Genomic DNA, 57671 nt, shown 5'->3' with positions numbered 1-57671 from the left:
CTCCACAGCTCCTAACAAAGAGTCTTGCTGTGACTTGCTAAATCGATGAATCTCATCAATAAACAAGATAGGTGAAGAGGTTTGAAAGAAATGATTACTCTTTGCTCGTTCAATGACTTGTCGCACGTCCTTCACACCACTGGTCACTGCACTAAGGGTATAAAAAGGCGTTTCTAACTTGTTTGCGACAATCTGTGCAAGTGTGGTTTTACCAACACCAGGTGGTCCCCACAGAATAAAAGAAGAGACGTGACCAGATTCTATCATCTTGCGTAGAACGGCATCCTTCCCCACCAAGTGCTGTTGCCCAACATATTCATCAAGCGTACGGGGCCGCATTCGTTCTGCTAAGGGTTCACTCATATCGTCTTTCCTTCTTCATTAGTCCTCTTAAAAGGATCTTTATCAATGGCTTTCTTTGGCTACAAAAAGCGCATCTCCATTATCGCAAAGATACGAAAACTTTCATGAACGAAAAGCATAAACTATGTTTTTTTGGCTTCATTCAAAAAATCGTAGGAAAAGTTTGTCAAATATAAATTAAGTATATATTTTTGCAGCGTGAGAAATGAGGAGGATTGATAGCGCAATAGGATGAGTAAAATAGCGTAATCCAAAAAGCTTTCACCACCTTCTAACCAATAGATTGATTAGTAATCAATAGCTTTCGTATTTTAGAACATTGTAATTAACAATTGAACGACGACTTAAAGATTTATGAAACAAAAAGATGCATTATCACTTAAGACACTGACCAAGAGCAGTGTGTGGGATATTCAAGAAAATGATGTTTTCAGGTTGTGGGAGGCAGCAGAAAAGGATGCTGACCTCAAGGATAACATGCGTCATTACTTAGATGTGATTCGAAGTGCATTTGAAATCGAAGAGGTAAAGATTGATAAGCCTGTAATCATCAAAAAATATGAAGAGAGAGGCTTTAAGGTTAAAGCTCTTCGCATTGATGGAGCTAATAAGCAAAAATACGCTATCAAGAAGAAAGCTATTTTGCGCGTAACAGATTTGAGTTACGAAAACATTAGACATATCACAGCCAGCAAACTTTTAGAGGTACTTGATCGTAACTTTGGCGGTGGATGGGACTCGTTATCGCAAAGCATTAAGGACATTATCGAAAGCGGATTCGACATCAGTACAACCACATTGCCGCAGAATAGACTGCATAACGCAGGAGGAATGTATGAGAAAAAAGTAAATGACGGCTTTGAAGTCTTAGAGATTGCAAAGGGTGCATGGGTAGAAGCTATCTTCGCTAAAGCGAAACCAGAGATGGAAAAGAAATCTTCTAAACTATCTTCTGCAAAATCTGATTCGGACGATGAATTCGACTTCAATGAAAAGAGAGCATTGGACGAAGGAAAAGACATAGAGGATAACGAGGAAGAAGATGACGACACGTTCGACGAAGACAAGCTTACTGAAGAAAGCTATCGCACCACATTTGATTCAGAGCCAGAAGACTTAGACTTAGAAGCTGAAGATGTAGCAGACGATGAAGAATTCTAAATCTTAACTTTTTATACACACAACAAATTATTATGAGAAGGTGTATCGATAGATACATCTTCTTTTTTTTATTTGATTCTAAGGGAGTGACATCAACAAACGACAAAGTTAAACAGCAATTTTCACTCAAGACAAATGGCAGAAGAATATCTAACGCAAAAAACTCTTACCTTTTCGGGGTAAGAGTTTCTATAAGTTGAGCGTTGATTGTTTCCTAATCTTTGTTGAGTCGTTTGCGTTCAGTATGGTCGAGTGTTGTCTTTCGCATACGCATACTCTTGGGGGTTACCTCCAAAAGTTCGTCAGCCTTGATATATTCAAGACATTCTTCCAAGCTCATCTCCACCTTAGGTATCACACGAGCCTTATCATCAGAACCGCTGGCACGCACGTTGGTAAGCTGTTTGGCTTTGGTTACATTGATCACCAAGTCGTTATCATGTACATGTTCGCCTACCACTTGACCCGCATATACCTCTTCTCCAGGGTCGATAAAGAACTTACCACGGTCTTGAAGCTTATCAATAGAATAAGCGTATGCCGTACCTGTCTCCATGGCAATCATACTTCCGTTGACACGACGTGTAATTTCGCCCTTGAAAGGTTGATACTCCTTAAAGCGATGTGCCATAATGGCTTCGCCTTGTGAGGCTGTCAACACATTGGTACGAAGTCCCATGATGCCTCTTGAGGGTATGTCAAATTCTATATTTGTACGTCCTCCTTGGCTTTCCATCGATGTCATTTCTCCCTTTCGACGCGTCACCATGTCAATCATTTTGCTGGAGAACTCTTCTGGAACATTAATGGTTAGCTCTTCAATAGGTTCGTAACACTTCCCTTCTATCTCCTTGTAAATAACCTGAGGTTGCCCCACTTGCAGTTCATACCCCTCGCGTCGCATGGTTTCTACCAGCACACTAAGGTGCAAAACTCCACGTCCGCTCACAATCCACTTATCGGTTGCATCCTCGAAGGGACGTACCCGAAGTGCCAAGTTCTTTTCCAATTCCTTGTTTAGGCGGTCGTTGATGTGGCGTGAAGTAACGCATTTTCCTTCCTTCCCAAAGAATGGCGAATCATTTATTGTGAACAACATGCTCATCGTTGGTTCATCAATAGCGATGGGAGGTAATGGTTCTGGATTTTCAAAGTCACATATCGTGTCGCCAATTTCGAACTTCTCAAGACCTATAACTGCACAAATATCACCGCTATCCACATGGTCGGTCTTCACGTGAGACATTCCTTCAAAGGTGTGAAGTTCTTTAATTTTTGTGCGTTCTTGCGTCCCGTCACGGTGACAAATGGTAACGTTCATCCCGCCAGTGAGTACACCTCTATGCACTCTTCCTACAGCAATACGCCCTGTATAGTTGGAATAATCTAAGCTGGTAATCAGCATTTGGGGTGTTCCCTCAAGTTGCTTTGGTGCTGGAATAACTTCCACAATCTTATCTAACAGATATTCGATGTTGTCTGTGGGCTGCTTCCACTCTTCAGACATCCATCCGTTTTTGGCAGAACCGTAAACAACAGGGAAATCTAATTGATCTTCTGTCGCATTCAAAGAGAACATCAAATCGAATACCATCTCATATACTTCATCGGGACGACAATTCGGTTTGTCCACCTTGTTCACTACCACAATGGGTTTTAGGCCAATCTCCAATGCCTTTTGCAGCACAAACCGAGTCTGTGGCATCGGTCCTTCGAAAGCATCCACCAACAAAATACAGCCGTCTGCCATATTGAGTACACGTTCCACTTCACCACCAAAATCGGAGTGACCGGGAGTATCTATAATATTAATTTTTACACCTTTCCAATTGATAGAAACGTTCTTGGAGAGAATCGTGATACCTCGTTCACGTTCCAAATCGTTTGAGTCTAATACCTGTCCACTGTTATCCTGTCCGTCACGGAACAATTTGCCTGCTAACATCATCTTGTCTACCAACGTAGTTTTACCGTGGTCGACATGTGCAATGATAGCAATATTTCTAATGTCTTGCATGTTTTAATCCTTAAAACGTTATTCCGTGCAAAGGTAATGCTTTTAATTCATAATTCTTATTTCATCATTCATATTTATAACTGCGGCAACATGTTTTTTCTATTTTTTTAATGTTCAGAAAGTGCCATACAGGAATTGCATGAGGACACGGCTCTTGCATTTAAGAAAGGTGATAAGAGCCGAAAAACAATTTTTGCTCTTTTGATTCAACAAAAAATTGTAAAGCAGAAAACGATTCACATGTCTTGCATTCATTGCTTACCTCTTTTACTTTGTATGTGGTAACAACAATGGCCTTCTATGAAAGAGCGACGTCTCTCATCACATGACCATCTGCAACAAAAACATCTGTTGTTTTTGTCCTATTATTTTACCAAAAATCGACCATCTAAAATCTTCAAAATAGAAAAATTTAATAGGCAAACGCTCTACAAAAATGGGCTGATTTTACCAAAAAAGATGTCTTTTCAAGTTAAAACATTCATTTAACGGTCTTGGAAACATACAATAGAGGTGTTATTCACATGCTTCAGCAGCATTAAAGCATGCAAATTGTTAGCCTAACTCAATGGGTTAGCAGTCAAGAAAGGATAAAAAAGGGAACGAAAGGACGCAAACTGAACGTAAAGCTTTCGATAGCAACGAATTACAAACATCGCTCATTTTTCGCGTATTTGCGACCAACTTTGCCGTTGGTTGTTTTCACGCGAGTTTTGAGAGACACTTTGTAAAGAAAATTCAGCATTAATTATTAGTCCGTGTAGCGTGCCGGCAATTTTATAGTTGCTATATTGTTGTTGCTTTTCGTTGTAGAAGTTCATTCCATGAAAGAGACGTGGAATAAGAGTAACTAAATGTTAAAAAGCGACTGCTTTCGGAGAAATTATGAATGACAAAAGTTGGATTATGAATAAAAAGTATTACCTTTGCACCGCATTATTGCATTATCATTAATTTTTAACAACAAGTTCTATGTATTTAGACAAAGCAAAAAAAGAAGAGATCTTTGGCAAATACGGAAAGTCTAACTCTGATACTGGTTCACCAGAGAGCCAGATAGCATTGTTCTCATACCGTATTTCCCACTTGACGGAACACCTTAAGAAGAACCGTAAAGATCATAACACTGCACGTTCATTGACGATGTTGGTAGGTAAGCGTCGCGCTTTGCTCGATTATCTCTATGATAATGACATTGAGCGTTACCGTTCTATCATCAAAGCTCTTGGCTTACGTCGATAATTATCAAGTGCATTTAAGCTTAAGGAAAATTAAAAACTCCTCTGTAACAATGGATTACAGAGGAGTTTTTTTATGTATCAAACATTCAAATTACATCACTTTCGTCTAAAATCTCCAATAGAGGCTTCATCACAAACTCTCGTTCATGCATGAAAGGGTGTGGAATTGTTAGCGCTGGCGTGTGGATATGTAGGTTGTCATACAACAAGATATCAATATCAATTACACGATCTTCGTAGACTCCATTGTGCGATTTTTCAGTTCGCCCCATAACCTTCTCTATCTTCTGGGTAGCCTCTAACACCTCTTCAGGACTCAAGAAAGTACGACAACGAATGCAAGCATTCATAAAGAGATGGTCGGACGAAAAGCCCCAAGGCTTTGTTTCGTATAACGAAGAGCAACGGTCAACAGTGCCTATCAATAGCTTTATCTGCTCTATCGCCTGTTGGATGGCTTCTTCTCGACGCCCCAAATTAGACCCAAGCCCTAAATATACAATGTGTTCTGTGGACATAGAGCGCAGATTTTCGATGACTAATCGTTCAGTATCAGCATCGAATCGCCATAACAACCAAACTTATAACCGTTCTTAACAGCCAAGTCATAAGCCTCCATCACTAACTCGTATCCACCGAAAGCTGCCGTTTCCATGAGCAAAGGTGACATACTGTGATAGAAATTGGCTATCATCGTGTCTGCCAAACCAAAATCATAAGGCGGGAAAATAAATTTACTGGTCCAGCCGTCATATTCTTTCAGCAGTCCATCGGTGCCAACTGCCGTCTCTGTAGCCTTGACGACACTTGTCCCAACGGCACAGACATGATGCCCCTCTTGTTTGGTTCGATTGACGATTTCACAGGCTTTGGCATCAATCTTCATTTGTTCCGAATCCATTTTATGTTTAGTCAAGTCTTCCACCTCAATGCTATTAAACGCACTCAAGCTGCAGTGAAGCGTGATATAAGTGTCATGTATCCCTTTAATCTCCATACGCTTGAGCATTTCTCTACTGAAATGAAGCCCTGTAGAAGGTGCTCTGACAGCTCCTTCATGCTTTGCAAAAATGGTTTGATAGTCTTCCTGATCATGCGCATCTGCATGAGGTACTTCACGTCGATTGATGATGTAACGAGGTAAAGGTGTTTCGCCGAGCGCAAAAAGTTCACGCTTGAACTCCTCATGCGGGCAATCGTAAAGAAATCGGAGTGTACGACCACGACTCGTTGTGTTATCGATTACCTCCGCCACCATCGTGCCGCTCTCATCAAAGAAGAGCTTATTCCCAATACGAATCTTACGGGCAGGCTCTACTAACACGTCCCAAAGGCGCATTTCCTGATTGAGTTCACGAAGCAAGAAGACTTCAATCTTGGCATCTGTCTTTTCCTTTGTACCATATAATCGAGCAGGAAATACTTTTGTGTCATTAAAGATAAAAGTATCACCTTCATCAAAATAATCAAGTACATGTCTAAACTCAAGATATTGCCCCTTGATATCTTTCCCTTTTTTGTCCTTTTGAAACATATCAATGGTCTGTGATTTTCGGTGTAACACCATCAATCGAGATTCGTCACGACGTGTCATTCGTGAGATTTCTTTCTTGCCTTGAGCATTCTTTATCTCATGATAAACACTATGAGGGTAAAGAGCAATGAGCTCTTCTGGCAAATTAAATTTGAATTGTGATAGCTTCATTGATTAATGTCCTTCATCTATTTCTTGTTCATTCAGCCACTCTTTGAAGTGGTCGAAATTAATACTATTCTCTATTGTCAATGCACCAACACGGGTTCTTCGTAGTTGTGTCAGATATGCGCCACTGTCCAAAGTGCGCCCAAGATCACGCGCAAGTGCTCTAATATATGTTCCTTTTCCGCAAACGATGCGCAGTTGTAGCTGCATGGTATTGGGGTCGAAGTGGATAAGCTCTATTTCATCAATACGCACCGTTTTCGCTTGCAGTGCTACCTCTTCGCCTGCTCGCCTTAAATTGTACGCTCTCTCACCAGCAACCTTGCATGCGCTATAGGTTGGAGGTGTTTGCTGTATCTCTCCAACAAAGAGTTTTAATACCTGCTCTATGCGCTCAAGCGTAATATGCTCTGTTGGATAGATAGCATTTACAGGATGTTCGCAATCGTAACTGGCGGTAGTAGCTCCCAATTGTATCGTACATACGTACTCTTTTGTATGCGCTTGTAACTGCTCTATTTGTTTGGTAGCCTTCCCCGTACACAACACTAAAACGCCTGTTGCTAATGGATCGAGTGTTCCTGCATGCCCTATCTTAATGCGCTTGATGCCCAACTTTCGAGATATGACATAGCGAACGTGTGCCAATGCCCCAAAGCTTGTCATACCGTACGGCTTATCTATAGCAAATATCTCTCCTTTATAAAAGTTCATGTTGTGCATTTTTGAGTTGACAAGTGATTGAGTTTTTCAACTCATCGGCATGTAAACGTTCTCCAAAGTATGCAACTCTATTCATTCACGTGTACAAAACAATTTTACTAAAAAGCCCCTCAACTTAAGAACTTAATCGACCATTGCCAAACTATGTCCCATCATGAGCCAAATCAAGATGAAGCCTCCGACAATGATTCGATAAACTCCAAAGACCTTAAAGCCATATTTCGTCAAGAAATTAACAAACCACTTCATTGCCAATAGCGCAACCACAAAGGCAACAGCACTACCCAATAGCAAGGTGGGGACATGAGACGACAAGGCATCTACGCCTCCGTTTTTGATGAGTTTGAATACATCAAGACAAGTAGCTGCAAACATGGTGGGTACAGCTAAGAAGAATGAGAACTCCGCTGCACGCTTTCTGGTTAGTCCTTGTGCCATACCTCCTACGATAGTTGCCATTGACCTCGACACTCCCGGTATCATGGCAATGCATTGGAATACACCTATCATAAAAGCTTTCTTATCTGTCAACGAGGTTGATTCTTGACCATGATTAAAGATTCTATCACAGAAAAGCATAAAGATGCCACCAACTACCAACATCACAGCCACGACAATGACACTCCCCAGCATTTTTTCAATCAAATGATTGGCTAACAATCCGATAACAGCAGCAGGAATAAAAGCCACCAATAGCTTCCAATAGAAATTCCAACGATGAATAAATGCTTTCACAACTGACGTTCCTTCAGGCACAGGAGTGTTATCTAAGCGAAAAAAACGCTTCCAATAAAGTGTCACCACCGAAAGGATAGCACCAAACTGGATAATGACAATAAAGGCATTGATAAACGGATCGTCTGCCTGCATGCCTAACAAGTCGCGGGTAATAATCATGTGTCCTGTCGAAGAAACAGGCAGAAACTCGGTCAAACCCTCAACGATTGCCAGAATAATGGTCTCAAGTAAGCTCATAAATCACACAACGTATTAGTCTTTTGGCTTTCTGATAATTGCAAAAATAATAGATACAAAGCCCAAGAAACATACTACTGGAGCCACTTTGATACGTCGCACACTAAAGATGTCTGGATTGTATGCTGTCTCCGTAGAGCCACTTCCACTCATCAACAGAAATCCGATAATCACGACAACGACGCCAATCGCCAATAACATAAAGTTGACTTTATCGAACGCAAAATTTCTTTTATCCATCTGATAGATTTGTTTATTCGAACCTACCTATATATAATAAGGTGGAGTTCTGAATTGATTTTCAACGTTATTTTCTTAAATCTTATATAAATCTCCTGCCTTCATTCGCAAGAATTTGTTTACCGAAATGTGGGCGCAAATAGCCGTTATTACGAGTCCGAACAAGAATACGGCTGCACCAGTAATGACCATGTCGCGCCAAGTTACAACGGTCAAGATACCTGGCTCGGATAGATACAACGCATAAATACAGCCCGCCAACACTGCATTGGCTATCAAACCAGCTATCAAACCTGTCCAAACGGCTCTGCTTACAAAGGGTCTGCGAATAAATCCCCATGAAGCACCAACCAACTTCATCGTGTGTATGGAGAATCTTCGGGCATAAATATCCAATCGTACGGTGTTGTTGATGAGGGAGAAAGATACAAAGGTAAGCAACAGTGCCAACACTAACATTACCAAACCTATTTTGGCAAGGTTGCGGTTCACGCTGTCTACTAATTCTTTCTGGTAATTAATTTGGTTGATTTGTGGATATTTTTCAAACTCACTCACTATCCATTTCAGAGAATCGTTGTTCGCATAAACCGATTTTAAGGTTACTTCGATAGATGCAGGACAAGGATTTTCACCATCTGTAAACTCAGATGGGTCGCTCCCCATAGCGGATGTAATCTCCTTCAGAGCTTGTTCCTTACTAATATATTCGAGTTGTTTGATATATGGACGCTTCTGAATCACCGCACACATTCGCTGTGCTTCAGAATTTGTCATCTCATTTTCTAATATCAACTGCACAACTAAATTCTCTTTTACATAAGAGGAAAGGTTTCTTCCTGTTAAGGTTGAGAATACAACTAACCCCAACAAGATGAGTACCAAAGCTGTGCTTATACAAAGAGTAATAGCCTGTAATCCATGATGATTACTGGTCTTATTTTGTTTCTTTCCCATTCTTTTATGGATATAATGCACCAAATTTCTCGCAAAGTAACAAAAAAATTAGGGATAAAACGATGCTTTAACTACTATTAACGTGAAAGATCAACAAAAATAACACCTACATTTCTGATTGATTTTTATTCATATAAGGGTGAAGGTTGTAGCACCCTATCTTAGCGATGACCACCACATAGATTCTTTTATGCCAAACATTTGAAACAAGTTCATCGTTAGGTTCAATAAGAAATCATTACTTCAACCGTATTCTCCATAGAGATTAAGGAGATTAAAGCAATGCCCCAATTTCTGCAAGTTATCGCCCTATTAGGCCTTTTCCTTGTCATCAACCTTTTTTCATCAGTTAGACTGGCTAATAAACTTCCTGCTTTCAAGCCTCGTGTTCCATGTCGCAGCTTATATAAAAGTACCTATTCATTGTAAATTTGCGAACTATATTTGTGGCATTCATATTTTTTCATTTCCTTTGTACGAGCAGAAAATGACAGCTTATCAAACTGTCAAATCTGCCTATTGAGAATAATTAGCGATGAAAAATCGACATACCATACTAACGATTACAGGTTCGGACGGAACAGGAGGTGCAGGAGTACAAGCCGATATCAAGACCATTACGGCTTTGGGTGGTTATGCTGTGTCGGTAATTACTTCTATTACGATTCAAAACACCTTAGGCATTCAGAGCTTTTACGATATTCCTGCCGACATTGTAGCAGGACAGTTAACGGCATTGATTGACGACCTTGAACCCGCAGTTATCAAGATTGGAATGGTTCGCAATAGCAAAACGCTGGATGCTATCATTGAGATGTTACATCAGCATCACGCTTCCACCATCATTTACGACCCCATTGTGACCTCCAGTCAGGGAGAGCCATTGATGACACGCGACATGATTCATGCCGTGAAAGAACGTCTCTTCCCGCTTTGTTCATTGGTAATTATGAAGCAAGAAGATGCTGCTGTGTTCATCAACAGTGCCGAAGTAACAAAAGAAACCATGAAAGCAGGAATGACACAATTTCTGAGTTTAGGTTGCAAAGGGGTTATGTTACATAGTGGAAACATGAACGACACGCTGATATGGCGTTCAGGTGAACAAATCAACCAGCATGAATTTCCAACGTTAAATCTCACAAACTCGCACGGACTGGGTAGCAGTCTATCTTCCGCAATAGCCTATTACCTATCCGTATCAACAGATATTCATGAAGCAGTATGCGAGGGAAAAAGTTATATCCAACAACAGTTGAGTCACTTTGGAGCCTTAAAAGGTCGAAGTAGCGAGCTGTACAACGAATTTATACAAGCCATAGAACTTCATTGTACCACCAATAACGATGTACAATTTTATGCCCATCGTTTGGGCGTAAGCAGCCGATATTTGGCACAGGTCACCAAACGAATTGGACAAAAGACACCCAAGAGTCTTATTGATGAGCACCTATTGACCAAGAGTAAATTACTCTTAGACACCACCAGTAAGACTGTTCAAGAAGTTGCATACGCATTAGGATTTCATTCGCAATCACACTTTAGCAAATTCTTTAAAAAGGCTGAAGGAATTACACCGAGTATATATCGAATCAATAAATAATAAACAAAATGACAGAAAGACAAATTTTAAATCGAAACTTAGCCCAGATGCTCAAAGGAGGAGTTATCATGGACGTTACAACACCCGAACAAGCTCACATTGCAGAAGATGCAGGAGCTTGTGCAGTAATGGCACTTGAGCGTATTCCCGCTGATATTCGTGCTGCAGGAGGCGTGTCGCGCATGAGCGATCCACACATGATTAAGAGCATACAAGAGGCGGTTAGCATTCCTGTAATGGCGAAATGTCGTATCGGACACTTTGCAGAGGCGCAAATTCTACAAGCCATTGAGATTGATTATATTGATGAGAGCGAAGTTTTGTCACCCGCTGACAATGTTTACCACATTGATAAAACCCAATTCGAAGTACCTTTTGTTTGCGGTGCCAAGAACTTAGGAGAAGCTTTGCGACGCATTGCAGAAGGCGCAACCATGATTAGAACCAAGGGCGAACCTGGCACTGGAGACGTTGTACAAGCGGTAACGCACATGCGAATGATGCAATCAGAGATGAGAAGAATAAAGGCTATGGCTGAAGACGAGCTGTTTGAAGCTGCCAAACAATTGCAAGTTCCCTACGAACTAATAAAGTATGTTCATGAAAACGGTAAGCTGCCTGTCGTTAATTTTGCTGCAGGAGGCGTAGCCACACCAGCAGATGCCGCCTTAATGATGCAACTTGGAGCCGAAGGAGTCTTTGTAGGATCGGGCATATTCAAATCTGGCGACCCTGTTAAACGGGCAGCTGCCATTGTTCAAGCAGTAACTAACTACAACGATCCGAAGCGATTAGCTGAGCTATCTGAGAACTTAGGCGAAGCCATGGTTGGCATCAACGAGCACGAAATAGAAGTGTTGATGGCAGAAAGGGGTAAATAGAGTAATGAGAATAGCCGTATTAGCTTTACAAGGAGCATTTGCTGAACACCAGCAAATGCTTCACTCTTTGGGGGTAGAAACATTCCAAGTGCGAAACAAGTGCGATTGGGAAAAGCCCAAAGATGGCCTTATTCTCCCCGGAGGAGAGAGTACAACCATGACAAAACTCTTGAATGAGTTGGATTTACTGTTACCTATTCAGGAAGAAATCAGCCAAGGATTGCCCGTGTTTGGTACTTGCGCTGGATTGATCATGTTGGCTCGTAAAGAGAACGGAAAGCCATCAAACCGACTTTCTACCATGGATATTGACGTTTGTAGAAATGCTTATGGAAGACAATTAGGGAGTTTTCATACAGAAGAAGCTTTCAAGGGAATCGAAGGAACGGTACCCATGACCTTTATCCGCGCACCTTATATCAATGAAGTATTTGGAGATGCAGAAATATTGGCAACCGTTGATGGGAATATTGTCGCAGCAAGGCAGCATCACCAAATGGTAACAGCCTTTCATCCAGAATTGGATAATGACACCAGAGTTCACGCTTATTTCTTGAATAGCATTCTGAAAAGGTAGGTCAGCTACTCGCTGATCTACCCCATAAAATTGTAACAACTCGCTTAGGGCTGTTATAATTTTCCAATAATCCCAGCCTTTGTCGCTTGTATAAAGCGCACTATCTCATTAATTTCCGCACCATTAGGCACCTGTTCTTGTACTTGTAGAACGGCATCGAACACGCTTGTCTGACCATGGAACACCAATCTATAAGCATTGGCTATGTGTTTTTGCACCCTTTCTGAGATGCCATAGCTTTGTAACATCATACTGTTCAGTCCAGCATATTTAGCAGGTATGCCACCAGCAATAATATATGGTGGAACATCTTGATAGAGAGTAGTGCCTGCTTGTATCATGGCATAATCACCAATGCGTGTGTTTTCGCTTTCGATGACACTTGAACTAAAGATCACCCCATTCCCTATTTCGCAGTTACCTGATATCTTTGTTCCATATCCCAACACACACTGGTTTCCCATTTTTGTGTCATGAGAGATATGCGAGCCTTCCATGAGGAAGTTTTCATGACCTATAATGGTTTGTCCACCTTGATGAGTAGCTCGGTTTATCACTACATTTTCTCGAATGATATTATGGTCGCCAATGCGCAATTCGGTATCATCGCCTTTGAATTCAAAGTCTTGTGGAACCGCTCCTAACACGGAACCTTGATAAACCTGATTATCATTACCCATACGAGTTCCATGCATAATACTCACAAAGGGATACACCACGCAGTTGTCACCTATCACCACATCATCCTCGATATATGCAAATGGATATATCTTACAATTGTTCCCTATCTTTGCACCTTGTGCTATTTGCGCTTTTTCACTGATGTCGCTTGCCATATCTGTTAATGATCATTGAATGAATAAATAAATTGGTAAGGCTCATGAAATATTCACTTCTTGCCTTTAGTCATCATAAACCGCTATTGAACGCCACCTCCGAGAGCCTGATAGAGATTTACAATGGCTTGCATCTTATTAAAGTCGTCTCTTATCTTCGCTGTTTGAGCATTTAAGAGAGCTTGCTGCGCTGTTATTACCTCAAGGTAAGTGCTGTTTGACTGATGCAACAGAAGTTTGGTATCTTCTACATTTTTTTGCAACACTTCTATTTGTTTCGCCTCTATCTTGCTCTTTTCATCGGAAGAATGATAAAGCACAAGGGCATTGCTTACCTCGTTTCCTGCCTTTAGAATACTATTTTGCCACGTGTTATAGACTTTTTCGTATTGTGCATTGGCAACACGCAAGCCTGCAACTATCTTCCCTTGTTGGAAGATAGGCTGTACCAAACTACCCACAGCTGATAGCAACCATTTGCCTGGGTTCACCACCATGCTGCCCATACTATTGGTAAAAACGCCTGTAGGTGAGATGGATAGACTGGGATAAAATCTGCTACGAGCCGTCTGCACGTTATAGAAACATTGAGCCAACTGCATCTCCGCCGCATGAACATCAGGACGATTGTTGAGCAACTGGACAGCTATCCCTGTGGAAAAACGCTGCGGTAGGGTTTGATTTTCAAGCTTTCCACGCACAATACTCTGTGCAGGTTGCCCCATGAGGAGTGACAGTGCATTTTCTGTTTCTCGTATTTGTCGTAACAAATCTGCACGTTTTGCCTCAACAGCATAATAATTTGCCTCGGCACTCTGCACGCCAGTAGAGCGGATTCCACGCCCTAAATCCATCAACACCTGCATCTTTTCCCACGTTTCTTTCGTCAATCCGTGCATATCATCCACAATAGCAAGCTGCCTATCCAGCATCAATAAGGTATAATAGAGATTGGCAACACCACTGATGATGTTAATCCTAACCAACTTCTGATAATCTTGTGACGCTAACAAGGCAACCTGAGAGGAACGCTTCTGACTTAAAAGATTTCCGAAAAGGTCGACATTCCAACTCGCTGCAATGGGCAGTTGATAGGTTGTTGTAGCACTTCCGCCATCCCATGAAGCAATAGTTCCTTGGGGTGCGAAGGTGAACGAGGGCAGAAAAGACAATTTCGCAGCCTTGAGCTGGGCTTCTGCCATTTTCACATTCTGTGCTGCATTGAGCAAATCCAAGTTATTGGCAAGTGCTTGCTCTATATGTTTTTGCAGCTGAACATCTGTAAACACTTGACGCCATGGCATGTAGCCGAAACTCAAAGTATCGGTCACTACCAATGTATCTGTTGAAGATTGAATATCACGCACCAGTCCTTCGGCCTTCACAGCTGGTCGCTCGTACACCCCATAGAGACTTTTACAGCCTGTCAAACTCATTGCAGAAATAGCAATCAAGAGGATATTTTTTATTTTCATATCTATCTATTTTTTACGCTTCAACGTGTTCTGGCAAAGGTTTCCGTGCATATTGACGCAACTCAGCTGCCGCTTCCAAATTTTCTTCATCTTCAAACTTTAATGGCTTTATCTTCTCTTGAAGAGCTTGGAAGATGACAAACAGGACGGGAACTACAAACAACTGGCAGAACGTTCCTATCAACATACCGCCCACAGCTGCTGCACCTAAGGTTTGATTACCATTCTTACCAACGCCCATGGCAAACATCATAGGGAGCAAACCTATCACCATTGCCAGAGATGTCATCAAGATTGGGCGCAAACGTGCACCTGCACCAAGAATAGAAGCCCAAGTGATAGCCATACCTGTTTGTCGCCTTTCCAGTGCAAACTGCACAATCAGAATGGCATTCTTTGCTAACAATCCTATCAACATAATCAAGGAAATCTGCATATAGATATCATTGTTATGCCCAAACAGTTGAGTAAACAGGAATGCTCCTGCCAAGCCAAAAGGAATGGAAAGGATGACTGCGAAGGGCAAAAGATAACTTTCGTATTGTGCCGCCAGAATGAGATAAACAAACAACAGACACAAACCAAAGATCATCACCGTTGAGTTACTGGAGCTGTTTTCAGACCTTGACAAACCAGAGAAATCGTATCCATATCCCTGTGGCAAGGTAGTAGCCGCCACCTCTTTGATAGCTTCGATGGCTTCACCCGATGAATAACCGTCATTGACAGTTACAGTTGCGTTGATACTGGTAAACATATTGAAGCGATTCACATTGGACGGGCCATACACTCGCTTGATAGAACAGAATCCATTGATAGGAGCCATGCCAGCAGGAGTACGCACAAAGATGTCATTCATGCCCTCTGGTCGTGCACGACTATCCACATCTCCTTGTATCATCACACGATATAACTTGCCATAGGCATTGAAATTAGACACATACATACCTCCATAATACCCCTGAAGCGTGCTTAACACCGTGGCTGGTGATATACCTACCTGTTTGCATTTAGCCACATCAACGTCAATCATATATTGAGGATAATTAGGATTGTATGAGGTCATCGCCATTTGTATCTCTGGGCGTTTGTTCAATTCTGCCAAGTATTGCTTCGTAATATCAAAGAACTTGCTCAAATCTCCACCCGTCTTGTCTTGCAACACCAATGACACACCATTGCTAACCGAGAAACCAGGTATCATTGGAGGCGCAAATGCTAAGATTTGCGCATCTTTTATTTGAGCCGTTTGCTTATATATCATACCCAAAACAGCCATGGCACTCTGCCCCATGTTGCGATCCTTAAAAGGTTTCAACTTAATGATAAACGTGGCTTGGTCAGAGCCTTGCCCTGCAATGAAGTTGAATCCTTGCAATTGTTCACGGCTCTGAATAGCTGGATTGCTTGCCAGCATAGCGTCAATCTGGTCTACTACCTCTTGCGTTCTCACTGCACTTGTTGCAGGAGGCATAGACACCGTACAGAACAATGTACCCGTATCTTCATTAGGAACCAATCCTGTTTTAGTGGTTTTCATCGTTAAGAACAGGGCAATGGCACCCACCAAAACAAACACACCTGTAAGGATAGGTTTTCTGACAAGCTTTTCTACCCTGTTTTTGTACTTACCCAAAACCTTGTCATAACTCGTATTAAACGACGCATGGAAACGGTCTATCCTGCTCATCTCACGTTCCGACCCGTCCTCATTCTTAGGTTTGAGGAAGATGGCACATAGGGCTGGCGAGAGCGTCAGTGCATTGAGGGCAGAGATGAGGATAGATACTGCCATGGTAACTCCAAACTCTCGATAGAACGTACCTGATGTTCCGCCTATAAAAGAAACGGGGATGAACACGGCAGCCATCACCAATGTAATGGATATAATGGCACCCGCTATCTCGCTCATGGCATCAATACTGGCGGTCATGGTACTCTTATAGCCCAAATCCAACTTGGCATGAACCGCCTCTACCACCACAATGGCATCGTCAACCACAATGGCGATAGCCAGTAACAGTGCCGACAAGGTGAGCAGGTTGATAGAAAAGCCAAACATCTTCAAGAAGAAGAAAGCACCAACTAATGACACTGGAACTGCTATCATCGGGATGATGGTAGAACGGAAGTCTTGTAGGAAAATGTACACCACCAAGAAAACGAGCAACAAAGTGATAACAAGTGTCTTGACAACTTCTGCAATGGAGGCGTACAAGAACTCGGTTACGTCATAGTTAATCTTATATTCCATGCCCGGAGGGAAGTTTTTAGCCTGCTTGTCTAACTCTTCTTTCACCGCCTTAGCAATGACATTGGCATTCGACCCCGCAATTTGTTGCACCATACCCATAGATGAAGGGTTGTTGTTGTTACGCATACTCACCGCATAAGTCAGTCCTCCAAGTTCAATCTTTGCAACATCTTTCAGCTTTAAGGTTTGTCCTGTCTGTGTACTATGCAAGATAATATTGCCAAACTCCTCTGCTGTCTTCAGTCTACCCTTATAGCGCATCACATATTCGTACGCCATATCGCTTTGCTCACCGAACGAGCCAGGTGCCGCTTCGATATTCTGTTCTGCCAGTGCACCCGCAATATCGGTAGGAATTAAGCCGTATTGCTTCATGACATCTGGCTTTAACCATATACGCATAGAATAGGTTTTCATGCCCGGACTCTGCACATCGCCGACCCCTTGGATACGCTTAATGGCTGGAACAATGTTGATGTTGTTATAATTGGTCAAAAACCTGTCATCATATTTACCGTCTTCTGAGGTGAGCGTGTACATAATCACCTGCGACGTTTGGCGTTTAGAAACCGTCACACCGACACGATTCACTTCTGCGGGCAATAGTCCTTGGGCTTGCGAAACACGGTTTTGAACATTGACGGCACACATATCAGGATTAGTTCCCTGTCGGAAGTAAATGGTAATTTGTGCACTTCCTGCATTGGTAGCCGATGAAGTCATGTACTCCATGTTCTCCACTCCATTGATACTCTCCTCAAGAGGAGCCAAGACAGAGTTTTTCACTGTTTCGGCATCTGCGCCAATATAAGTAGTCCATACCGAAATGGTAGGAGGAGCAATGTCTGGATATTGCTCTATAGGAAGCGTTGCCAATCCAATAAATCCCAAGATAACGATGACCACTGAGATAACCGTTGAAAGAACTGGACGCTTAATAAATCTTGTTAATGTCATAATTTATAGTATGTTGTCGTTGGCTCAATCGCCAACATTTTTGTCTTGTCAACGAAACACGACACTTGAAATATCTTTATTTGAAAGCCTCCTTCATCTTACCATAGTCACCTTGAATCTCCCCCAACTTCTCGGCTTCAGCTATTTTCTTTGCATACTGTGCTTCGGTAATGGGCTTAATCTCCATGCTATCAGTTAGCTTCGTAATGCCATGGGTAACGATTCGGTCACCCACTTTCAAACCTCCAGTGACAATAAAGTTCTTCCCATCATTCTGTGGAGCGACTTTAATCTCCTGATACTTCACTTTGTTGTCCTTGCCCACCGTGTACACAAATACCTTGTCTTGCACCTCTGCGGTGTAAGACTGTGGAATGACAATGGCACCTTGGCTCACCTTTGGCACAACAATAGAGCCTGCCCCACCACTCTTCAACAGTTTGTCAGGGTTGGGAAAGCGTGCTATCATAGACAGTGTTCCTGTCGCTTGATCGATGACACCACTCATCTTTACCACCTTACCCGGCTGATTGTAAATTGTGCCATCTGCCAATTGTAACTTTACTGTTGGCATGGAAGCAATAGCCGCCGACACATTGCCAGCAGTCTTTGTCATCTCTAAAACATCTTTTTCAGTCATGGAGAAGTACACTTCCACAGTACTAATATTAGAAACCGTTGTCAATGGCTGTGGACTGGATGCGCTGACCAAGGCTCCTTGCTTAAAAGGAAGGCTACCAACCACTCCTGCCGCAGGACTTTTCACATAACAGAAGTTGAGCATCTCCTTTGCAGAGGCTAAACTTGCTTGTGCTTGTGCCACCGCACTCTTTGCCGTTTCGTACGTGTTCTGTGCAGATTGCAACTCGTATTGCCCTATCACATTACGCTTAAACAGTTGCTCACTATTCTCATACGTTAGCTTTGCAGTCCGCAGTTGCGACTTTGCAGAGTTGACCGCTGCCTGTGCTTGGCGCACTGAGGCTTGGAAAGTGCTGTTATCTATCACGAACAATAGTTGCCCAGCCTTCACGGTTTGTCCCTCTTGTACGAGCAACTTCGTGATGAAACCAGAAACTTTAGGACGAATCTCCACATCCTGAATGCCCTTAATGACCGCAGGATAAGTAGTCTGAGTGGATGAACCTGTACTCTCAACCGTTTGTACTGGAAATTCGTTGTCGCCAAATTTTAGGTTCGGCTTACCTCCGCAGGCGGCTAAAAGCACAGCAAAAGCAGCCAACAAAAACACGTTTTTTCGTCTCATATCCTATTTATTTTTATTATTTCTTCGTTTCTTTCTTTGTCATCCTGAATCGAATACAACAGAAAACTCTAATATGTATTCAAGTTTTTACTTTGCAAAAGTACTTGTTTTTTATGAGAAATGCCGTACCCATTGGGTACTTTTAACAAATATTGCATTGTTTCTAATAAAAAAACGAACAGTTTTATACATCATTACTCTTTACTATATGATTATCTAATAGCGTTGAACGTGAGGACAAGTAAGGAGTTTTATCCGCCAACCAACTTATTCATTGGCGTTGCAAAAAATAGGACAAAAGGACTTCATTATAGTTCACAAAAATGGTAAAAAATCTTGATTTGCTTGCCAAATACTCGCATATTTGGAAACAAGTGCACCTTTGCTCGCAAATACGCGAATTTTACAACTCCTTAAACCTCAAAAGATTATAAAAATAACGCCATATTTTCTTGGATTGAAGACATGCTTTAGTCTTTTTATCTCATTACTTCAAGCCCACTAATGTATGTTCATAATGGCCTTAGAGTGTGTCTTTAGACAGACTAACCCATTGAGTTAACAACACAAGAGCTAAAAAACGGTCCGTTTGAAGCGTTGAGACACCTCCAAAAATTCTATTTTGCAGAATTGAAAACTACCAAAAAGATTTACAAAATTGAGATTGTCTTTTCGTCAAAAATCTACACAAAAAGCAGATGAAATAGCACCTAATAAAGACCTACCTGCATAAAAAATCATAGCTGACAGTTGACGATCGCTCGAAAAGCCTCACTTCTCAAGCCCCATTTTTTTTGCTTTTTCCAAAAGAAGTTTCATCAAGGGTTCGCGTTCGTTAGGCACTTTGTTATCTAATACCGCATCCTTTAACGCCTGCTTCAGTGCTCCCACCTCTTTAGAAGGCTTGAGATGAAACAGCTCCATGATTTCATTCCCGTCAATACAGGGTTGCAGCAAGCGTTTGTAGTCACGCTCCTGCAAGTCATCAAGCTTTGCTCTAACAATTCTGAAATTATCCAAAAAGCGTTTTTTGCGCTGTGAATTCTTGCTGGTAATATCTGCTTCGCACAAAGTCATCAAATCATCTATATCGTCTGCGGCATCATTCATCAACCGGCGTACAGCACTGTCCGTCACCTCATCATCAGCAATTGCAATAGGTCGCATGTGCATATCCACCAACTTTTGCACATATTTCATTTTGGCATCCAACGGGAATTTAAGTCGTCTAAAAATGCCAGGAACCATTTTAGCCCCAATAAAATTGTGGTTATGGAATGTCCACCCCACCAACGAGTCCCAACGCTTGCTGCGTGGCTTGCCTATATCATGAAACAAAGCCGCCCACCGCAACCACAATTTGTCGGTGTGCTGGCAGATATTATCCACCACCTCCAACGTGTGATAAAAATTGTTTTTGTGTGCTCTGCCATTTCTGGTGTCTACTTGATCCATTGCCACCAGCTCGGGTAAGATTAACTCTAACAAGCCACAGCGATACAATTCTATGAAACCTCGACTGGGATGATCGGTCATCATGATTTTGTTCAGCTCGTCAGCAATGCGTTCACCACTCACAATCTTTATACGTTCGGCATTGCGCCTCAATGCTTCAAAAGTTTCGTCTTCAATAAAGAACTTGAGTTGGGTGGAGAAACGAACACATCGAAGCATACGAAGAGGGTCGTCAGAAAAAGTAATATCAGGATCAAGAGGTGTGCGTATCAGTCCGTCTTCCAAATCTAACAATCCATCGAATGGGTCTACCAACTCACCAAAACGTGCCTGATTGAGACAGACCGCCAACGCATTAATAGTAAAATCTCGACGGTTCTGATCGTCTTCTAACGTGCCATTTTCCACCACAGGCTTACGCGAATCGTGGCTGTAACTCTCCTTTCTGGCACCTACAAACTCTATCTCCAGCCCCTTGAACTTAATCTGAGCCGTACCAAAATTGCGAAACACCGAGAGATAGGCACGTTTGCCCAACTTTTGTTTCAATGCAGCTGCAACCTCAATTCCACTACCTACAACAACCACGTCTATATCATTGGATGGACGTTCCAAGAAAAGATCGCGGACATAACCACCCACCACGTAACATTCTACATCTAAATGGTCGGCAACAGCGGATATTTGATGAAAGATATCATTATCTAAAAGATGCGCCAAATCGGCATTCGAAAGATTTCGCATAAGTCAAACGAGAGACTATCCCTGTCTCGTTCGGGATAAAGCTCTCAAGGTTATTTTAATTTTAATAATGAAGACAGACAACAACCGTCTTGAATGATAAAACTTCTTAAGTGGCTGCAAAGTTACTAAAAATAAGCAACGTTTTAGATGCGTTCATGCAGAAAATTAGTATTTTTGCGACATGAAGATTTTTACATGGTTGATATTGTGCGCCTTGACCCTCGTCTCGTGCGCTCCATCTGAAGACGAACAGGCAGCCCACTTGCTCGCTCAAATCAAAGCTCTCTATGAGCGAGGCGAATATATGCAAACACTCGACTCTATTACCGCTTTGAGAATGCAGTTCCCGAAAGCGATAAAGAGCAGGAGAGAAAGCTTGCGCCTATGGCAACAAGCATCACTGAAGTTAGCGCAACACGACATTGCGCAAACCGACTCTGCACTACAAGCTATCCTGAGAGAGATTCCTGGGGAAGACAACTTGTACAAAGCCAACATGATGAGAGTAGAGCGCGACTCCCTGAAAGCCAGATACGAAGCCATGTGTGGCGTGGTGAGAATGATACGAATGAGGCAGAAACAAGATACAAAAGAATATCAGCACGCAGCTAACCAGTAACAATTTCTGACAGACATCATACGAATTGAAGAAAGTTTGTTAATCAATAGGGCATCCTAACGCTTTCTTCATTTTTTGTATCTACACACTTCAAAACTTCTACCCGATAACAAACACAAAATTCACTCGTCACATTCTTTGGCTATTCCAGTAGAATTGATTAAATTTGCACACTATAATATGAACCATACAAAGACAGAAGAGCAGTTTAAGGATGTACTGGCAGAATGCCGGACACTGTTTGAGAATAAGCTCCACGACTACAGTGCATCGTGGCGAATCCTGCGTCCGTCTTCATTGACAGACCAGTTGTTTATCAAAGCCAAGCGCATTCGGTCTATCGAGATGAAAAAGAAAGCCATGATAGAAGAAGGCATACGACCTGAATTCATGGCATTGATTAATTATGGTATTATCGGATTGATACAATTGGAGAAAGGCTTTGTCGACGAAGTTGATATCAATACCACGGAAGCCATGACGCTATACGACCGACATGTACAGGAAGTTTTAGAACTGATGCTCAAGAAAAATCATGATTATGATGAGGCTTGGCGAATGATGCGTGTGAGTAGCTACACCGATTTCATTCTCACAAAAATCCAAAGGATGAAAGAATTGGAGGATATTCACGGACAAGCAATCGTTTCTGAAGGCATAGACTCAAATTTAATGGATATTATCAACTACGCTGTCTTTGGCGTTATCAGGCTTAGTGAATAAAGTGAAGACTATCTTGACCAATGTGTGCCGACTGGTATTAGCCATAACCTTCATCTTTTCGGGTTATGTGAAGGCCATTGACCCATTAGGAACTCAATACAAGATACAAGACTATTTGGAAGCATTGTCATGCCAAGGAATGGTTCCTGACTGGATAACATTGGCTTCTTCCGTGGGATTATCTGCCATAGAGTTCAGTCTTGGGGTGTTTATTCTGTTGGCTATTCGCAGACGACTGGTGTCCAAGATAACACTGACGTTCATGGTTGCTATGACCATCGTCACGCTTTGGCTTGTCATTGCCAACCCCATTAGCGATTGCGGATGCTTTGGCGATGCCATTCATCTGAGCAACATGGAGACTTTAGTCAAGAACATTGTGCTGCTGGGGTGCGCTATTATCATTGCATTATGGCCGTTGCGCATGTGGAGATTTATCTCCAAAACAAACCAATGGATTGTCTTCAACTACACCATTCTCTTCATCATCGCCTCCAGCTTGTATTGTTTATATAAATTACCTTTCTTCGATTTCCGACCTTATCATATAGGAGCGAACATCCCAAAGGGTATGGAAATACCAGAAGATGCTGAACAACCCAAGTTTGAAACAACATTTTTGCTGAAGAAGAATGGAGAAACAAAAGAGTTTACACTTGACAATTACCCTGACTCTACATGGGAATTTGTGGACAGTAAAACGACACAATTAACAGAAGGATACGTGCCTCCCATTCATGATTTCAGCATTCAGACCTTAGAAGGAGAGGATTTAACAGAGGAAATTCTTGCAGATACGAGCTACACTTTCTTGCTCATTTCGCCACATCTGGAGAATGCAAGCGACTTGAATTTTGGCAATATCGACAGAATTTACGAATATGCACAAACCTATGACTATCCATTCTACTGTTTAACGGCAAGTACGAAAGAGAATATCCAACATTGGCAAGACTTAACAGGAGCTGAATATCCGTTTTGCAGAACGGATGAAACAACACTGAAAACCATCATTCGCAGTAACCCAGGCTTGATATTACTGAAAAAGGGTAACATTATCAGGAAGTGGAGTCACCATGATTTGCCTCAGGAAGCAGAACTTCAAAAGCCGTTATATCTGTCAAAAATAGGTACAATAGAAGAGAATAGCATTCCCAAAAGAATGATGATTATCTTTTTGTGGTTCGTGCTTCCCTTATTATTACTTACAATTGCCGACCGTTTATGGGCATGGAGCAGATGGTTAAGATTTAAGCAAAAGAAAAACGAACTGACACAAGAGAAAACAGAAGATAGTATTTCAACTTTAAACAATGATTAGTATATGAGAAAAAAAATTGTAGCAGGAAACTGGAAAATGAATTTGAACCTGCAAGAAGGTGTAGCCTTGGCAAAGGAAATTAATGAAGTATTAAAGGCAGAAAAGCCTAATTGCGGTGTAATTGTATGCACTCCCTTTATCCACTTGGCAAGTGTAGCCGAAGTATTAGACCAAAAGGTGGTTGCATTAGGTGCAGAAAATTGTGCTGACAAAGAGAAGGGAGCCTACACAGGTGAAGTTTCAGCTGAGATGTTGAAAAGCACTGGTGCACAATATGTAATTCTTGGACACTCTGAAAGACGCCAATATTACAAGGAAACTCCAGAGATTTTGAAAGAAAAAGTATTGCTGGCTTTGAAGAACGGACTGAAAGTTATATTCTGTATCGGTGAGACTTTAGAGGAGCGTGAAAGCAACAAGCAGAACGAAGTAGTGAAAGCAGAGCTTGAAGGTTCGGTATTCAATCTCTCCGCAGATGAGTTTAAGAACATCACTATTGCGTATGAGCCTATCTGGGCGATTGGAACAGGAAAGACAGCTACAGCAGAGCAAGCTGAAGAGATACACGCTTTCATTCGTTCTATCATAGCAGAGAAATACGGAAACGAGATAGCACAAGACACAACTATCTTATACGGTGGCAGCTGCAAAGCAAGCAATGCACCCGAACTCTTTGCTAAAGAGAATATAGATGGCGGCTTAATTGGTGGTGCATCATTGAAGTGCGCTGACTTTAAGGGCATCATCGATGCATGGAAGAAGTAAAAACGCTTAGCATGAAGTGAGACATAAGTGAGCAAATTCATTGCTATGTCTCGCTTCATCATTTTTATTTGAAGGAAAACTCACATGAAAAAATTCGTCACTTTATTGTTTATTTTGACATGTGCTACAATTCATAGCGAAGCACAGTCATTCTTGGATCACCTACAGAACAAAGAACCAGGAAAAGCGTCTGTGAAAGTTAGCCAGAGTAAAGATATAGACGAATTGGTTAACGGAAAAGTCAAAATCACCATCACTACGCTACCTCAAGCACCAACTACGAGCAAATCGAAACAAGATGACAAGCCTTCAATCCATCCTCTAACACCACAAAAGCAGGATAAGATTACGGATAAGACGAAAGAAGACAGGAATAATAAGCAGGAAAGTTCTGCCAAAGCCACCGAAAGACGAGCAACAAAAGAGGATACGTCTACCTTTGAATTGGACATTCCTACCATAGATATGCGCAAAAAAGTAATGCGCAAAAGCTACAAAATCAATGGCTATCGGGTACAAGCATTTGCTGGAGGTAACTCGCGAGCAGACAGACTTCGAGCTGAAAGCATCAGAGACAACATCAAACAAGTACTTCCAAACGAACCGATCTATGTACATTTCTACTCGCCAAGATGGATTTGCCGTGTTGGAAACTATCGTAGTTACGAAGAAGCTGCAAGAATACTAAAACAAGTCAAAGGACTTGGGTATAAACAAGCTTGCATTGTTCGAGGAAAAATTACCGTACAATATTAATCATAGAAGCACACAATCCGCATGAATCAAACAAATGAATTTCGCGAAGGCTTGGATGACCTCGCATCACATTATCAAGAAATATTACAATTATTAGGCGAGAATCCAGATAGAGAAGGATTAGAAAAGACACCGATGCGTGTGGCAAAGGCAATGCAGGTACTCACTCGGGGATATACACAAGACCCTAAACGAGTGCTATTGGATGCACTGTTTGAAGAAAAGTATGACCAAATGGTCATTGTAAAAGATATAGACTTCTTTTCTTTATGCGAACATCACATGCTACCCTTTTATGGAAAGGCACACGTAGCTTACATTCCTCATGGACATATCACTGGACTGAGCAAGGTAGCACGCGTGGTAGACATATACAGTCACAGACTTCAGGTGCAAGAACGACTCACCCAACAAGTGAAAGATTGCATACAAGAGGCATTGCAGCCTTTGGGTGTGATGGTTGTCATCGAAGCAAAACACATGTGTATGCAGATGCGAGGAGTTGAAAAACAAAATTCTATCACCACAACGAGTGCCTTTTCTGGTGCTTTTAACCAAGCAAAAACACGTGAAGAGTTTATGAATCTTCTTCGTGGAGAGTCGAGGAAAATTTAATCAAGACATCAGATGAGGAGGATGAGTGGAATACCTCAAGCCATTCAATACAAGATTCATCCTATCAACAAACTATAAAAACGTAACTTTATGAAATTCATATCCTGGAATGTAAATGGTCTTAGAGCCTGCGTAAAAAAGAATTTTCAAGAATCTTTCCAACAACTTGATGCAGATTTCTTCTGCCTTCAAGAAACAAAAATGCAGGAAGGACAGTTGGATTTGCAATTTCCGGGCTATACTTCATATTGGAACTATGCCGAAAAGAAAGGTTATTCAGGAACGGCTATCTACACAAAACACAAACCTATTCATGTGAGCTATGGCTTGGGAATAGAGGAACACGACCAAGAAGGACGTGTGATTACGCTTGAAATGGAAGACTTTTTCTTGATCACCGTGTATGTTCCCAACTCACAAGATGAACTTAGAAGACTTGATTACCGCATGAAATGGGAGGATGATTTTCGTGCTTATATTACCCAACTCGACCAAATCAAGCCAGTAATCATTTGTGGAGACCTGAATGTTGCGCATGAAGAGATTGACTTGAAGAACCCAAAGACAAACAAACGCAATGCTGGTTTTACAGACGAAGAACGCGATAAGATGACCAGATTGCTAGACAACGGCTTCATAGACACATTCCGTTACCTTTATCCAGAGCAGATTACATACTCATGGTGGTCGTATAGATTCAGGGCAAGAGAAAAGAATGCAGGCTGGCGTATCGACTATTTCCTTATTTCAGAACGGTTGAAAGAACGCTTACACGATGCAAAGATTCATACCGAGATAATGGGTAGCGACCATTGCCCCGTAGAATTGGAGCTGAAGTAAAAGATAATTGGTACTGAAATAAAAGCTAAAAGAAGGCGTCGCAGCAGTCTCCAGTACGATTGCTCCACTTCATTCACTGCCCTGCTGTCGTAGGTTGAAGCAAAATGTCGGCTAAGGTTGTCCCCACCGCAAAGGCATTCAAATCCACATGATGATTGATACCATCCACCCAACCATACTGATCACGTTGCCAAATAAAGTGCCGATGTGCGCCTTTTACTATCGGAGCTTCCTCACTGTACCGTGCTATAAAGAGAGGAAGTTTGTCAAAACGTGGCGATAGATGCGCATTATAGAAGCGAGAGTCTGCATACAACAATGGATAACGACCATAATGTTGCTTCACCAACCATAGAAAAACCGCCAAGCTGTCTTGCAGCTGTTGCTTGCTCCAACCCTTTACTCCAACCCATTCTACATCAACCATCGGCAGTAAATCTTGCGGATGTTGACTCATGTGAGCCTTAAAGTGGTTGAATTGACGATGCACAGAACTGGTAGAAGTAAGGAAATGATAAGAGCCAACATGGAGTCCCACTTCCTTGGCACCACTCATATTGCGATGATAAAACGTATCTACGTGGGTACTCCCTTCTGTTGCTTTGACATAAACAAACTGAATACAGGTGTCACTTGCCACCAAAGCCCAGTCAATTTCTCCTTGATAATGCGAAACGTCTATTCCATCATAATGATAACGATTGCGCACATGGGCTGCCACTACTCCATCATGACTTCCTAAATTCCACCTATACAACAAGCTTCTATATTGTTCTGGAAATAAAATAATCAAAAAACAGAATAGAATAAATAGAGCGGAAACAGAGATTCCCCCTCCCCTTAGCCACCTTTTCCTTTTGGATGACTCATGATGATGATGCTTATTTGACGGTGAAATGGGCATGATTACCTAAGGATTACACTCACAATGATTCGCAATGCCGTACATGATTCATAGCATGGAGACATTTATTGATGAGTTTTATTTGTATGAACCAACTTCCCACTAAAGGAGATGGGGTCGCGTTGTTGCGACCTTACAACCAAATCTACATGACCGTTCATAAAAACATCAAGCTGATACGTAAACCGATCTTCATCATTTCGTACATCAATGTTTAGTCTGGCAAATCCTTTTTTGGAATAGTGTAACTGATAATCCTGTATGGGTGCTTGAAAAACTAAACCTTTCCCACCCCCATAAGGAATGCTGTACGCACGCCCATAGTAAGGAAGATTAGAATATAAAGTGTCACCCGAAAGCTTCAACCCATAGCGATCTTGTAAATACCTCATACGCATGCGGAGCGGCATCACATAGGTCATTTCTGCTTCCCATGTTCTACTCTCCAAGACATGAGCAACCGTTGATGCCGTATCCAAACGTTGTGCTGCCTTTTGACGACTACTCAGTTGCGTCACACCGCATCCACTGACTATCAATAAGAGTAGATATATCCAACATTGTTTTATCATAGTTGCCTCCAATTTTCGGCTAAGATACAAAAAATCTAAGACTTTGAAAACATCGCTGAACAATATTTAGACTGCTGTGCGTTCGTGTTTCATTCAGTTGAAAAGAGATAGACTCACAAGAAACAACATCTCCTTATGAGTCTACCACGATTACAGCTACTATTTTTTGCAGGTTTTCATCCCTTATCTTTTGATATATTTATGCCCATTTTGAATCACTACGCCATGATGATGACGATTTACTCGCTTTCCTGACAGGTCAAACATCGGCTTCAAAACATCCAACTGAGTTCTATCCGACGTTACTCGATAGATGTATGTTGGCGCTTTCTTACCCGTCAATTTCAAATTCATAATCTCCCAAGTAGGTGCACAAGCCGTTGTACTCTTATAGACAAAGGCTATCTGCACCTGTTTTCCAGCAAACTCGGTCAAATCAACTTCTGTCGGCACAAAGGTCCAATTATCTTGGTGAGGAATATCCACCGAACAATTCTTCCAATGCGTTCCGCCGTCGTCACTCACACAAACGGACAAAAAATCCTTTGCTCTATTCTTATATGTTTTTAAGAAATTACATGCTTGTTCAAAGGTTAAAACAGCTTGGGTGTACGAAGTTAAGTCGATGACAGGAGATATCAACCAACTTTCTGCTGCTTGATTCTGACTCTGTACATAGGCTGAAGCTTTCATGCACGACACATAATTGTTTTTATAGGGTGACCACACGTAGCGCATGTCAGCAGACAAACTTTTATCATCCACCGTAAACTTTCCGCGTCCACCTGCAAACGACTCTTGCAGTAGGGTCTCTTCTGTTACCGAAGGCTGTGGCTCTACACCCGGTTGAGGGTCAGGTGAAGGAACAACTGTCGCATGACCGCCTTGATAATGATTATAACTAAAAGCTACAGATACAGAATCTCCCCACAGATAATCCTCCAATTCTGGATAGTCCACAAAGGGGTTTCTATTGCCTTGCACCTTGTAGACAGCTTCATTTCTTGCTTTTTCTTTCTCACTCACAGGGTCTTGTTTAGCCCATTTCATGAGCATATCCATCTGCCACTTTACATATGGGCGGTATTTGTTGTGTGACATCACGTCGCTGTTCCAATTGGCAATCTGACTTTCATAACAGGTCGCCATATAAAAATACACGCGTGCCAAATCTCCTTTGTATTCATCATTCGGCTCGAAGACAGTTCCCGAATATCCCGGTAGTGTACACTTTCCTAACTTGCTATACCCATTGTTAGACTGATACTTCTCACCTTTCGTCTCTCCATAGGGAAAATTGCTCCGCCGATTGTTCACATAACCATCCGATGGCATCACATGGAAAGCATCGGAAAACATAGGTGAAGCTGAATTAAACCAGCTTTTTGGCATGGTATGCTCACGGTTGTACGTATCACCCTCACCACGGCAATTGGCGCTATGTGCACTGCCACCAATCACATAATTAGTGGTGTTCGAGTAGATATCGTACAATTTCCCGTCTGGACGCCTGTCCGTTGTTCGATAAACCGTCCACAATTCTTTATACGACTTGACCTTTGGAGCCATGATTACCTGATGAAATGCGGTTTTCAATGCTGCACCTTTCAACCCATCTGTACGTTGATAATAAGTTCCTGTACCATTTGGACCCTGCGCCCAGATAACAGAAGATGTGAATACAAGTACACCTATAAATATTTGTCTTTTTATGTTTCTTAATTGCATCACGAAGCTGAGAAATGTAAATATTAATGATATGAACGAAAAGAAAGTTGTCACATGTGTCCGATACGAACAAATAATGAGTCATATCTGCGACAAAAATACAAAGATTTTTACGCTTACGGAACATTTCTGCATACTTTTTCTTCCTTATAGGCAAACAGTTGGTGTAGCTGAAAGCACACAGACTTGAGGGAAAATAGTCTGTTTTGGTAAGCAAAACAGTCTATTTTACACCACAAAATAGTCTGTTTTGGATGCTTCATGTGTTCCTTTCGTGTCTGTAGGAGTTTCGAACAACAAGGGTGCAACGATGTACTGAGGTCGTATCCGCAAAAAGCATGCGCCAAAACTATAAAAAAAATCCTAACGTTGTGCTTGTTCCGTAGACTCAAAATAGGAGAAACAATCCGCCTAAGCCCTACAAGAACACAACGTTAGGAAGGCTAACTCTTCGCTAAATACTAAAAGGTGATGAATCGAGAGCCGTCCTCTTGCTCCATGATGTGCACCTTTACGGCGTCTTTTGGCAGCAAGCCTTCTATCAGTTCGGGCCACTCTAAGAAGCAAAGTCGTCCACTGTAGAAGTAATCTTCATAACCCATATCAAACACTTCTTCTACCTTTTTAATCCGATAAAAATCGAAATGGTAAATCGAGTCGTCTAACTTGTTTGAATAGTACTCATTCACAATGGAGAAAGTGGGCGACGTAATGACATCGTCTACCTGCAAACACTCACAAATAGCCTTGATAAAGGTGGTCTTCCCTGCGCCCATTTTTCCATAAAAAGCAAATACATTGCCTTTACCCATGTTTTCAATAAACTGCTGTGCAGCCTCATGAATATGATCTAATGATTCAATTTTAATATCCATATCATTATTGTTTTAATATTTTCCTATCTGTTCTTTGGTCTTAACTCGTTTTTTCGGTGTCAGCGTAATGAGTGGCACCAACATTTCTTCCATACTAATGCCTCCATGCTGAAAAGTATCTTTGTAATAAGCTACATAATAATTATAGTTATTTGGATAAGCCAAGAAGGTGTCACCCGTAGCAAATACATAAGTTGTGCTAATATTTGGAGACGGCAATTGCGCTAAAGCAGGTTTTTTGATTGTAAACACTTCTTTGGCTGAATAATTGAGATTTTTGCCCAATTTATAGCGCAAATTCGTATTCGTATTACGGTCTCCAATAATTTTAACAGGCTTTGAAGCCCTGATACTGCCGTGGTCGGTCGTTAAAATGACTTTATAATTTGCCTGTGCCAAGAGCTTCATCAGCTCTGACATCATAGAGTGTCGAAACCAACTCTTCGTGATACTTCGATAAGCAGATTCGTTGTTTGCTAATTCTCGTACCATCTTAGACTCCGTACGTGCATGAGAGAGCATGTCGATGAAGTTGACTACCAAGACATTCAAATCGTTTTTGGACAGTTCGTGCAGTTGGTCAAAAAACTTATCAGCACCGCCCGAATCATTCACCTTATGATAACTAAAACTATCATGACGCCGATAACGCTCTATCTGTGTCTTTATCAACGGTGCTTCATTCAGGTTTTTGCCTTCCTCTTCATCTTCATCAACCCATAAATCGGGGAACATTTCGACAATTTGTTGTGGCATCAATCCGCTGAAAATGGCATTGCGCGCATACTGTGTAGCCGTGGGTAGGATGCTACAATATAGGTCATCGTCTATCTCGAACATATCACTCAAATCGTTGGCAATAGCTCGCCATTGGTCATATCTAAAGTTGTCTATGACTATAAGGAACACTTTTTCGCCTTGATCGAGCAGCGGGAATATCTTTGTCTTAAAGATATCAGGACTGAGCAGTGGACGAGTTGTTTGATGAGGAGCCACCCAATCTAAATAATGTTTGCTTATATATTTGGCAAAGCCTTGGTTGGCATCCTCCTTTTGCATTTGCAACATTTCTGTCATGTTACTATTTGCAGCACTCAATTCCAATTCCCAATGTACCAAACGCTTGTAAATACCTTTCCAGTCTTCCAGCGTTTGACAGTCCATCATCTGCATGGCAATAGCTTGAAAACTTTGCTGATAACCATATTGTGTGACCTCTGTTACGATTTCTCGACGATGGATATTCTTTTTAAGCGTTAGAAGAATTTGGTTTGGATTAACTGGTTTAATCAGATAATCAGCAATTTTCGACCCGATGGCTTGCTCCATGATATTCTCCTCTTCGCTATTCGTCACCATTACCACGGGTGTTGCAGGGTGAATCTCCTTGATTTGTTGTAAGGTCTCAAGCCCTGTAAGACCGGGCATCATCTCATCGAGCAACACCAAGTCGAAGGTCTGTTCCTGACAAGCCTCGATGGCATCCGCACCATTGCTCACTGTAACCACTTCGTAACCTTTCTTTTCCAAGAAGAGGATATGCGCACGAAGCAAGTCAATCTCATCATCTACCCACAATAATAATCCGTTACTCATCTCTAAAATCCTTCTAAATCATAATATTCATCGCCAAAATCTATCACTTTAGGCTCTGCTTTTTTCTTCTTCTTTTTATTCTTATCCGTAGTTTTATCTGCGGTCTTTGGCTTACCTGTCTTGTCTTTAGCGGTCTTGCCATCCTCAAAATAGATAATCGTCTCACCCACTCGTTGCGGTTGCTGTTTATTCGGCTCTTGCTTAGACTTTGCTTTAGCGGGCTGAACAGGCTGGGTTGGCACCTTTTGGGGTGACTTTTTCGCATTCGCCGGCAATGGCTTTGTCGACTTTGTTTTGGAAGAATCGGCAGGCAGCGGCGTCTTTGAAGTTGTACGAGAAGCCAATGGAATCACCGTTTCTCCACTGTTGCTTTCCTTTTTAGGCTGCTCTACTGGGACGATTGTACTGCCTTGAGTGGTCGATGACTTCGCATCTTCCGCTGGAATCACATAAGTTCCACTATCTAAAGGCTTATTTTCCAAACCGTTATCAATAAAGGTAGCATCATCAAGCAACCTATCTACCTCTTCAAGAGTGGGCTTAGGTTGTGCCTGTGTCTTTACCTCTGTGGGTTCGGCCAATAGTTGGAAAGTACTAATCTTTAATGGAGCAAAGTGCTTGGCATAATATTTATCGTAATCATCGTAACTGAAATTCGTTCCCAACAGCTCAAGATTCACATCACTGATGACAAAAGTACGGGCGTGCTTCAATAGGGATGCCAGCTCTCTCTGCTTGTGAAAAGCACGTGCATACTGCAAGGCTTCATCGAAATTGAGGAATCCTGCTATCTTCATGAGATGCAAACCAAAATCGTCTTGCGTTATGACGACATCGAAATTACGAACCACATACTGGGTAAAGTTGTATTTGGCAACACGATACAGCAACTGATTTTCATTCACAGAATCAGGATGATAAGCAATGATAAACGTGAAATTGGTGTTGCGCTCGTTGCTGAATGTTCGCTTGGCAATCGAGTCGCTATCACTTAACACAGCAGCCCGACGCGACCACACGTCTCCTATATCGAACTTACCTCCACGCAACTTCCGACCCGCTTGCACACCATTGATAATCATACCCGCCAAAGGACTGAGTTTACTCTCTGGATATTTTTCCACCAACGTATGAAGATCTGCCAAGCATTGAGTAGCATCACCACGATTCAACTTACCCAATCCACCAATAAGAAGGAATTTATCACGGTTTGCACCCAGTGGGAAACGTGTCTCGGAAATATGCGTATTCGTCAGCACCTCATCGTATCGGTCGGCTTTGAAAGCGTTGTATGTGGCAGCATAAATCGAGTCTTCAATGTGTACACCCAACTTTGCATTCTCCTGAAAATAGGGGTCAGTGAGCAAAACAGTCCACTCACTCTTCGGAAATTGCGTCTTTAAGCGCTGCACATAACCGTTTGCCAGTGTCGGTTGGTGTAGCCTCGAATAGAGCAAGAATAAATGATAGTAAGCCAAATCCATGTGCTCGTACGTTGGATATTGCTCTACCAATCGTCGCAAGGCTTTCTCTCCAAGGCGTAAGTTATCTAATTTATCCTTAAATATCACCCCTGCATGATACAAACCATCCATAATCAGTTGGTTGCTGGCAGCCACTTGATCTGGTGTAAAGGGTATCTGAGCCAAATAAAAAGCACGCTGATGAGGGTCGTTCTGCGCACTATCGGGAACCTGTTGCAAAGAGTCTTCCATACTCTCTTGCTGCCGAATGGAGTCAAGTTGCAATTCTGATAGTTCTTGTTGCTGCCCTAAAGAGACAACAGTCTTGTTGATACGTTGCCAATTATCCACATTTTCTCGCTTTCCCCACAAACGTTGAAATGCCGTTTTGCCTTGGTTAACTGCCATGGGATTATAAAAATACCACTCTCCAGATCGTTGTCCGTTGACATTGGGCAATGTGTTACGCTTCGTCATCCTTTCCTGTGGGTCAAAGGGAGTATTGAAATCGTCTTGTGATTCCTGTCTTGTTGATTGCATCGCCAACAAGTCTGCTTCTTCTTTTTCTTTCTTTTTCAACGCCTTGATTACCCTGTCTATTGCCGCATTACGTTGCGCTTCGGGCATTTTAGCCAAGACTTGCAGCGAATCTTGCAGCTGAACTGCATTCGTATATGGCACCAACTCATCCAGTATTTCGGAGCGTCGAGCCATTTGTCCATAGTCTTCACGATCTTTATCTAAAAGACCTATTGCCTCTCCATAACACCGTTTGGCATCGTCATACTTCTCACGATTCCAATACAAATCACCTAATTTCAACAGTAACACGCCCTTCTCGATGCCAGAACGTGTAGCACGCTTGTTGCCTTCTTCGAACGCATCAATGGCTCTTAACGTATCTTTTTGTCCCAAATAGATATTACCTATGGCATAATACACCTGATCTAAATAATCTTTGTTATTGTCATTGGCAGCCATGTGATGTAGCTTACGAATCATCTGATGCCCCTGTGTTCCAGCCATCACTTTGGTCATGGCTATCCGTGCATTAAACTCAATCTGATAAGGTGGATGCAACCTAATGACTCGCCGATAAGCCTGATAAGCAAGTTCTTTTTGATTGATAGCCTCGTACAACTGTCCCAACAAGAAATACTGTCGTGCTTTCTGTCGACGACGCATCTCATGTTTGATAACTTTACGAAGATAGGGAATGGCTTTTGCATACTCCTTCGTATGGATATAATAATCGGTATAAGTATAATCCCATTCCTTTTGGGCTTGCCAATGCACTGAATCTCGCTCCATATTGCGAATAACATCCTCCGCATCGTATAACCATCCTTGTTCTATATAGCTTTTTGCCAACCATGCACGTGCCCTTCCATAAATAGAAGGTTGCGTTTGATAAAGTCTACTCATATAAGAAAAGGTAGATACAGCTTCATCAAAAGCCCCAGAATGAAATTGGGCTCGCCCCATCAACATCCATGCTTTCCACAAAAACGGATTATACTCTTTCCGATTGAGCCATTCTCTGTCCTTTGCAGTCTTACGCTTTCCTGACCGCCATTCGGGTCTTTTCTTGATGCTATGCAGTTTGATAGCCTTCTTACTTTTCTCCACTGCACGTTCAAAATTCGCCTTTCCTATCTCTCGACTACTTTTACTACCCACAGGATAAAGTGGAAGAAGTTCTGTAAAATTGTCTTGATGACCGTTCTCTTTCTCTAAAGAGGCATCAATGTAAGCCACAGTTCCATTGTAATATGTATTATAGCGCGCATTAAAAGCATGCCACCACCTGCTCCGCGCAGTGTTTTTCTGCGTGGAACAACCTGATGCTAAGAATAAAAGTATGATTATCTGAATCAGGAAAGCGACGTATCTAAGCTGCCATAACCTCATTATTATTAAACTTATTCCTTAACACTTTTATTACTTTGAGCAAACCATAAATCAAGATACTCACAAAGATAATGGCGGCACCTGACGGAATATTCAGCATGTAACTAATGCTTAGTCCTACTAAACAATCTATCCAACCAAAGAAGATACTCCACAAAATTATTCGTTTGAAACGATATGTAAACAGATTAGCAGTCATCTGTGGGATGGTGAGCAAGCTAATAGCCAGCACAATGCCCACCATTCGGAGGGTGGCAACAATGGTCATGGCAATTAAAATCATCATGAGATATTCAATAGCTGTTACTGGCAATTGCTGCGATTGTGCAAAACGGCTGTCGAAAGCAACGCTAAGAATGGCTCTAAATAGTAAGGTAAACACAACTATCACAAAGACCGTGAGTACCAACAGAAACAAAATATCGGCAGAACCTATCGACAAAATGCTACCAAACAGAAAAGAAGGAAGGTCGGGAAGGAACCCTGGAGTAAGGTAACAACAAATAATTCCTACACTCATCCCAAGCGTCCAAAACATAGCAATGGCAGAGTCAATACGCACATTGTACTGGTTGGACATCCATTGAATGCCACATGCGCTAAAAATAGCAAATGCCAAAGCAGACAAAATAGGGTTGACTCCCAAGAGAACTCCCATTCCTACTCCTCCGAACGAAGCATGAGTAATGCCACCACTGATGAGGACTAATCGACGTGCCACAATGTAAGTTCCGATAAAACCACATAAGACACTTGCCAATAAAGCGCCTATCAGTGCATTTTGAAAGAAAGTATAGCTCAGTATTTCCATTCTTAACTATTGCTCATCAACATTATTACCTCATCTTTGAGCTGATTAGGAAGATTGATACCACGCAGGATAAGACTTCTATTCCAATCTTTTACCTCCTCCTGTCGCATCGTTTCCAGTACTTCTGCAAACTCCTTCACCTCTTCATCCGTATAAGCATCCGCTGCCCTTCCCTGATAACAATCCAACTCTTCGTCATTAAAATATTCTATTTCTTTGGTTGCTGCCTCCATCATGCAGACTTGCTCGCAACGGTTGTCGATGCCATCACAGGTAGCACACGAATGTGCAGGCAATGCCACCTCTTCTTGATGGTCGCCCGATTTTGAAGCAAAAAAGCCGAACAAAGCAGCAACAACGCCTATTCCTATTAACAAAAGAACGAGAAAAATCATGTGGTTACTTTTTAGAATTACTTGCTTTCTTCAATTTCAAACCCAACACTTCGCAAATCATTCCAAAACTGTGGGTAAGATTTGGAGACCACTTCTGGATGATTGATGCGCAACCCGGGGAACTTAATTGCCGCTGGTGCAAAAGCCATCGCCATTCGATGATCCTCATAGGTGTCTATGGGTTCGAAAGAAGGTTCACACCTTTCCCCATTCCATACAAGTTCACTCTTATTTTGTTCTTTGATGACATACCCCAACTTACGCATTTCTACCTTCAATGCCTCCAGTCGATTGGTTTCTTTGATGAGCAGTGTAGACAGTCCAGTAAATAGAAAAGGAATATCCAAAACGGCACAACAGACCACAAAAGTCTGTGCCAAATCAGGACAATTCACAAAGTCATATTCCAATCTTGGCAGATTTCGTTCATGTCGTGTAATCCGCATTCCTGCCGAGTGAGTATCATCAGCCTCCTCCACTTCTGTCTTGACGCTTAGCAATGAAAAGAGATAGCGCAACACCGAATCGCCTTGTTTGGAACCATCCAATAAGCCTGGCAGGAAAAAAGTATTGTCACGATGCGTGGACAGTGCCAATATCTCGTACCAATACGATGCTGCACTCCAATCGCTCTCTATGTAATAGGTGCAGGGAGCATAAGGCTTGGGACGTACAGCAATGGTATCTATGTCGGTCCACTCAACTTCTGCCCCAAACTGTTGCATCACCCAAAGTGTGAGATCTATATAAGGGCGCGAAATCATGCCATTGGTCAACTTGATGTTTAAGCCTTTCGGAAGGACAGGACCTAACATGAGCAAGGCGGATACATATTGCGAACTCACATTGCCAGGCATCTCGATATCACCACCAGCCAACTGTTTTCCATGAATGCGAAGAGGAGGATAACCGTCTTCGCCCATGTATTCGATATCGGCACCTAAATAGCGAAGGGCATCTACCAAGGGGCCTATGGGACGATGTCGCATTCTTTCTGTTCCTGTAAGCACATGTTCCCCCTCGGATATGGAAAGGAATGCAGTAAGGAAACGCATGGCTGTTCCCGCCGCCTTGATATCTATCACTGGTGGCATGTTCATGATAGCGTTCATGATGACTTGCGTATCATCACAGTCGGAAAGATGATGTGGCTGAACCTTTCCACCCGACAAAGCATGGATAATCAAAGCTCGATTGCTCACACTCTTCGAGGATGGCAATTGAACAGTATGATTAAAATAGCTCGGAGCCGTTATCTTATATTGTGTCATCTTATCTTTTTTATCGTATCGTTTGAATAGGTAATTGATATACCCCGTCGTCCTCGTGTCTCAAAGCTCGACTCTTAGAACGATTTTTCTTTGGACCTGGTATCAATGGACTGTAATACAAGACTTGTCGAATACGGTCTTTCTGTTCCTTTGTAAATCGAAATCCATACCCAATGGCATAGTCCATGATGTTGTCGGCATCGAATGTTTCGCCCGAACAATTATTCCTCATCACCAATCTTTTCATGTCCACCTGCCGCTTGCCCATAGAACGAAGGTAATCGTTAAGCCACTTATTATAGTTCACCTTGTTGTATGAAGGTGTGTCTTTACAGTAGTCTGTATCGAAACAGTCGTCGATAGCCTCATAATTTCCACCTACTTTCTTCTCCGTAAAAGTGTGATGCAGCCCCAAGTAATGCCCTAATTCATGCGCTAAGGTAACATTCACATCAGTAGAGAGATATTGATACCCCCTTTTGCCTTTATCACTTAACTGATAACGAGTCGACTCTGAATTGATAAAGATGCTATTGATAGAAGTACAATAAGCAAAGCTAAGATTCTTCTTTGTAAGGTAAGAACGCTGTATCGTTTCCAAACCTTCCAACGAAGTACTACCCTTGACAACATAAGGTAGATGACTAATGCCTAATGTCTGCGCATTTTTTTCAGAACTGAAATGATACAAAAATACGTTGATGTAATCATTGGGTTCCCAAAGGTATTTGACATACTTCCTATTATTGTCGTTCATAAACTCTTGGACATCAATGGGATATTTTCCTGTGTATTTGATATAATCAACACCGGGTGTCTTCAAACGGTGTCCTTTCTCATCATATTGAGCAAGAAAGAAGCGGACACGAATATTTTCACTCTCTCCATAAATATGCCCCTGATACAACTCATTGAGATGAACTACCAACGATTGGATGCGAGACACAGGTACATGCTGGGTCGGGTCATCAATATCTTGATAAAGAACATGAAATATGAGGGGCAATTGATAGATATAATCATCATTGAGCGTTGTCTTTGTATCATCATCGTCTTCATCTACCACCTGCGAATAATTCTTCTTTGCAAGCCCGTCATTGTCATCATTACAAGCCCCCAAGACGCTGCAAAGCAGTAGAAATAGATAGATATAATATTTCATGAACGTGGGTACATTTGGTTGAATGCAAAGTTACGAAATTATCAACGAATGACAAGAGGAATTCAAAGTTATCTCGTTAAATAATCCTTTTTAGAATAAAAATCAAAACATATATTTGCAGATATCCATAAAAGTATATATCTTTGCAGCACTTTAAGAGTTAGTTCGGGATTTGGCGCAGTTGGTAGCGCACACGTCTGGGGGGCGCGAGGTCGCTGGTTCGAGTCCAGTAATCCCGACAAAAGTAACAAGCTGTGATAAAATTATCACAGCTTTTTTGTTGTATAAACACCCGATAATATTTTGAATTATCTTGACAAAAGGCGTTAAATGCTTCGATTATTTTCAGCAACCAAATCTTTTGTCGGAAATATCGCCTTATTTTTAATAATTATCTAAACCATTGTATTTCAACTCGTTTCATTGTTTTTCGCTTTTACAGTACGCTCCTTTCGAAGTTAGAGCATTGGGATAAGGGCATTAACTCATGGAGATAAGCAGACTAAATGGTGCAAACAACCGCTCTATCGTCATGACATAACCCGGTGAAGAGATGAAAAAACGCAAAAAAGTCACTGTTTTTTGCTTTTTTGTAACATAGTTTAGCATCTTTTGGTTGTATAATTTGCGTTTTCACCTTTTTACACTACCCCTTGAAATTCTATTTTCAAGATTTTGAAGTGCTTGTTTTTGTGATTTTTTATTGACACAACAAAATATCAAAACGAATGGAATAACAAGCAACACATCTTTGGATGCGGCATCTTAATATTGGCAGTTTACACACTATATGCTATAAAAAAAGAACATTGTTGTCACATTAATGTTTTAATTTATATATTTGTAAGATTTTTATGAACAGCAAACACCCTATAAACCCTATCATCCCATGCAGCAAAAAGCTATGGCAAGCGAACATAACACCAGACGTTCTGTCAATTTCGACCTACTGAAAGTAATGGCCATGTTTTCCATTATTGTGATTCACTATTATAGTCACTATGTTTTCAAAGTACATCCATACTTTGCAGTATCTACTGATTATTTAATATTGCTGTCCGGTAAAACTCAAAAGAGCATAAATATCTTCCTCGAAGCCCCGTAGAATAGGACTTTTAGGTTTATTTTTTCAAAAGTAAGCCCCCCTAATCGAAAAGACTTGGTTCAGGTGGCGCTTTTTGCATCTCCTTTGCAAGGAAATCATTCCAAGTTTTTTCGGGATTTTCCATGAACGCGATAAAATCAACGTAGTACATAAGCATAAGTCGTATCATGGTAACAACTTGCGAGAATGCACAGTGTCTCTTGATGCTTCTTGACAGGACTGTTATCAGCAGATTCGCAATCAAGACTACCCATGTCTGTATTTGTATGGCATTGACGCTGTCCCCATAGAAGAAATGAAGCGGGAAGTTCTGTTTAAGCTGTTTGTACAACGACTCGATAGCCCATCTTAGGCGGTAGATTTCAGCAATGTCCTCAACAGTAAAGTCAAAGTTGTTGGTCAATAGTACAACGGGTCTCTTTGTCTCGTAAAATATTTCCACCCTTCGTGCCTCGTGGGTGAGTTCTCCTCTTGTAAAAAGCACTTTCTGATCAATATGCGTTACGAGGCCCTCTGCATTGACATACGTAACGGATTTAAGTACCTCATACTTAAGTTTTTTCTTCATTTTGGTCACGTAGCAAACGCCCTCTTCTGTAAGACGTTGGAATTGCGCGACATCGACATAACCACGGTCCATTGCTAAAGTGGAGTCTTTGGGCAGATGCACCTCTTTGAGCAGGTAATGGTCGTGTTTTGCGGCTGAAGTGAGTTGCACCACCATTGGCACGCCGACATGATACTTCATTACCGTATGCACTTTCATACCGCCTTTCTTCTTGCCTGATTTTGGATGCCGCCCGACACCTTTGAGTATGTTGTCAAAGAGCGTTATAGTGGTAGAATCCATCATGTAAAGCAACTTCTCCCAGTCTTTAGGCTCGTGTGTCTGCCCCTTATAACTCTTGGCAGGGCGGCTGTCCGCTAAAAATTTGGCATACTTCTCCAAAAGATACGCATAAACACTTGCAAAGAACTCCTGAGGGCGGCGTATATTGGCCTCAGCAAGCGTGCTGCGACGAACCAAATAGCTCATTCCGAGGTGTCTGAGCTTGTGAGCCTCAGCCTTCATGCCTATCTCAAGTTCGCGCAGAGAATCAAAGTGTTTGAGGATGCCGAACAACATTACGACAAGATGTTGGTAACCGTCAAAACGCTTCACATAAGCCTCGCTTCCTTTCGTTTCGTGGCTTATTTGAAGAATTTTCTCCTTGTCTAGTAACTTTAATACTTGACTATAGACCGGCTGTCCGGTAAAATGACTATCTTTGCTCATGGTTATGTTTTATTTTAGTAAAAACAAAGATAACCAAAAGGGCTGACACCTCGTGAGAAGTGTCAGCCCTAAATTATTTTGTTTAATAAAGTTTTACCGGACAGCAATAATTATTTAACTCCTCCCTTAGTTCTCAACTACATCTTTTCGGAGATATTCTACCTCTTCAGTCATATTGCCGTAAATTGTTACGTACTTGTGACAGGCTATTTTATGATAGACAAATCGTTTAAGTTAAGTCGTTTGTCCCTATTATGGATAAAAGTGTTTTTCTATTCTGTTGCCATATTCCTAATATTTGTTTGCTTTGGATTAGAGAAATGGAATGTCGGTAGCATGAACAAGGTTCTATTTCCCATTACATCACAAATGTATTGGTTTATTACCAATTACGTTGCACTGCTCATTTTTGCTCCCATACTCAACGCTTTTGTTCGTCAAACAAACCGAAATCAATATATATACGTACTCATTGGCATGGGTGCAATTAGTATAACCATTTACAAATTTCCACTTGGCGATGTTTATGGTGGGAGTTATGGTTTGCTATGGTTTGTCTACTTATACCTCACAGCAGGATATCTTAAACTGTATACTCGTGCTAAGGGACACTATGGTTGTAAAGCTATAATTGCTGCAAGCATTACAATGATAGTGCGTGGGCTACCTGCCCTTTGGTTGTTGATACAACATAAAAATGGGCTAAAATCATTTGGCTTTCATTACAATGGGCTTGTATTTTTCTTTAGTCTTTACTTTTTTCTTTGGATAAGAGGTATCAATATGCAAAGTAACAAGATAGCAAAACGACTTTCGCAAATTACTCCTTACACACTTGCGGTGTATTTGCTTAGCGACAACCCTATGGTTAGAAAGATATTATGGCAATATTGCAGAACATGGAATGATAATTTCAGTCAAGTGTTGTTTCTTCCCAAAATGCTGTTTACCTGTATGGTCATTTTCCTTACATGCATCATGATTGACTACTTGCGTAACAAAGCATTTAAATGGTTAAGAATTGAGCGTGGGGTAAAGACCTGTTCGGACAGAATAGAACAGCTTATAAAACGATGTGTGAGCAATGATAGCAATGTAACAATGACAAGTTGAGAAAACATTTGCTACCCTGTTTTCTCTATTCGAAACAAAAACAAAGATGTCCTAAAGACAAAAGTTTCCTACCTTAAAAAAGTAGGAAACTCGAGATATGGTTTACAACAGTGCCTTGAACTTTTCGTCTAAGGTTGCCTTTGATGCAGCACCCACGAACTTATCAACCAGTTCTCCACCCTTAAAGAAAAGAATAGTGGGAATGCTACGCACGCCAAATTCCATGGCTAAGTCGTCATTTTCTTCTACATCACACTTGCCAACCACAATTTTTCCGTCGTAATCTTCTGCCAATTCAGAGATCACTGGACCCACTGCACGACAAGGACCACACCATGTTGCCCATAAATCTACAACTAATGGCAAATCACCATTCTTATAATTCTCAAAGTTTTTTGATGTAATTTCTACTTCCATTTGTTTTCTTTTTATGTTCGGTTATTATTTACAAAAATAGATGTTTATACTGAAACCTGCAAATAATACAGCATATTAATTTACCAGATAGCTCATATCTGGATGACTTTCAACATATCGTATCAATTCATGACTGAGACTGATATTTCTTATATTAGAGTGCAGCAGTACACTTGCATTGCGTTTCTTGTCGATTATTTGGAAACATAGTTGGGTACTTCCTGGACTATCTGCCAACATGGCGGTAATGTCGCTGACCATGACATCATCTATCGTGTCGCTATTCATTACAATGGTAAACTTTTCTATACGTTTATCCTTCACCGTTTGTAGATATTGCACGTCCTGAATACGGAGGTCATAGAAGTCGCTGTCGCGAAAACGCTGTGTACACTTACCTATTAAATAAATAGTACTACCTACAATCATCATGCCCTTCCATTTTCCCCATTCTTCTCCAAAGAACGCTAATTCTCCCGAACCACTGAAGTCCTCAATGGTAACAAATCCGCAGGGCTTACCCGTCTTAGTGAACTTGTCCTTTACGTCTGTTATCATTCCTCCAAAAACGATATTGGATTTTTTGGACAACTCTGCCCTATCTGCCAACTCACAGCACTGTGTATTACACATTGTCTTAAGGACAATGCTATATTCGTCTAAGGGATGCGCCGACAGATAAATGCCAACGAGTTCATGCTCCTTATTTAATCTTTCTATATTACTCCACAATTCGGGCTTTGGAATGGCAGGTGTGGCTATCTCTACCGCATTTTCACCACCGAAGAGTGAATGTTCCAATTCTGATTTCTTCGTCTGATACAGCTGTCCATAGCGCACCAACGTCTCCACAAACAACTCACCTTTGGCGTTTGCAGTGAAGTAACTTTCACGAGGAAGACCAAAACTATCAAAGCCACCGCTCAATGCCAAACTTTCAAAAGCTTTTCTGTTCACATTCGTAAAGTCCACTCTCTGCACGAAATCGAAGATGTCTTTATAAGCTCCATGTGCTTCACGCTCGTCAATAATGGCTTTGGCGGCAGCATTACCCATGCCCTTGATAGCTGCTAACCCAAAGCGAATCTCTCCATGATGATTTACACCAAACTTCTCGTAACTCTCGTTTACGTCGGGTCCAAGCGTTGCTATGTTCATCGACTTACACTCATCCATAAGCTTAGACACCTCGGTAATCTGATCCTTACGACGACTCATGATGGCTGCCATGAACTCCGCAGGATAATGAGCCTTAAGGTAAGCCGTTTGAAATGCTACCCAAGAATAGCATGCAGCATGCGATTTGTTGAACGCATAAGATGCAAATTTTTCCCAATCTGCCCATATCGCATCGAGTATTTTAGGGTCGTAACCATTCTTCTTCCCCCCTTCAATAAACTTAGGTTTCATGGCATCTACTATTGCCTTCTTCTTCTTACCCATCGCTTTACGCAACGCATCACTCTCACCACGTGTAAAGTTAGCAAGCAATCGGGACAGAAGCATCACTTGCTCTTGATAGACAGTAATGCCATAAGTATCCTTCAGATACTTTTCCATAATAGGAATGGGATAGGAAATAGGTTCAAGCCCCTTTTTACGAGCAATGAACGAAGGAATATTATCCATAGGTCCTGGACGATAAAGGGCATTCATCGCTATCAAGTCACCAAACTTCGTAGGACACAGTTGTCGCAGATAGTTTTGCATACCAGATGACTCAAACTGGAATGTACCAATAGTTCGTCCTTCTTGATACAGTTGATACGTCAGCTCATCATCAATCGGAATGTTATCAAGATCAATGTCAATGCCTCTCGTTAATTTAACATTCTTTACCGCCTCTTTCAACTCAGAAAGTGTTTTCAGACCCAAAAAGTCCATTTTTATGAGACCTGTTTCTTCTATCACATGCCCATCATACTGAGTACAGTTCGTCTTTTCATCCTTAAAATCAGGATCATCGGCTGTTGAGATAGGCACCCAATCACTTATAGGGTCTCTACAAATAATAAATCCACAAGCATGGATACCCGTTCCTCGCACCGTTCCTTCCAACATTTTGGCATATTTTATCGTGTTGCTCTCACGTATGTCGGTAGACGCCTCCGCATCTCGCAACTCTGGTGTACACTTAATGGCATTGATTAAGTTCATTTTCAATCCATCTGGAAGACGGTCAGGAATAGCTTTGCACAAAGCATTCGAACGATTGAGAGGAAGCTTTTCTACACGAGCCACATCCTTAATCGAGTTTTTGGTCGCCATACTTCCATAAGTGATAATATGCGCGCAATTCTCGTGTCCATATTTGTCCATCACCCATTTTAGCACTTTGCCTCGCCCGTCATCATCAAAATCGGTATCAATATCAGGCAATGAAATACGGTCGGGATTGAGGAAACGTTCAAACAGCAAATCATATTTCAACGGATCTATCTTGGTGATTCCCAAACAGTACGCCACTACAGAACCAGCAGCCGAGCCTCGTCCCGGACCAACCATCACGCCTAACTCTTCACGGGCGGCACGAATAAAGTCCGAAACGATTAAGAAATAGCCTGGGAAACCCATCGTCTTCATGACATGTAGTTCAAAACGAATACGGTCGTCTATCTCGTTTGAAAAAGAAGCACCATAAATTTTTCTGGCTCCCTCATAAGTTAACTGCTCCAAATAGTCAGCTTCAAACTTAATGCGGTACATCTTTTCATACCCACCTAAATGTTCTATTCGCTTTAGGGCATCGGCTTCCGACAGCGGATTGTCGCCATTCTCATCGGTTGTAAACTCTCGATACAAGTCTTCTTTGCTAAACTTCTGTTCCCATTCTTCTTCGGTACCAAATGATTTTGGGATAGGAAAGTTTGGCATAATGGGATCATGGTTGATAGAATAGGTTTCAACTTTATCAAGAATTTCTAAAGTATTCGTCAAAACCTCTGGTAAATCATCGAACACTTGGTTCATCTCAGCCCGAGTCTTAAACCACTCTTGCTTAGAATACAGCATACGAGTAGGGTCGTCCAAATCCTTCCCAGTGGACAAACACAACAGGTGGTCGTGGGCTTCTGCATTGTCTTGGTCGACAAAGTGTACGTCATTGGTGCAAATTACCTTAACACCATACTCTTTAGCTAACTCCAATATCACTTTATTAGCACGTTGCTGTAACGGATAAGCCTCCCTATTGGCACGGATATGCGGATCTTTTACTTCATGCCGTTGTATCTCTAAATAATAGTCTTCGCCAAACACACGCTTATACCATTCTATCGTTTCCCGCACTCCTTCCATATCGCCTTTTAAGATTTTACGAGGAACTTCACCAGCAAGACATGCCGAGGAAACAATCAAGTCTTCGTGATACTTTTCCAAATCTGCGCGATCCGTTCGTGGACGCATGTAATAACCATCAACCCAAGAACGACTTACCAACTTAATCAGATTTTTGTAGCCGTTGTAGTTCTTTGCCAATACGATAAGGTGATAGCCACTCATATCACCCATTTCTTTAACTTTATCTTGCTTGGTACGACGTGCGACATACATCTCACAGCCAAAGATGGGCTTAAAGGGCTGTTTTCCTTCAGCTTTGAGTTTTTTGTTCACACTATTGGTATAATCGAAAAATTCCTTAATGCCAAACATATTTCCATGGTCGGTAATTGCCATACCTTGCATACCATCGGCAACAGCCTTATCTACAAGACGTTTGATAGGGGACTGACCATCCAAGATAGAGTAATATGTATGGACGTGAAGGTGTACGTAATCATTCATCTGTTCATCATTTTTGAAGCGTAAAGATACTCAATATCACAGAACTGACCAAAAGAATAACTTTATTATTTGTGGAATTTACAAAAAACATTTACCTTTGCCAATACATTCCACTCATCTATCACCGCATGATAAAGAGAATTAAGAAATTAAAGAAAATCCGAATACATCGAGAGGGAACCGACACACTTATTTGGGGTTTCATTGCCATTGCAGCCATAGATTTGCTCTTGTGGCGAGCATTTGACACAAAAATTCCCTTTTATATCTTTACTGTTGTCTTCGGTATTATATACGGCATCGTACTCAATTTTTTCCAATGTCCTGTGCGTTTCTTCCCTTCGGAGGATACAGAAAACATTGTAGTAGCACCTGCAGATGGAAAAATCGTCGTCATCGAAGAAGTAGAAGAAAATATTTATTTCCACGAACGACGTCTCATGATTTCTATCTTTATGAGCCTTTTCAATGTTCATGCTAACTGGTTTCCTGTCGATGGACATGTAAAACTTGTACACCATCAAGATGGAAATTATCATAAAGCTTGGTTACCCAAGGCCAGTGAAGAGAATGAACACAGTGATATCATCATTACCACACCTGACGGGAAAGACATTTTGTGTCGCCAAATAGCGGGAGCAATGGCACGCCGCATTGTAACGTACGCAAAAGAAGGAGAAGATTGTTATATTGACGAACATTTAGGTTTCATCAAGTTTGGCTCGCGCGTTGACGTCTATCTTCCAATTGGCACAGAAGTTTGCGTGAAGATGGGACAAAAGACCGTTGGAGATCAAACCATAATAGCCAAGCTGAAGTAAACTATCCTTACCCAAAACAGCCTTTGTACAAAAGGATTGGATAATCAATTTTTAACAGATTGAAGAAATATGAATCATTTTATAGCCTCAAATATTCCCAATGCACTTACCTGTAGCAACCTTATTTCAGGCTGCATCGCTACACTTTGTGCTTATTCGGGCAACACACAGATGGCACTGATATGGATACTGATTGGTGCCACGTTCGACTTTTTTGACGGCATGTCTGCACGACTACTCAAAGTATCCTCCCCCATTGGGAAAGAACTTGATTCGCTTGCAGACGTCGTGACCTTTGGTGTAGCTCCATCAACGATGATTTACTACACGCTAAGTGTTATTGACTATCCCTCTTTCCTACAATCTCCTCCGCAATATTCGTTTGACGTTTATCGAACAGTGATTCCTTATTTGGCGTTTCTCATGGCAGCTTTTTCTGCCTTGCGACTTGCAAAATTCAATATTGACCAACGCCAGACCGATTCGTTCATCGGTTTGCCAACACCAGCCAATGCGCTGTTTTGGGGAGCACTCATCTTGACTAATCCCTATTGGATAGAAAATAATTCATGGTCACTCTTTTGCATTTTAGCACTCATGCTCACGAGTTGTTATCTTTTGGTTTGCGAACTTCCCCTGTGTGCCTTGAAATTTAAGCACTGGACTTGGAAAGGTAACACCATTCGATACTGTTTCATGATTCTCACGGTCATCGTACTTTGCTTATTTGGCGTATTGAAAGGCTGGTGGATAGTCATTGCCTGCTATTTCCTTATCTCCCTATATCTTTATATCACAGGCAAATCTAAACGTATCTCCAAATAAGACTCAACAAAACGCATCCTTATGATTTTCAAAATCATTCTTATCCTATTTCTTTTAGGACTGGTCTTTGTAAGTTTGTCAGCCATCAGAGTGATTGCCTTTTTTAGAAAAGGTATGCAACAATTTAAGCAGCAAACTCAACAGCAAAATACGCAGCAACGCCAGCAACAACATAGATATTCCAACGGACAGGTTGTGGTTGACCACCGCAATGCAGAAGAGGCAAATAAAAAAATATTTAAGAAGAACGAAGGTGAGTATGTTGACTTTCAAGAAGAACCCATCCATGACGAGGCAGAACAACAACCCTGATGCTTAAGCAGAGCTACGTATTCTTTCCAAAATAGTCTCGCACTTCTACTTGAAAAATCTTATACTTCTGCTTCAAAAGTTCGACACTTTAAGAAAAACTGTAGCTTTCTGTCAAGACTATGAGATGTATCCAAGAAGATACACCTCATAGACATCATTGAAAAAACACTTTAATCATGCACCAAAGTGCCAATGGCTTCGCCACTGATGACTTTCTTCAAATTGCCATATACATCCATATTAAAGACATAAATAGGCAGATGATTCTCCCTGCACATGGTGGTTGCCGTTAAATCCATCACCTTGAGATGACGGTGATAAATTTCATCAAACGTTATTTCATCAAACTTCTGAGCCGTTGGGTCTTTCTCAGGATCAGCCGTGTACACACCATCTACGCGAGTACCCTTAAGCATCACATCAGCTTCTATCTCTATTCCACGAAGTGAACTACCCGTGTCAGTAGTAAAATAAGGTGAACCTGTGCCACAAGAGAAAATACAAATAGTACCGTTCTCCATAGCCTCAATGGCTTTCCACTTATTATAAAACTCACCAATAGGCTCCATACGGATGGCTGTCATCACTTTTGTTTTCACTCCAATAGCACCCAATGCAGAGCTTAAAGCCAATGAATTGATGACCGTAGCGCACATTCCCATTTGATCACCTTTTACCCGATCGAAGCCTTTTTGCGATCCGCTTAACCCTCGGAAAATGTTACCACCACCAATCACAATACCTATTTGCACACCCATGTCGTGAACTTCCTTGATTTGTCGAGCATAGTCCGACAATCGTTCTGCATCAATACCATAGTTTTGCTTGCCCATAAGGCTCTCTCCACTCAACTTTAACAAGATTCGTTTGAACTTTACCATATCATTTAATATTTTAATAATTTTTCTTCTTTGTATGAATAAATGCTACTTCTTTGAACGAATAAGTACGCAAATGCCCTTGCTCATCTCTTAAAAGTAATTGCCCTTGCTCATTCACCCCTTCAAGAATAGCCATAAAGATTCCATTAGAATCTTGGTAGAAATGTGCTTCCCCTTTGCGATACAGCGCTTCATGATAAGGCTTGACGACATATTTTTGAGGGTCAACTGAAAGCAAATCGAGCTGTCTTGCAAATGAATCGATGAGCTGCTCTAACAATTTTTCTCGATTCACCTCATGCTTCAGAATCTGAAAAAGTGAGATCGGATTAGGTGCATCGCTCAAGAATCTGGCTTGATTGACATTCAAACCAATACCAAAGATGCTATTTTTGATACCTTGCGAATCAACAGTATTCTCTATTAAGGTTCCACACAGTTTGCTATCTCGCCAATAAATGTCATTTGGCCACTTCAATGAAATATCATCTACATACTCATCCAAGACCCGTTTAATAGACAATGCACCTGCCATAGACAACAAAAATTGGTGATGAATGGGGACGTGATGCGGATGAATTAAGATTGAGAACAGTAGATTTTTACCTGATTCGCTCTCCCAAGAGTGATGACCTTGGCCCTTACCACTGGTTTGATAATCCGCTACCACAACCACCATGTCTTCTTGAAACATCGAGGCATGCTCGGATAGATAAACATTGGTAGAGCCAATGGTATCCAACTGTATGAGCTTGCGGGTCATCATCGTCACAGAAGAACAGGGTTAAAAGCATCCACAAGATGTTCTATTTGCATGGTAGTATCACTCGTTCCTACCACGGAGATAATATCGAACCTTAATTCCTCTTGTATATGATGGAGTTTGACATAAGCATCGGCTGCAAAACCTATATTTCTCATCTTTTTCAGGTCAACCGCCTCTGAAGGCAAAGTAACCTCATCGCCACGCCGTGTCTTTACTTCTACAAAGACACACGTGATTCCATCGGGCGTCAGCGCAATAATATCGATGTCACGACTTCCTTGCTTCCAATCACATTCACGAATGGTATATCCCTTCTGATGTAAGAAAGCAACGGCTTGCTCTTCCCCCCATTTACCTAATTCATTATGCTGTGCCATATCAAGGTAATCATTGTCTTATTTGCAAAAATACGCTTTTTCTGGTTCACATCAAAAAGATTATATTAAATTTGTATGCAAACAATCGTGATACACTATGGCAACAGAAGAAGAACTGAAACGAGATGAATACTTTATGCGAAAGGCTTTAATCGAAGCGCAAGCCGCTTTCGACGAAGGCGAAATTCCTATTGGTGCTGTTGTTGTGTGCAAGGGGCAAGTCATCTCCAGAGCTCACAACCTCACAGAAAGGCTACACGATGTGACGGCACATGCAGAGATGCTCGCCATTACAGCCGCTACCAACCAATTAGGAGGGAAATATCTCACCGATTGCACCTTATATGTTACCATTGAACCATGTCCTATGTGTGCAAGTGCGTGTGGATGGGCACAATTATCTCGTGTCGTGTATGGTGCCAGCGATGACAAACGGGGATTCAAACGATATGCTCCGAAAGTGTTGCATCCCAAAGCTGAAGTTACAAATGGCGTACTCAGAGAGGATTGTATGGCACTCATGCAGCTTTTTTTTAAGAAAAGGAGAGATTGAATATCTTTAACTTATCAACGTTGATGCACACACCTATTATTATATGTGTACGAAAAAGCAAATCCTCTCCAACTGGTCAAACAGATGAAGAGGATTTGTTTTTTATAAAAGACATTACTCTATTCAGGAGAAATGCCCGTCAAGAAAGTATTATCTCACTAAGATTACCAAATATTTACTGGTGCTCCAGAAAATCTCAGGATTGGTAATTTTCAATGTATATTGCTTATTAGCGTCACGTTGCAAGATATAACTGCTTGAAGGATGCATTGTCAATAGCTTTGCATACTTAGAGTATAACTTGATTTCTTTATCGACACGAATGTCAATTTTCGTGAAGTAATTTTTATTGAAGTTGGACTGTAACACCTTATCACCTTCAATAATGCGCTGCTCTTTCAGCTCTTTACGAGTACCAAAGACAAACCAAGCCGTGTTCAATTGCTTGTCCTGACTGTTAATAACTTGCGATTTCTTTGAGCTTTCGTTAGCTAAATTGTTTACATTCGTGTGCAAATTGTTGATGGCCTCATCCAATTCGGTAATGTGAATATCTTTGGCATCGAGCTCGGCACGCATTTGCTGAAGTTGTTTGTCTTTTTCTTCCAACTGCTTTGACAGACTTTCCAAAGTGTTTTTAAGGGCATCTCCCTTCACAGAACTCTGTTTTAACTGGTTGCGCAACTTAGCAATTAATTCTCGATTATGTTTCATCGTTTTAGCAATGAACTGAATGTTTTCTCGAATTTGTTGCTTTTTGTTGGCTCTTTCCCCACCTTTGGCGATGGTGACACGATTTTCAGCGGCATTAATCTCATTAAAACCGTCCTGAATTTCGTTGAGGGTTCCCATCATGTCGTTAATTTCATTGTCTTTTTGACTAATGACCTGTCTCAATGAATCGGTTTGTGCTCTTTCTGCAGAATCAGCAGATTGCTTATTGCCTTGACATCCTACGAAAGCCAAAGACAGTATGGCAATAAGGGTTACATTTAATAATTTTTTCATATCTCTTCTGTTTTTGATTTCTTGTTCTTTGTTTTACCTGCTACTACAATGACAATTTCGCCACGTGGCGCAGTATTCTTAAAATGGTTAATTACTTCTTCCATGGTTCCTCTGACACTTTCTTCGTGCACCTTAGAGATTTCTCGAGCTACGCTAACCTGACGCTCAGGACCAAAGAGGTCGGAGAATTGTTGCAACGTTTTCAATAATCGGTAGGGCGATTCATAAAATATCATCGTTCGAGCCTCATCTCTCAAAGATTCTAAATGCGTCTGTCGACCTTTTTTTGGTGGCAGAAAGCCTTCGAAACAGAAACGGTCACAGGGTAATCCTGATGACACTATGGCTGGTATACACGCTGTTGCTCCAGGCAATGTTTGGACGGTAATACCCGCTTTAGAGGCTTCTCGAGCCAGCAGAAAGCCAGGATCGCTTATCCCCGGTGTACCTGCATCGCTAATGAGAGCAATAGTTTGACCCGCTTTCAGACGTTCCACAATACCTGCAGTAGTGCCATGTTCGTTGAATTTATGGTGTGACAGTAAACGATTCTGAATATCATAATGCTTCAGAAGTTTGCTTGACGTACGAGTATCTTCAGCCAAAATGAGGTCTACCTCATTCAGAATACGAATTGCTCGCATTGTCATATCTTCCATATTCCCAACTGGCGTGGGTACAATATACAATACTCCCATATATGGGACAAATATAGTTAAATTATCAACACAAGCAAAAAAACGGTCAATTTCTTTGCATTTTTTAAATCCTATTCGTATTTTTGCAATAATATAAGTACGCTCCTAAGAAGAATTTTTAACTGATTAGCAGTGGTTTTGCTTATTTATATTTATAATGATAGACTATGTGACTGGCGAATCTCATCGCCCTGGAAGAATAGAGGTTATTTGCGGATCAATGTTTTCTGGCAAGACAGAAGAATTGATTCGACGTATGAAACGTGCTAAGTTTGCAAAACAACGAGTTGAAATCTTCAAACCTGCAATGGATGTACGCTACTCTGCAGAAGATGTCGTGAGTCATGACCAGAATACTATTCCGTCCACACCCATAGATACCTCATCATCTATCTTATTATTGGCATCAAACATTGATGTCGTCGGGATTGATGAAGCGCAATTTTTAGACCAAGGACTCATCGATGTTTGCAATCAGTTGGCCAACAAAGGCGTTCGAGTGATTGTGGCAGGTCTTGATATGGACTTTCAAGGGAAACCTTTTGGTCCTATTCCTGGATTATGTGCGATTGCCGACGAGGTTGTGAAAGTACATGCCATCTGTGTGAAGTGTGGAGCTTTGGCATACATTAGCCACCGATTAGTGGACAATGATAAAAGGGTACTCTTAGGTGAGAAGCAAACCTATGAACCACTATGTAGAGAGTGTTATCAAAGAGCTTTGCAGGAAGAACAATGATATTTTATGACTTACCTGTGATTTGCAATCTTTTGAAGTTTAGAAAATCAATGCACACATATTTTATATTATGAAGAAACAAGAAATCACTTTTGATAGGTTTATCAGAATTTCAGCCACCATATTACTAATCATAGTGGTTTTCTACCTTGTCAATTATCTTAGCGGTGTATTACTTCCCTTTTTTATTGCTTGGCTTTTTGCTTATCTCTTATACCCGCTTGTAAAATTTGTGCAATATAAAATGCATGTTAGAGTGAGAGCCCTTGCAATCATCATCACCATGTTAGCTGTGCTTGGAATCATGGCTGGTGTGGTTTATGCTATCATTCCTTCTATGATTGAACAGATAGATAAACTCAATAATATTCTGAACAATTGGATTGGTCAAACAACTCATAGCAACGATTTCGGCTCCTATATCTCACAATGGATAGAAAAAAACCAAGCTGGAATCGAGAAATTCATGAAGAGTAAAGACTTTAGTGAGCTGGTGAAGACTACCATGCCCAAGCTATTTAGTATTGTAGGACAAACGGCAAGCATTATCATCAGCGTAGTAGCCTCATTGATTACCTTACTTTATACGTTCTTTATCTTACAAGATTATGAATTCCTAACAGACAACTGGATTCGCATCTTCCCCAAAAAGAATCGACCGTTTTGGTCAGAGTTGATGCAAGATGTTGAGCGTGAACTTAACAATTACATCCGTGGACAAGGCTTAGTCTCCCTCTGTTTGGGAATCCTTTTCGGAATAGGTCTAACCATTATTGATTTTCCTATGGCCATTGCTTTGGGCATTATGATGGGTCTGATGAATTTGGTACCTTATCTACACACCTTAGCTCTCGTGCCAATGGCATTCCTTGCTATGCTAAAAGCCGCAGATACAGGTCAGAATTTCTTGATTGTATTTGGTCTCTCTCTCCTTGTATTCCTCATTGTACAGGTGATTAGCGACACTGTTCTTACTCCAAAAATCATGGGAAAAGCCATGAACTTAAATCCAGCTATCTTACTTTTGTCGCTCTCCATTTGGGGAACACTGCTTGGATTCATTGGTTTGATTGTTGCGCTGCCGTTGACAACCCTATTGATAGCGTATTGGAAAAAATATGTGACGCAAGAGAAACAACAGGAGGTGTTGCCGCAAAATGAAGCAACAACCGATCAATAGGCTTGAGTGAGTGTTCGAGTAACAGCACACGAAGGCTCACGCTACAATTGTTATTCACTATTTTGGCATGACAAAAGCTGCCTTGATCCACACCCCCATCAAAGCAGCAATGACAAGCTTATTTTGGAAAGATGGCAAACTTTTGATATTTAGAGAATGAAATGGCAACCATAACTTCTGTGTTTTTATATTTGCTGGTCTACCCTAAACTAACTATATTTGCATGCCGTCAACGACAATCAGCCCCTGTGTTGAACCTAAGTAGTGATACACAGTACTTAAAAAAGTTAGTTCCACGCCACTGAACCCAACATAATGAAGAAACTCGTATTATTTTTCCCGCTGTTATGGGTTGTCCTATCGCTGTCAACCTCCTGCAAATTTGCACCATCTTCTGACCTTGGGGACACGGTAGCCGCATCAGTGTTCGAACCAGAAGATACTACTTTGTCGCACAAAAGCTTATCAAAGGATGTGTCGAAAACGATAGACAGTGCCGATATTTTTGTGATTGGAGAGGGTTCTACGCGCCAATTCCTCCAGTTAATTTCCTACCCTTCGCGACGCGACACCATGACATACGCCAAACATCGCCCATTGAAAGTTAAAGGAAGTGCGCAATTCGGACGTATCGTTCGGATTGGTTTTATGTTCGGAAAGGACAGTGTAAAATTGGTAAAGACGGTTGAGGAGGTTCAAATAGACTCATTAGAAACTAAGAAAAGCCACGCCCATCATTCAGGAAGCGATGCCAACAATATTTCTATGAGCCGCGGCAAGGCATATTGATCCAACTCATTTTCTGGAATCCAAATATAATCTTTTGGCAACGAAGGCCTTTGGTTCAACTCCACCAGATAAAAGTCGGCTGTCAAAACTCGATGCGTCAACACATGTTTCACCCCTTTTTTAATTAACGATAGGGGTGCCGAAAATACGGGCAAATCAGCATTTTCTATCAGTAAAGGCTCCCACAAGCCTTGCCAAATATCGCCAGCTGAACGCTTGTGAAAGGCTGTCATGCCCTGACACCTGAGATAAATATATGAAAAATGACGTTTTTTGATTTTCAATTTTCTTAGCTTCACAGGTAGTTCGGCTGTCTTACCGCTTCGCAAAGCCTCGCAGCTATCTGCCAAAGGACAGATTAAACAGCGAGGAGATGTGGGTGTACACTGTATGGCTCCAAAGTCCATAATGGCTTGATTATATGCCGAAGGGGCTGACGTTGGCAAGAGCGACTGTGCCAACTCGGCAAACTCTTTCTGTCCTTCAGTCGTATTAATCGGTGTAGAGATACCAAAATAGCGAGATAAAACCCGGTAAACATTCCCATCGACTACCGCTACTGGCAATCCAAAAGCAATGGAGCCAATAGCCGCTGCCGTATAGTCGCCCACACCTTTCATCGCTTTGAGTTCGCTCATGGTACGCGGAAAATGCCCCAAGGCTACCACTTGTTTGGCTGCCTCATGGAGATGACGTGCCCTACTATAATATCCTAAACCTTGCCACAGTCGCAACACCTCGTCTTGAGTGGCTGATGCCAAGTCCTCGACATGTGGAAAACGGTGCATGAATCGCTCCCAATAGTCCCACCCTTGCTGCACTCGTGTCTGTTGAAGGATGATTTCACTGAGCCAAATAGCATAAGGGTCGGTGGTCTCACGCCACGGCAAACTACGTCCGTACTCCTCAAACCATTTCAAAAGGGTTACCGCAAAAGGATTGGTACTTATCACATCTTTATGTTCCATGGAATCATTCATGATTCGTCATATTTTTCTAACACAGGAAAACAAGCTAAAAAGTTCACCAATGACAGTTGAAAAGACGAACCGTTTTATTGTGAAAAATCTTAACAACAGCACGCTCATAACTTCAATATTTTGAACCAAACCTGTTGGCGGTGTGAAATACGCGAGTTTTGAGCAAGAAACATAAGTTTTTATAAATCAATATGTTAGCTTAATACCACACATTTTCACTCGCATTAGAGCTATCTTATAAGGGCAAAATAGTTTATTTTCCCTCCTAATTTTCATGCTTTAATCGTACTGAA

Annotated in this window: 52 protein-coding genes and 1 tRNA gene (1 of these 53 cut by a window edge); 21 read left to right on the top strand and 32 right to left on the bottom strand. The window is 41.5% G+C overall.

Annotated features, from left to right (window positions below; translation table 11 throughout):
* Positions 1–363 carry the start of a replication-associated recombination protein A gene (locus tag BN35_RS03350; protein ID WP_025072115.1) on the bottom strand. It extends 933 nt beyond the left edge of the window, so only the first 363 of its 1296 coding nucleotides appear in the window; its start codon is at positions 361–363; its stop codon lies beyond the left edge, outside the window.
* 354 nt (positions 364–717) lie between these two features.
* On the opposite strand from BN35_RS03350, the gene BN35_RS03345 reads away from it, so the two are divergent.
* Positions 718–1524 carry a hypothetical protein gene (locus BN35_RS03345; protein ID WP_028900963.1) on the top strand — a complete coding sequence of 269 codons (807 nt, stop codon included), beginning with the start codon at positions 718–720 and terminating at the stop codon, positions 1522–1524.
* 214 nt (positions 1525–1738) lie between these two features.
* Here the strand turns inward: BN35_RS03345 and typA are convergent, their stop codons facing one another.
* Positions 1739–3541, bottom strand: a complete 1803-nt coding sequence (typA, locus tag BN35_RS03340; protein ID WP_028900964.1) for a translational GTPase TypA — start codon at positions 3539–3541, stop codon at positions 1739–1741.
* 972 nt (positions 3542–4513) lie between these two features.
* On the opposite strand from typA, the gene rpsO reads away from it, so the two are divergent.
* On the top strand, positions 4514–4783 hold the full coding sequence (gene rpsO / locus BN35_RS03330) for a 30S ribosomal protein S15 (protein ID WP_008122789.1): 270 nt from the start codon (positions 4514–4516) through the stop codon (positions 4781–4783).
* An 85-nt stretch (positions 4784–4868) separates the two neighbouring features.
* Here rpsO and folK read toward each other — a convergent pair whose 3' ends face one another.
* The 6 genes from folK to BN35_RS03300 all read right to left on the bottom strand — a co-directional run bounded on the left by folK (position 4869) and on the right by BN35_RS03300 (position 9379).
* The gene (folK, locus tag BN35_RS03325) at positions 4869–5300 is read right to left on the bottom strand and encodes a 2-amino-4-hydroxy-6-hydroxymethyldihydropteridine diphosphokinase (protein ID WP_025072117.1); all 432 of its coding nucleotides are present in this window, start codon (positions 5298–5300) and stop codon (positions 4869–4871) included.
* Between the two features lie 20 nt (positions 5301–5320).
* Positions 5321–6487: a tRNA preQ1(34) S-adenosylmethionine ribosyltransferase-isomerase QueA gene (gene queA / locus BN35_RS03320; RefSeq protein ID WP_025072118.1), complete on the bottom strand. Its 1167-nt coding sequence runs from the start codon at positions 6485–6487 to the stop codon at positions 5321–5323.
* A gap of 3 nt (positions 6488–6490) precedes the next feature.
* Positions 6491–7198: a tRNA pseudouridine(55) synthase TruB gene (gene truB / locus BN35_RS03315; protein ID WP_025072119.1), complete on the bottom strand. Its 708-nt coding sequence runs from the start codon at positions 7196–7198 to the stop codon at positions 6491–6493.
* Positions 7199–7330: 132 nt separating this feature from the next.
* Positions 7331–8182: an undecaprenyl-diphosphate phosphatase gene (locus tag BN35_RS03310; RefSeq protein WP_025072120.1), complete on the bottom strand. Its 852-nt coding sequence runs from the start codon at positions 8180–8182 to the stop codon at positions 7331–7333.
* Positions 8183–8197: 15 nt separating this feature from the next.
* Complete coding sequence (locus BN35_RS03305) at positions 8198–8422, bottom strand: DUF3098 domain-containing protein (protein WP_008122798.1); 225 nt, start codon at positions 8420–8422, stop codon at positions 8198–8200.
* A gap of 75 nt (positions 8423–8497) precedes the next feature.
* Positions 8498–9379, bottom strand: coding sequence for a cell division protein FtsX (locus BN35_RS03300; protein ID WP_025072121.1), 882 nt, complete (start codon positions 9377–9379; stop codon positions 8498–8500).
* A gap of 535 nt (positions 9380–9914) precedes the next feature.
* Here BN35_RS03300 and BN35_RS03295 point away from each other — a divergent pair.
* Genes BN35_RS03295 through pdxT form a run of 3 tightly spaced genes read left to right on the top strand, consistent with a single transcriptional unit; the run spans position 9915 to position 12440 of the window.
* A complete protein-coding gene (locus BN35_RS03295) occupies positions 9915–10982 on the top strand; it encodes a hydroxymethylpyrimidine/phosphomethylpyrimidine kinase (protein ID WP_025072122.1) in 1068 nt (355 codons plus the stop codon).
* Between the two features lie 8 nt (positions 10983–10990).
* A complete protein-coding gene (gene pdxS, locus BN35_RS03290; RefSeq protein ID WP_008122804.1) occupies positions 10991–11863 on the top strand; it encodes a pyridoxal 5'-phosphate synthase lyase subunit PdxS in 873 nt (290 codons plus the stop codon).
* Positions 11864–11867: 4 nt separating this feature from the next.
* A complete protein-coding gene (pdxT, locus tag BN35_RS03285) occupies positions 11868–12440 on the top strand; it encodes a pyridoxal 5'-phosphate synthase glutaminase subunit PdxT (protein WP_025072123.1) in 573 nt (190 codons plus the stop codon).
* Between the two features lie 53 nt (positions 12441–12493).
* Here the strand turns inward: pdxT and lpxA are convergent, their stop codons facing one another.
* The 5 genes from lpxA to BN35_RS03260 all read right to left on the bottom strand — a co-directional run bounded on the left by lpxA (position 12494) and on the right by BN35_RS03260 (position 21428).
* Entirely contained in the window at positions 12494–13276 is a 783-nt protein-coding gene (gene lpxA, locus BN35_RS03280; protein WP_025072124.1) for an acyl-ACP--UDP-N-acetylglucosamine O-acyltransferase, read from the bottom strand.
* Between the two features lie 83 nt (positions 13277–13359).
* Positions 13360–14751: an efflux transporter outer membrane subunit gene (locus BN35_RS03275; RefSeq protein ID WP_028900965.1), complete on the bottom strand. Its 1392-nt coding sequence runs from the start codon at positions 14749–14751 to the stop codon at positions 13360–13362.
* A 13-nt stretch (positions 14752–14764) separates the two neighbouring features.
* Positions 14765–17962 carry an efflux RND transporter permease subunit gene (locus tag BN35_RS03270; RefSeq protein WP_028900966.1) on the bottom strand — a complete coding sequence of 1066 codons (3198 nt, stop codon included), beginning with the start codon at positions 17960–17962 and terminating at the stop codon, positions 14765–14767.
* Between the two features lie 76 nt (positions 17963–18038).
* On the bottom strand, positions 18039–19229 hold the full coding sequence (locus BN35_RS03265) for an efflux RND transporter periplasmic adaptor subunit (RefSeq protein ID WP_028900967.1): 1191 nt from the start codon (positions 19227–19229) through the stop codon (positions 18039–18041).
* A 771-nt stretch (positions 19230–20000) separates the two neighbouring features.
* Positions 20001–21428, bottom strand: a complete 1428-nt coding sequence (locus tag BN35_RS03260) for a CCA tRNA nucleotidyltransferase (RefSeq protein ID WP_025072126.1) — start codon at positions 21426–21428, stop codon at positions 20001–20003.
* A 181-nt stretch (positions 21429–21609) separates the two neighbouring features.
* Here BN35_RS03260 and BN35_RS03255 point away from each other — a divergent pair, with 181 nt between their 5' ends.
* From BN35_RS03255 to BN35_RS03225, 7 genes are all read left to right on the top strand, one after another.
* The gene (locus BN35_RS03255) at positions 21610–22047 is read left to right on the top strand and encodes a hypothetical protein (protein ID WP_025072127.1); all 438 of its coding nucleotides are present in this window, start codon (positions 21610–21612) and stop codon (positions 22045–22047) included.
* Positions 22048–22227: 180 nt separating this feature from the next.
* Entirely contained in the window at positions 22228–22770 is a 543-nt protein-coding gene (locus BN35_RS03250) for a DUF1599 domain-containing protein (protein ID WP_008122821.1), read from the top strand.
* A complete protein-coding gene (locus BN35_RS14405) occupies positions 22745–24091 on the top strand; it encodes a BT_3928 family protein (protein WP_028900968.1) in 1347 nt (448 codons plus the stop codon). The genes BN35_RS03250 and BN35_RS14405 overlap by 26 nt, the downstream gene beginning before the upstream one ends.
* A gap of 3 nt (positions 24092–24094) precedes the next feature.
* Entirely contained in the window at positions 24095–24856 is a 762-nt protein-coding gene (gene tpiA / locus BN35_RS14400) for a triose-phosphate isomerase (protein WP_025072128.1), read from the top strand.
* Positions 24857–24940: 84 nt separating this feature from the next.
* Positions 24941–25612: an SPOR domain-containing protein gene (locus BN35_RS03235; RefSeq protein ID WP_025072129.1), complete on the top strand. Its 672-nt coding sequence runs from the start codon at positions 24941–24943 to the stop codon at positions 25610–25612.
* A gap of 21 nt (positions 25613–25633) precedes the next feature.
* Positions 25634–26227 (top strand): GTP cyclohydrolase I FolE, encoded by a 594-nt coding sequence (folE, locus tag BN35_RS03230; protein WP_025072130.1) that lies wholly within the window; start codon positions 25634–25636, stop codon positions 26225–26227.
* A gap of 90 nt (positions 26228–26317) precedes the next feature.
* Positions 26318–27067: an exodeoxyribonuclease III gene (locus tag BN35_RS03225; RefSeq protein ID WP_025072131.1), complete on the top strand. Its 750-nt coding sequence runs from the start codon at positions 26318–26320 to the stop codon at positions 27065–27067.
* A gap of 73 nt (positions 27068–27140) precedes the next feature.
* On the opposite strand, the gene BN35_RS03220 is transcribed toward BN35_RS03225, so the two are convergent.
* The 10 genes from BN35_RS03220 to BN35_RS03175 all read right to left on the bottom strand — a co-directional run bounded on the left by BN35_RS03220 (position 27141) and on the right by BN35_RS03175 (position 39755).
* A complete protein-coding gene (locus BN35_RS03220) occupies positions 27141–27824 on the bottom strand; it encodes a glycoside hydrolase family 25 protein (protein WP_036893297.1) in 684 nt (227 codons plus the stop codon).
* Between the two features lie 212 nt (positions 27825–28036).
* Entirely contained in the window at positions 28037–28543 is a 507-nt protein-coding gene (locus BN35_RS03215) for a DUF4251 domain-containing protein (protein WP_036893295.1), read from the bottom strand.
* Between the two features lie 183 nt (positions 28544–28726).
* A complete protein-coding gene (locus tag BN35_RS12750) occupies positions 28727–30271 on the bottom strand; it encodes an endonuclease (RefSeq protein ID WP_051275178.1) in 1545 nt (514 codons plus the stop codon).
* A 461-nt stretch (positions 30272–30732) separates the two neighbouring features.
* Positions 30733–31146: a tRNA (adenosine(37)-N6)-threonylcarbamoyltransferase complex ATPase subunit type 1 TsaE gene (gene tsaE / locus BN35_RS03205; RefSeq protein WP_025072135.1), complete on the bottom strand. Its 414-nt coding sequence runs from the start codon at positions 31144–31146 to the stop codon at positions 30733–30735.
* A gap of 12 nt (positions 31147–31158) precedes the next feature.
* Positions 31159–32742 carry a T9SS response regulator signal transducer PorX gene (gene porX / locus BN35_RS03200; RefSeq protein ID WP_025072136.1) on the bottom strand — a complete coding sequence of 528 codons (1584 nt, stop codon included), beginning with the start codon at positions 32740–32742 and terminating at the stop codon, positions 31159–31161.
* A gap of 2 nt (positions 32743–32744) precedes the next feature.
* Positions 32745–36116, bottom strand: a complete 3372-nt coding sequence (gene porW, locus BN35_RS03195; protein ID WP_025072137.1) for a type IX secretion system periplasmic lipoprotein PorW/SprE — start codon at positions 36114–36116, stop codon at positions 32745–32747.
* Positions 36097–36927, bottom strand: a complete 831-nt coding sequence (locus tag BN35_RS03190) for a metal ABC transporter permease (RefSeq protein ID WP_025072138.1) — start codon at positions 36925–36927, stop codon at positions 36097–36099. The genes porW and BN35_RS03190 overlap by 20 nt, the downstream gene beginning before the upstream one ends.
* Positions 36928–36929: 2 nt before the next feature.
* Positions 36930–37322 carry a hypothetical protein gene (locus BN35_RS03185; protein WP_025072139.1) on the bottom strand — a complete coding sequence of 131 codons (393 nt, stop codon included), beginning with the start codon at positions 37320–37322 and terminating at the stop codon, positions 36930–36932.
* A gap of 17 nt (positions 37323–37339) precedes the next feature.
* Positions 37340–38593, bottom strand: coding sequence for a 3-phosphoshikimate 1-carboxyvinyltransferase (locus BN35_RS03180; protein ID WP_028900972.1), 1254 nt, complete (start codon positions 38591–38593; stop codon positions 37340–37342).
* Between the two features lie 10 nt (positions 38594–38603).
* A complete protein-coding gene (locus tag BN35_RS03175; protein WP_025072140.1) occupies positions 38604–39755 on the bottom strand; it encodes a zinc-dependent metalloproteinase lipoprotein in 1152 nt (383 codons plus the stop codon).
* A gap of 166 nt (positions 39756–39921) precedes the next feature.
* Here BN35_RS03175 and BN35_RS03170 point away from each other — a divergent pair.
* Positions 39922–39994: transfer RNA gene (locus BN35_RS03170), tRNA-Pro, on the top strand.
* 906 nt (positions 39995–40900) lie between these two features.
* On the opposite strand, the gene BN35_RS03160 is transcribed toward BN35_RS03170, so the two are convergent.
* Complete coding sequence (locus BN35_RS03160; protein WP_044071171.1) at positions 40901–42136, bottom strand: IS4 family transposase; 1236 nt, start codon at positions 42134–42136, stop codon at positions 40901–40903.
* A 78-nt stretch (positions 42137–42214) separates the two neighbouring features.
* On the opposite strand from BN35_RS03160, the gene BN35_RS03155 reads away from it, so the two are divergent.
* On the top strand, positions 42215–43249 hold the full coding sequence (locus tag BN35_RS03155) for an acyltransferase (RefSeq protein ID WP_159099995.1): 1035 nt from the start codon (positions 42215–42217) through the stop codon (positions 43247–43249).
* Positions 43250–43351: 102 nt separating this feature from the next.
* Here BN35_RS03155 and trxA read toward each other — a convergent pair whose 3' ends face one another.
* Together trxA and dnaE are read right to left on the bottom strand one after the other, a co-directional pair.
* On the bottom strand, positions 43352–43666 hold the full coding sequence (gene trxA, locus BN35_RS03150; RefSeq protein ID WP_008122848.1) for a thioredoxin: 315 nt from the start codon (positions 43664–43666) through the stop codon (positions 43352–43354).
* Positions 43667–43741: 75 nt separating this feature from the next.
* The gene (gene dnaE / locus BN35_RS03145) at positions 43742–47449 is read right to left on the bottom strand and encodes a DNA polymerase III subunit alpha (RefSeq protein WP_025073024.1); all 3708 of its coding nucleotides are present in this window, start codon (positions 47447–47449) and stop codon (positions 43742–43744) included.
* A gap of 128 nt (positions 47450–47577) precedes the next feature.
* Between dnaE and BN35_RS03140 the strand changes: the two genes are divergently transcribed.
* The 3 genes from BN35_RS03140 (at position 47578) to BN35_RS03130 (ending at position 49407) form a co-directional block, all read left to right on the top strand.
* Positions 47578–48270, top strand: coding sequence for a phosphatidylserine decarboxylase family protein (locus BN35_RS03140; RefSeq protein ID WP_025073023.1), 693 nt, complete (start codon positions 47578–47580; stop codon positions 48268–48270).
* Between the two features lie 69 nt (positions 48271–48339).
* Positions 48340–49095, top strand: coding sequence for a CDP-diacylglycerol--serine O-phosphatidyltransferase (gene pssA, locus BN35_RS03135; RefSeq protein WP_044071169.1), 756 nt, complete (start codon positions 48340–48342; stop codon positions 49093–49095).
* 21 nt (positions 49096–49116) lie between these two features.
* Positions 49117–49407, top strand: a complete 291-nt coding sequence (locus tag BN35_RS03130) for a DUF4834 family protein (protein WP_036893770.1) — start codon at positions 49117–49119, stop codon at positions 49405–49407.
* A gap of 170 nt (positions 49408–49577) precedes the next feature.
* On the opposite strand, the gene pyrH is transcribed toward BN35_RS03130, so the two are convergent.
* From pyrH to BN35_RS03115, 3 genes are read right to left on the bottom strand one after another with little or no spacing between them, the layout of a single operon-like run.
* Positions 49578–50288 (bottom strand): UMP kinase, encoded by a 711-nt coding sequence (pyrH, locus tag BN35_RS03125; RefSeq protein ID WP_028901284.1) that lies wholly within the window; start codon positions 50286–50288, stop codon positions 49578–49580.
* A 13-nt stretch (positions 50289–50301) separates the two neighbouring features.
* Complete coding sequence (locus BN35_RS03120; RefSeq protein ID WP_081411476.1) at positions 50302–51054, bottom strand: biotin--[acetyl-CoA-carboxylase] ligase; 753 nt, start codon at positions 51052–51054, stop codon at positions 50302–50304.
* 2 nt (positions 51055–51056) lie between these two features.
* Positions 51057–51431, bottom strand: a complete 375-nt coding sequence (locus BN35_RS03115; RefSeq protein ID WP_025073019.1) for a YraN family protein — start codon at positions 51429–51431, stop codon at positions 51057–51059.
* 97 nt (positions 51432–51528) lie between these two features.
* Here BN35_RS03115 and BN35_RS03110 point away from each other — a divergent pair, with 97 nt between their 5' ends.
* Positions 51529–51984 (top strand): nucleoside deaminase, encoded by a 456-nt coding sequence (locus BN35_RS03110; protein ID WP_025073018.1) that lies wholly within the window; start codon positions 51529–51531, stop codon positions 51982–51984.
* A gap of 150 nt (positions 51985–52134) precedes the next feature.
* Here the strand turns inward: BN35_RS03110 and BN35_RS03105 are convergent, their stop codons facing one another.
* The gene (locus BN35_RS03105; RefSeq protein ID WP_025073017.1) at positions 52135–52992 is read right to left on the bottom strand and encodes a Cbp1 family collagen-binding glycoprotein adhesin; all 858 of its coding nucleotides are present in this window, start codon (positions 52990–52992) and stop codon (positions 52135–52137) included.
* Entirely contained in the window at positions 52989–53690 is a 702-nt protein-coding gene (rsmI, locus tag BN35_RS03100) for a 16S rRNA (cytidine(1402)-2'-O)-methyltransferase (protein ID WP_025073016.1), read from the bottom strand. The genes BN35_RS03105 and rsmI overlap by 4 nt, the downstream gene beginning before the upstream one ends.
* 157 nt (positions 53691–53847) lie before the next feature.
* Here rsmI and BN35_RS03095 point away from each other — a divergent pair, with 157 nt between their 5' ends.
* From BN35_RS03095 to BN35_RS13005, 3 genes are all read left to right on the top strand, one after another.
* Positions 53848–54429: a thymidine kinase gene (locus BN35_RS03095; RefSeq protein WP_028901285.1), complete on the top strand. Its 582-nt coding sequence runs from the start codon at positions 53848–53850 to the stop codon at positions 54427–54429.
* A gap of 70 nt (positions 54430–54499) precedes the next feature.
* A complete protein-coding gene (locus tag BN35_RS03090) occupies positions 54500–55609 on the top strand; it encodes an AI-2E family transporter (RefSeq protein WP_025073015.1) in 1110 nt (369 codons plus the stop codon).
* Between the two features lie 315 nt (positions 55610–55924).
* Positions 55925–56398 carry a hypothetical protein gene (locus BN35_RS13005; RefSeq protein WP_028901286.1) on the top strand — a complete coding sequence of 158 codons (474 nt, stop codon included), beginning with the start codon at positions 55925–55927 and terminating at the stop codon, positions 56396–56398.
* Here BN35_RS13005 and mutY read toward each other — a convergent pair.
* Positions 56344–57378 (bottom strand): A/G-specific adenine glycosylase, encoded by a 1035-nt coding sequence (gene mutY / locus BN35_RS03085; RefSeq protein ID WP_081411477.1) that lies wholly within the window; start codon positions 57376–57378, stop codon positions 56344–56346. The two genes, BN35_RS13005 and mutY, sit on opposite strands and share 55 nt — an antisense overlap.
* Positions 57379–57671: the final 293 nt, after the last annotated feature.

The sequence above is a fragment of the Hoylesella timonensis 4401737 = DSM 22865 = JCM 15640 genome (assembly GCF_000455445.1).
GTDB lineage: Bacteria > Bacteroidota > Bacteroidia > Bacteroidales > Bacteroidaceae > Prevotella > Prevotella timonensis.
Note: the sequence above shows the minus strand (reverse complement) of the source record. Positions and strands in the feature narration are given on the sequence as shown.

Excerpts from the sequence above, each read along its gene's own strand:
- BN35_RS03345 (WP_028900963.1), top strand. The coding sequence starts at position 718 with ATGAAACAAAAAGATGCATTATCACTTAAGACACTGACCAAGAGCAGT.
- typA (WP_028900964.1), bottom strand. The coding sequence starts at position 3,541 with ATGCAAGACATTAGAAATATTGCTATCATTGCACATGTCGACCACGGT.
- rpsO (WP_008122789.1), top strand. The coding sequence starts at position 4,514 with ATGTATTTAGACAAAGCAAAAAAAGAAGAGATCTTTGGCAAATACGGA.
- folK (WP_025072117.1), bottom strand. The coding sequence starts at position 5,300 with ATGTCCACAGAACACATTGTATATTTAGGGCTTGGGTCTAATTTGGGG.
- queA (WP_025072118.1), bottom strand. The coding sequence starts at position 6,487 with ATGAAGCTATCACAATTCAAATTTAATTTGCCAGAAGAGCTCATTGCT.
- truB (WP_025072119.1), bottom strand. The coding sequence starts at position 7,198 with ATGAACTTTTATAAAGGAGAGATATTTGCTATAGATAAGCCGTACGGT.
- BN35_RS03310 (WP_025072120.1), bottom strand. The coding sequence starts at position 8,182 with ATGAGCTTACTTGAGACCATTATTCTGGCAATCGTTGAGGGTTTGACC.
- BN35_RS03305 (WP_008122798.1), bottom strand. The coding sequence starts at position 8,422 with ATGGATAAAAGAAATTTTGCGTTCGATAAAGTCAACTTTATGTTATTG.
- BN35_RS03300 (WP_025072121.1), bottom strand. The coding sequence starts at position 9,379 with ATGGGAAAGAAACAAAATAAGACCAGTAATCATCATGGATTACAGGCT.
- BN35_RS03295 (WP_025072122.1), top strand. The coding sequence starts at position 9,915 with ATGAAAAATCGACATACCATACTAACGATTACAGGTTCGGACGGAACA.
- pdxS (WP_008122804.1), top strand. The coding sequence starts at position 10,991 with ATGACAGAAAGACAAATTTTAAATCGAAACTTAGCCCAGATGCTCAAA.
- pdxT (WP_025072123.1), top strand. The coding sequence starts at position 11,868 with ATGAGAATAGCCGTATTAGCTTTACAAGGAGCATTTGCTGAACACCAG.
- lpxA (WP_025072124.1), bottom strand. The coding sequence starts at position 13,276 with ATGGCAAGCGACATCAGTGAAAAAGCGCAAATAGCACAAGGTGCAAAG.
- BN35_RS03275 (WP_028900965.1), bottom strand. The coding sequence starts at position 14,751 with ATGAAAATAAAAAATATCCTCTTGATTGCTATTTCTGCAATGAGTTTG.
- BN35_RS03270 (WP_028900966.1), bottom strand. The coding sequence starts at position 17,962 with ATGACATTAACAAGATTTATTAAGCGTCCAGTTCTTTCAACGGTTATC.
- BN35_RS03265 (WP_028900967.1), bottom strand. The coding sequence starts at position 19,229 with ATGAGACGAAAAAACGTGTTTTTGTTGGCTGCTTTTGCTGTGCTTTTA.
- BN35_RS03260 (WP_025072126.1), bottom strand. The coding sequence starts at position 21,428 with ATGCGAAATCTTTCGAATGCCGATTTGGCGCATCTTTTAGATAATGAT.
- BN35_RS03255 (WP_025072127.1), top strand. The coding sequence starts at position 21,610 with ATGAAGATTTTTACATGGTTGATATTGTGCGCCTTGACCCTCGTCTCG.
- BN35_RS03250 (WP_008122821.1), top strand. The coding sequence starts at position 22,228 with ATGAACCATACAAAGACAGAAGAGCAGTTTAAGGATGTACTGGCAGAA.
- tpiA (WP_025072128.1), top strand. The coding sequence starts at position 24,095 with ATGAGAAAAAAAATTGTAGCAGGAAACTGGAAAATGAATTTGAACCTG.
- BN35_RS03235 (WP_025072129.1), top strand. The coding sequence starts at position 24,941 with ATGAAAAAATTCGTCACTTTATTGTTTATTTTGACATGTGCTACAATT.
- folE (WP_025072130.1), top strand. The coding sequence starts at position 25,634 with ATGAATCAAACAAATGAATTTCGCGAAGGCTTGGATGACCTCGCATCA.
- BN35_RS03225 (WP_025072131.1), top strand. The coding sequence starts at position 26,318 with ATGAAATTCATATCCTGGAATGTAAATGGTCTTAGAGCCTGCGTAAAA.
- BN35_RS03215 (WP_036893295.1), bottom strand. The coding sequence starts at position 28,543 with ATGATAAAACAATGTTGGATATATCTACTCTTATTGATAGTCAGTGGA.
- BN35_RS12750 (WP_051275178.1), bottom strand. The coding sequence starts at position 30,271 with ATGCAATTAAGAAACATAAAAAGACAAATATTTATAGGTGTACTTGTA.
- tsaE (WP_025072135.1), bottom strand. The coding sequence starts at position 31,146 with ATGGATATTAAAATTGAATCATTAGATCATATTCATGAGGCTGCACAG.
- porX (WP_025072136.1), bottom strand. The coding sequence starts at position 32,742 with ATGAGTAACGGATTATTATTGTGGGTAGATGATGAGATTGACTTGCTT.
- porW (WP_025072137.1), bottom strand. The coding sequence starts at position 36,116 with ATGAGGTTATGGCAGCTTAGATACGTCGCTTTCCTGATTCAGATAATC.
- BN35_RS03190 (WP_025072138.1), bottom strand. The coding sequence starts at position 36,927 with ATGGAAATACTGAGCTATACTTTCTTTCAAAATGCACTGATAGGCGCT.
- BN35_RS03185 (WP_025072139.1), bottom strand. The coding sequence starts at position 37,322 with ATGATTTTTCTCGTTCTTTTGTTAATAGGAATAGGCGTTGTTGCTGCT.
- BN35_RS03180 (WP_028900972.1), bottom strand. The coding sequence starts at position 38,593 with ATGACACAATATAAGATAACGGCTCCGAGCTATTTTAATCATACTGTT.
- BN35_RS03175 (WP_025072140.1), bottom strand. The coding sequence starts at position 39,755 with ATGAAATATTATATCTATCTATTTCTACTGCTTTGCAGCGTCTTGGGG.
- BN35_RS03160 (WP_044071171.1), bottom strand. The coding sequence starts at position 42,136 with ATGAGCAAAGATAGTCATTTTACCGGACAGCCGGTCTATAGTCAAGTA.
- trxA (WP_008122848.1), bottom strand. The coding sequence starts at position 43,666 with ATGGAAGTAGAAATTACATCAAAAAACTTTGAGAATTATAAGAATGGT.
- dnaE (WP_025073024.1), bottom strand. The coding sequence starts at position 47,449 with ATGAATGATTACGTACACCTTCACGTCCATACATATTACTCTATCTTG.
- BN35_RS03140 (WP_025073023.1), top strand. The coding sequence starts at position 47,578 with ATGATAAAGAGAATTAAGAAATTAAAGAAAATCCGAATACATCGAGAG.
- pssA (WP_044071169.1), top strand. The coding sequence starts at position 48,340 with ATGAATCATTTTATAGCCTCAAATATTCCCAATGCACTTACCTGTAGC.
- BN35_RS03130 (WP_036893770.1), top strand. The coding sequence starts at position 49,117 with ATGATTTTCAAAATCATTCTTATCCTATTTCTTTTAGGACTGGTCTTT.
- pyrH (WP_028901284.1), bottom strand. The coding sequence starts at position 50,288 with ATGGTAAAGTTCAAACGAATCTTGTTAAAGTTGAGTGGAGAGAGCCTT.
- BN35_RS03120 (WP_081411476.1), bottom strand. The coding sequence starts at position 51,054 with ATGATGACCCGCAAGCTCATACAGTTGGATACCATTGGCTCTACCAAT.
- BN35_RS03115 (WP_025073019.1), bottom strand. The coding sequence starts at position 51,431 with ATGGCACAGCATAATGAATTAGGTAAATGGGGGGAAGAGCAAGCCGTT.
- BN35_RS03110 (WP_025073018.1), top strand. The coding sequence starts at position 51,529 with ATGGCAACAGAAGAAGAACTGAAACGAGATGAATACTTTATGCGAAAG.
- BN35_RS03105 (WP_025073017.1), bottom strand. The coding sequence starts at position 52,992 with ATGAAAAAATTATTAAATGTAACCCTTATTGCCATACTGTCTTTGGCT.
- rsmI (WP_025073016.1), bottom strand. The coding sequence starts at position 53,690 with ATGGGAGTATTGTATATTGTACCCACGCCAGTTGGGAATATGGAAGAT.
- BN35_RS03095 (WP_028901285.1), top strand. The coding sequence starts at position 53,848 with ATGATAGACTATGTGACTGGCGAATCTCATCGCCCTGGAAGAATAGAG.
- BN35_RS03090 (WP_025073015.1), top strand. The coding sequence starts at position 54,500 with ATGAAGAAACAAGAAATCACTTTTGATAGGTTTATCAGAATTTCAGCC.
- BN35_RS13005 (WP_028901286.1), top strand. The coding sequence starts at position 55,925 with ATGAAGAAACTCGTATTATTTTTCCCGCTGTTATGGGTTGTCCTATCG.
- mutY (WP_081411477.1), bottom strand. The coding sequence starts at position 57,378 with ATGAATGATTCCATGGAACATAAAGATGTGATAAGTACCAATCCTTTT.